At 28.4% G+C, this 57,671-nt stretch carries 55 protein-coding genes, 4 tRNA genes, 1 pseudogene and 1 riboswitch (1 of these 61 running past the window's edge); of the genes and pseudogenes, 8 read left to right on the top strand and 52 right to left on the bottom strand.

The genetic code is table 11. The features are described from left to right. The 4 genes from helD to Q0Y03_RS00280 form a co-directional block, all read right to left on the bottom strand. Positions 1-24, bottom strand: the 5' portion of a protein-coding gene (gene helD, locus Q0Y03_RS00295) for an RNA polymerase recycling motor HelD (RefSeq protein WP_297711860.1). The gene continues 2,268 nt to the left of window position 1, outside the view; the window shows 24 of its 2,292 coding nt (coding positions 1-24); the start codon lies at positions 22-24; its stop codon lies beyond the left edge, outside the window. Positions 25-287: 263 nt separating this feature from the next. Continuing rightward, positions 288-1,643 carry a PFL family protein gene (locus Q0Y03_RS00290; protein WP_297711859.1) on the bottom strand — a complete coding sequence of 452 codons (1,356 nt, stop codon included), beginning with the start codon at positions 1,641-1,643 and terminating at the stop codon, positions 288-290. 28 nt (positions 1,644-1,671) lie between these two features. Continuing rightward, positions 1,672-1,941 carry an ACT domain-containing protein gene (locus Q0Y03_RS00285; RefSeq protein ID WP_297711857.1) on the bottom strand — a complete coding sequence of 90 codons (270 nt, stop codon included), beginning with the start codon at positions 1,939-1,941 and terminating at the stop codon, positions 1,672-1,674. Positions 1,942-2,091: 150 nt separating this feature from the next. Next, positions 2,092-3,297: a GHKL domain-containing protein gene (locus Q0Y03_RS00280; RefSeq protein WP_297711856.1), complete on the bottom strand. Its 1,206-nt coding sequence runs from the start codon at positions 3,295-3,297 to the stop codon at positions 2,092-2,094. Between the two features lie 280 nt (positions 3,298-3,577). Here Q0Y03_RS00280 and Q0Y03_RS00275 point away from each other — a divergent pair, with 280 nt between their 5' ends. Beyond that, entirely contained in the window at positions 3,578-4,159 is a 582-nt protein-coding gene (locus Q0Y03_RS00275) for an accessory gene regulator B family protein (RefSeq protein WP_297711855.1), read from the top strand. Continuing rightward, on the top strand, positions 4,137-4,280 hold the full coding sequence (locus Q0Y03_RS00270; protein WP_297711854.1) for a hypothetical protein: 144 nt from the start codon (positions 4,137-4,139) through the stop codon (positions 4,278-4,280). Before Q0Y03_RS00275 ends, Q0Y03_RS00270 begins: the two co-directional genes overlap by 23 nt. A gap of 82 nt (positions 4,281-4,362) precedes the next feature. Here Q0Y03_RS00270 and Q0Y03_RS00265 read toward each other — a convergent pair. From Q0Y03_RS00265 to Q0Y03_RS00190, 17 genes and pseudogenes are all read right to left on the bottom strand, one after another. Continuing rightward, a pseudogene (locus Q0Y03_RS00265) lies at positions 4,363-4,827 on the bottom strand (GHKL domain-containing protein). Between the two features lie 68 nt (positions 4,828-4,895). Further along, positions 4,896-5,015 (bottom strand): LytTR family transcriptional regulator DNA-binding domain-containing protein, encoded by a 120-nt coding sequence (locus tag Q0Y03_RS15480; protein WP_363318692.1) that lies wholly within the window; start codon positions 5,013-5,015, stop codon positions 4,896-4,898. Between the two features lie 101 nt (positions 5,016-5,116). Continuing rightward, entirely contained in the window at positions 5,117-5,572 is a 456-nt protein-coding gene (locus Q0Y03_RS00260) for an S-ribosylhomocysteine lyase (protein ID WP_297711853.1), read from the bottom strand. A 16-nt stretch (positions 5,573-5,588) separates the two neighbouring features. Continuing rightward, positions 5,589-6,476: a methylenetetrahydrofolate reductase [NAD(P)H] gene (gene metF, locus Q0Y03_RS00255; protein WP_297711852.1), complete on the bottom strand. Its 888-nt coding sequence runs from the start codon at positions 6,474-6,476 to the stop codon at positions 5,589-5,591. Positions 6,477-6,636: 160 nt separating this feature from the next. Further along, positions 6,637-6,811: riboswitch (SAM riboswitch) on the bottom strand. Between the two features lie 51 nt (positions 6,812-6,862). Beyond that, positions 6,863-7,816, bottom strand: a complete 954-nt coding sequence (locus Q0Y03_RS00250; protein WP_297711851.1) for an MraY family glycosyltransferase — start codon at positions 7,814-7,816, stop codon at positions 6,863-6,865. Between the two features lie 152 nt (positions 7,817-7,968). After that, complete coding sequence (locus Q0Y03_RS00245) at positions 7,969-8,613, bottom strand: V-type ATP synthase subunit D (RefSeq protein WP_294139245.1); 645 nt, start codon at positions 8,611-8,613, stop codon at positions 7,969-7,971. A 3-nt stretch (positions 8,614-8,616) separates the two neighbouring features. Beyond that, on the bottom strand, positions 8,617-9,999 hold the full coding sequence (locus Q0Y03_RS00240; RefSeq protein WP_294139246.1) for a V-type ATP synthase subunit B: 1,383 nt from the start codon (positions 9,997-9,999) through the stop codon (positions 8,617-8,619). Continuing rightward, positions 9,992-11,767 (bottom strand): V-type ATP synthase subunit A, encoded by a 1,776-nt coding sequence (locus tag Q0Y03_RS00235; RefSeq protein WP_297711849.1) that lies wholly within the window; start codon positions 11,765-11,767, stop codon positions 9,992-9,994. Before Q0Y03_RS00235 ends, Q0Y03_RS00240 begins: the two co-directional genes overlap by 8 nt. A gap of 17 nt (positions 11,768-11,784) precedes the next feature. Continuing rightward, positions 11,785-12,096, bottom strand: a complete 312-nt coding sequence (locus Q0Y03_RS00230) for a V-type ATP synthase subunit F (protein WP_291678503.1) — start codon at positions 12,094-12,096, stop codon at positions 11,785-11,787. Next, a complete protein-coding gene (locus Q0Y03_RS00225; RefSeq protein ID WP_297711847.1) occupies positions 12,089-13,090 on the bottom strand; it encodes a V-type ATP synthase subunit C in 1,002 nt (333 codons plus the stop codon). Before Q0Y03_RS00225 ends, Q0Y03_RS00230 begins: the two co-directional genes overlap by 8 nt. Positions 13,091-13,101: 11 nt before the next feature. Next, positions 13,102-13,686, bottom strand: a complete 585-nt coding sequence (locus Q0Y03_RS00220) for a V-type ATP synthase subunit E family protein (protein ID WP_297711846.1) — start codon at positions 13,684-13,686, stop codon at positions 13,102-13,104. Positions 13,687-13,734: 48 nt separating this feature from the next. Beyond that, positions 13,735-14,217 carry a V-type ATP synthase subunit K gene (locus Q0Y03_RS00215; RefSeq protein WP_297711845.1) on the bottom strand — a complete coding sequence of 161 codons (483 nt, stop codon included), beginning with the start codon at positions 14,215-14,217 and terminating at the stop codon, positions 13,735-13,737. Positions 14,218-14,230: 13 nt separating this feature from the next. Continuing rightward, positions 14,231-16,180 carry a V-type ATP synthase subunit I gene (locus tag Q0Y03_RS00210; RefSeq protein WP_297711844.1) on the bottom strand — a complete coding sequence of 650 codons (1,950 nt, stop codon included), beginning with the start codon at positions 16,178-16,180 and terminating at the stop codon, positions 14,231-14,233. Continuing rightward, on the bottom strand, positions 16,167-16,493 hold the full coding sequence (gene ahaH, locus Q0Y03_RS00205; protein WP_297711843.1) for an ATP synthase archaeal subunit H: 327 nt from the start codon (positions 16,491-16,493) through the stop codon (positions 16,167-16,169). Before ahaH ends, Q0Y03_RS00210 begins: the two co-directional genes overlap by 14 nt. Positions 16,494-16,690: 197 nt before the next feature. After that, on the bottom strand, positions 16,691-18,367 hold the full coding sequence (locus Q0Y03_RS00200) for a B12-binding domain-containing radical SAM protein (protein WP_297711842.1): 1,677 nt from the start codon (positions 18,365-18,367) through the stop codon (positions 16,691-16,693). Positions 18,368-18,387: 20 nt separating this feature from the next. Further along, positions 18,388-18,885 (bottom strand): hypothetical protein, encoded by a 498-nt coding sequence (locus tag Q0Y03_RS00195; RefSeq protein ID WP_297711840.1) that lies wholly within the window; start codon positions 18,883-18,885, stop codon positions 18,388-18,390. Positions 18,886-19,096: 211 nt separating this feature from the next. Then, positions 19,097-20,377 (bottom strand): hypothetical protein, encoded by a 1,281-nt coding sequence (locus tag Q0Y03_RS00190; protein WP_297711839.1) that lies wholly within the window; start codon positions 20,375-20,377, stop codon positions 19,097-19,099. A 196-nt stretch (positions 20,378-20,573) separates the two neighbouring features. On the opposite strand from Q0Y03_RS00190, the gene spoVB reads away from it, so the two are divergent. Beyond that, complete coding sequence (gene spoVB, locus Q0Y03_RS00185) at positions 20,574-22,073, top strand: stage V sporulation protein B (protein WP_297711838.1); 1,500 nt, start codon at positions 20,574-20,576, stop codon at positions 22,071-22,073. Positions 22,074-22,134: 61 nt separating this feature from the next. Here spoVB and Q0Y03_RS00180 read toward each other — a convergent pair whose 3' ends face one another. The 5 genes from Q0Y03_RS00180 to Q0Y03_RS00160 form a co-directional block, all read right to left on the bottom strand. After that, a complete protein-coding gene (locus Q0Y03_RS00180; RefSeq protein WP_297711837.1) occupies positions 22,135-23,739 on the bottom strand; it encodes a polysaccharide biosynthesis protein in 1,605 nt (534 codons plus the stop codon). Between the two features lie 21 nt (positions 23,740-23,760). After that, positions 23,761-24,729: an RluA family pseudouridine synthase gene (locus Q0Y03_RS00175; protein WP_133016508.1), complete on the bottom strand. Its 969-nt coding sequence runs from the start codon at positions 24,727-24,729 to the stop codon at positions 23,761-23,763. Positions 24,730-24,913: 184 nt separating this feature from the next. Further along, complete coding sequence (locus tag Q0Y03_RS00170; protein ID WP_297711836.1) at positions 24,914-26,098, bottom strand: M20 family metallopeptidase; 1,185 nt, start codon at positions 26,096-26,098, stop codon at positions 24,914-24,916. A gap of 121 nt (positions 26,099-26,219) precedes the next feature. Next, on the bottom strand, positions 26,220-26,606 hold the full coding sequence (locus tag Q0Y03_RS00165) for a hypothetical protein (RefSeq protein WP_297711835.1): 387 nt from the start codon (positions 26,604-26,606) through the stop codon (positions 26,220-26,222). A gap of 68 nt (positions 26,607-26,674) precedes the next feature. Continuing rightward, positions 26,675-28,669 (bottom strand): ATP-dependent helicase, encoded by a 1,995-nt coding sequence (locus tag Q0Y03_RS00160; RefSeq protein WP_297711834.1) that lies wholly within the window; start codon positions 28,667-28,669, stop codon positions 26,675-26,677. 123 nt (positions 28,670-28,792) lie between these two features. On the opposite strand from Q0Y03_RS00160, the gene Q0Y03_RS00155 reads away from it, so the two are divergent. Further along, positions 28,793-30,259 carry a nicotinate phosphoribosyltransferase gene (locus tag Q0Y03_RS00155; protein WP_297711833.1) on the top strand — a complete coding sequence of 489 codons (1,467 nt, stop codon included), beginning with the start codon at positions 28,793-28,795 and terminating at the stop codon, positions 30,257-30,259. 44 nt (positions 30,260-30,303) lie between these two features. Here Q0Y03_RS00155 and Q0Y03_RS00150 read toward each other — a convergent pair whose 3' ends face one another. Both Q0Y03_RS00150 and Q0Y03_RS00145 read right to left on the bottom strand, forming a co-directional pair. Beyond that, entirely contained in the window at positions 30,304-30,528 is a 225-nt protein-coding gene (locus Q0Y03_RS00150; protein ID WP_297711832.1) for a hypothetical protein, read from the bottom strand. Positions 30,529-30,742: 214 nt separating this feature from the next. Then, positions 30,743-31,072 carry a hypothetical protein gene (locus tag Q0Y03_RS00145; RefSeq protein WP_297711831.1) on the bottom strand — a complete coding sequence of 110 codons (330 nt, stop codon included), beginning with the start codon at positions 31,070-31,072 and terminating at the stop codon, positions 30,743-30,745. Positions 31,073-31,294: 222 nt separating this feature from the next. Here Q0Y03_RS00145 and Q0Y03_RS00140 point away from each other — a divergent pair, with 222 nt between their 5' ends. Next, a complete protein-coding gene (locus Q0Y03_RS00140; RefSeq protein ID WP_297711830.1) occupies positions 31,295-31,702 on the top strand; it encodes a Fur family transcriptional regulator in 408 nt (135 codons plus the stop codon). A gap of 76 nt (positions 31,703-31,778) precedes the next feature. Beyond that, positions 31,779-32,696 carry a hypothetical protein gene (locus Q0Y03_RS00135; RefSeq protein ID WP_297711829.1) on the top strand — a complete coding sequence of 306 codons (918 nt, stop codon included), beginning with the start codon at positions 31,779-31,781 and terminating at the stop codon, positions 32,694-32,696. 140 nt (positions 32,697-32,836) lie between these two features. Here Q0Y03_RS00135 and Q0Y03_RS00130 read toward each other — a convergent pair whose 3' ends face one another. From Q0Y03_RS00130 to Q0Y03_RS00070, 13 genes are all read right to left on the bottom strand, one after another. Continuing rightward, positions 32,837-33,346: a hypothetical protein gene (locus Q0Y03_RS00130; RefSeq protein ID WP_297711827.1), complete on the bottom strand. Its 510-nt coding sequence runs from the start codon at positions 33,344-33,346 to the stop codon at positions 32,837-32,839. Between the two features lie 108 nt (positions 33,347-33,454). Beyond that, positions 33,455-33,754, bottom strand: coding sequence for a hypothetical protein (locus tag Q0Y03_RS00125; protein WP_297711826.1), 300 nt, complete (start codon positions 33,752-33,754; stop codon positions 33,455-33,457). Positions 33,755-33,777: 23 nt separating this feature from the next. Then, positions 33,778-34,173, bottom strand: a complete 396-nt coding sequence (locus tag Q0Y03_RS00120) for a hypothetical protein (protein ID WP_297711825.1) — start codon at positions 34,171-34,173, stop codon at positions 33,778-33,780. A 236-nt stretch (positions 34,174-34,409) separates the two neighbouring features. Next, positions 34,410-35,009, bottom strand: a complete 600-nt coding sequence (gene yihA / locus Q0Y03_RS00115; protein WP_297711824.1) for a ribosome biogenesis GTP-binding protein YihA/YsxC — start codon at positions 35,007-35,009, stop codon at positions 34,410-34,412. Beyond that, the gene (lon, locus tag Q0Y03_RS00110; RefSeq protein ID WP_297711823.1) at positions 34,999-37,329 is read right to left on the bottom strand and encodes an endopeptidase La; all 2,331 of its coding nucleotides are present in this window, start codon (positions 37,327-37,329) and stop codon (positions 34,999-35,001) included. Before lon ends, yihA begins: the two co-directional genes overlap by 11 nt. Before the next feature lie 874 nt (positions 37,330-38,203). Next, on the bottom strand, positions 38,204-39,856 hold the full coding sequence (lonB, locus tag Q0Y03_RS00105; RefSeq protein WP_297711822.1) for an ATP-dependent protease LonB: 1,653 nt from the start codon (positions 39,854-39,856) through the stop codon (positions 38,204-38,206). Between the two features lie 150 nt (positions 39,857-40,006). Beyond that, on the bottom strand, positions 40,007-41,302 hold the full coding sequence (gene clpX / locus Q0Y03_RS00100) for an ATP-dependent Clp protease ATP-binding subunit ClpX (RefSeq protein WP_297711821.1): 1,296 nt from the start codon (positions 41,300-41,302) through the stop codon (positions 40,007-40,009). A gap of 38 nt (positions 41,303-41,340) precedes the next feature. Beyond that, the gene (gene clpP / locus Q0Y03_RS00095; RefSeq protein ID WP_133015725.1) at positions 41,341-41,937 is read right to left on the bottom strand and encodes an ATP-dependent Clp endopeptidase proteolytic subunit ClpP; all 597 of its coding nucleotides are present in this window, start codon (positions 41,935-41,937) and stop codon (positions 41,341-41,343) included. A gap of 157 nt (positions 41,938-42,094) precedes the next feature. Beyond that, positions 42,095-43,378 carry a trigger factor gene (gene tig / locus Q0Y03_RS00090; protein ID WP_297711820.1) on the bottom strand — a complete coding sequence of 428 codons (1,284 nt, stop codon included), beginning with the start codon at positions 43,376-43,378 and terminating at the stop codon, positions 42,095-42,097. Between the two features lie 348 nt (positions 43,379-43,726). Continuing rightward, entirely contained in the window at positions 43,727-43,921 is a 195-nt protein-coding gene (locus Q0Y03_RS00085; protein ID WP_297711819.1) for a hypothetical protein, read from the bottom strand. A 403-nt stretch (positions 43,922-44,324) separates the two neighbouring features. Then, positions 44,325-45,611, bottom strand: a complete 1,287-nt coding sequence (locus Q0Y03_RS00080) for a peptidoglycan DD-metalloendopeptidase family protein (RefSeq protein ID WP_297711818.1) — start codon at positions 45,609-45,611, stop codon at positions 44,325-44,327. Between the two features lie 35 nt (positions 45,612-45,646). Then, positions 45,647-46,909 carry a hypothetical protein gene (locus Q0Y03_RS00075; RefSeq protein ID WP_297711817.1) on the bottom strand — a complete coding sequence of 421 codons (1,263 nt, stop codon included), beginning with the start codon at positions 46,907-46,909 and terminating at the stop codon, positions 45,647-45,649. Positions 46,910-46,915: 6 nt separating this feature from the next. Beyond that, the gene (locus Q0Y03_RS00070; protein WP_297711816.1) at positions 46,916-47,254 is read right to left on the bottom strand and encodes a hypothetical protein; all 339 of its coding nucleotides are present in this window, start codon (positions 47,252-47,254) and stop codon (positions 46,916-46,918) included. Positions 47,255-47,475: 221 nt separating this feature from the next. Here Q0Y03_RS00070 and Q0Y03_RS00065 point away from each other — a divergent pair, with 221 nt between their 5' ends. After that, positions 47,476-48,066: an ECF transporter S component gene (locus Q0Y03_RS00065; protein WP_297711815.1), complete on the top strand. Its 591-nt coding sequence runs from the start codon at positions 47,476-47,478 to the stop codon at positions 48,064-48,066. A 229-nt stretch (positions 48,067-48,295) separates the two neighbouring features. Next, a complete protein-coding gene (locus Q0Y03_RS00060; RefSeq protein WP_133015732.1) occupies positions 48,296-48,478 on the top strand; it encodes an alpha/beta-type small acid-soluble spore protein in 183 nt (60 codons plus the stop codon). Positions 48,479-48,581: 103 nt separating this feature from the next. Here the strand turns inward: Q0Y03_RS00060 and Q0Y03_RS00055 are convergent, their stop codons facing one another. The 11 genes from Q0Y03_RS00055 to Q0Y03_RS00005 form a co-directional block, all read right to left on the bottom strand. Continuing rightward, positions 48,582-49,376 (bottom strand): endonuclease/exonuclease/phosphatase family protein, encoded by a 795-nt coding sequence (locus Q0Y03_RS00055; RefSeq protein ID WP_297711814.1) that lies wholly within the window; start codon positions 49,374-49,376, stop codon positions 48,582-48,584. A 12-nt stretch (positions 49,377-49,388) separates the two neighbouring features. Next, positions 49,389-51,056: a PTS transporter subunit IIBC gene (locus tag Q0Y03_RS00050; RefSeq protein ID WP_297712023.1), complete on the bottom strand. Its 1,668-nt coding sequence runs from the start codon at positions 51,054-51,056 to the stop codon at positions 49,389-49,391. Between the two features lie 99 nt (positions 51,057-51,155). Then, positions 51,156-52,814 carry an alpha-glucosidase gene (locus Q0Y03_RS00045; RefSeq protein ID WP_297711813.1) on the bottom strand — a complete coding sequence of 553 codons (1,659 nt, stop codon included), beginning with the start codon at positions 52,812-52,814 and terminating at the stop codon, positions 51,156-51,158. A gap of 240 nt (positions 52,815-53,054) precedes the next feature. Beyond that, positions 53,055-54,089: a LacI family DNA-binding transcriptional regulator gene (locus Q0Y03_RS00040; RefSeq protein WP_297711812.1), complete on the bottom strand. Its 1,035-nt coding sequence runs from the start codon at positions 54,087-54,089 to the stop codon at positions 53,055-53,057. A 129-nt stretch (positions 54,090-54,218) separates the two neighbouring features. Then, positions 54,219-55,271, bottom strand: coding sequence for a sulfite reductase subunit C (asrC, locus tag Q0Y03_RS00035; RefSeq protein WP_297711811.1), 1,053 nt, complete (start codon positions 55,269-55,271; stop codon positions 54,219-54,221). Between the two features lie 13 nt (positions 55,272-55,284). Then, on the bottom strand, positions 55,285-56,076 hold the full coding sequence (asrB, locus tag Q0Y03_RS00030; RefSeq protein ID WP_297711810.1) for an anaerobic sulfite reductase subunit AsrB: 792 nt from the start codon (positions 56,074-56,076) through the stop codon (positions 55,285-55,287). After that, positions 56,069-57,112, bottom strand: coding sequence for an anaerobic sulfite reductase subunit AsrA (gene asrA / locus Q0Y03_RS00025; protein ID WP_297711809.1), 1,044 nt, complete (start codon positions 57,110-57,112; stop codon positions 56,069-56,071). Before asrA ends, asrB begins: the two co-directional genes overlap by 8 nt. 237 nt (positions 57,113-57,349) lie before the next feature. Then, positions 57,350-57,425: transfer RNA gene (locus tag Q0Y03_RS00020), tRNA-Lys, on the bottom strand. 5 nt (positions 57,426-57,430) lie between these two features. Further along, positions 57,431-57,505: transfer RNA gene (locus tag Q0Y03_RS00015), tRNA-Gln, on the bottom strand. Between the two features lie 3 nt (positions 57,506-57,508). Further along, positions 57,509-57,584: transfer RNA gene (locus tag Q0Y03_RS00010), tRNA-His, on the bottom strand. A 4-nt stretch (positions 57,585-57,588) separates the two neighbouring features. Beyond that, positions 57,589-57,665, bottom strand: a tRNA-Arg gene (locus tag Q0Y03_RS00005). Between the last annotated feature and the right edge of the window lie 6 nt (positions 57,666-57,671).

Raw genomic sequence — 57,671 nt, 5'->3', positions numbered from 1 at the left:
TTCTAAAGCTAAATTTTCACTCATTACTTTTCATCACGACCAATCTATTTTTTATATTTTTTATATAACATTTAATAATAATCTACTGTAGGCAATTTGTGCAGTTATAATTATTTATATTATTACCTTAATTAAACATTTTTATTTTGAATTCCCAAGTTTTATTATATATTTTTACTTAAAATATCACAAACATTAAATTTTATCCAATAAAATAAGGACCTATTAACCAATATCTGTTATTTTTTAATATTGGTTAAGTGTCCCTATATACCATATTATTTTATCTAATTTTTAAATGAATGAATTGGTGCTGGTATTCTACCACCACGTTGAATAAAATCAAATGATGAATATTTATTCACAGGCATTACAGGTGCAGTACCTAATAAACCTCCAAATTCAACCAAATCTCCCACTTTACATCCAGGTGCTGGAATAATTCTAACTGCTGTAGTTTTATTATTAATAACTCCAATTGCACTTTCATCAGCAATCATAGCAGATAAAGTTTCTGCTGTTGTATCACCTGGCACTGCTATCATATCTAAGCCAACTGAACAAATAGCTGTCATAGCTTCAAGCTTTTCTAAATTTAATGAACCATTTAATACAGCATCTATCATACCAGCATCTTCTGAAACAGGGATAAAAGCTCCACTTAATCCTCCTACATGACTACAAGCCATTACTCCACCTTTTTTTACTGCATCATTTAAAAGTGCTAAAGCTGCAGTTGTACCATGAGTTCCAACAACCTCAAGTCCCATAGCTTCTAATATATGAGCAACTGAATCTCCAATTGCTGGAGTAGGTGCTAATGATAAATCTACAATTCCAAATGGTGTATCTAGCCTTTTTGCTGCTTCATGTGCAACTAATTGCCCTATTCTAGTGATTTTAAATGCAGTTTTCTTAATAGTTTCAGCAACTACATCAAAACTCTCTCCTTTAACCTTTTCTATAGCTCTTTGTACTACCCCTGGTCCACTAACTCCAACATTTATAACCCTATCAGCTTCTCCAATTCCATGAAAAGCTCCTGCCATAAATGGATTATCTTCAACAGCATTAGCAAATACAACAAGTTTTGCACATCCAAAGCCCTTTTTATCTGCTGTTAATTCAGCAGTCTTTTTAATAACTTGTCCCATTTCTTTTACTGCATCCATATTAATTCCGCATCTAGTAGATCCAACATTTACAGAAGAACAAACTTTACTAGTTTTAGCTAAAGCTTCTGGTATTGAATTAATAAGAATTCTATCTCCCTTTGTGTAACCTTTATGTACTAAAGCTGAAAAACCACCTATAAAGTCTATTCCTAGCTCATGAGCTGCTTTATCTAAGGTTTCTGCAAATTTTACATAATTAGTTTCATTAGTTGCCCCTGCAATTATTGAAATAGGTGTAACAGAAACTCTTTTATTAACTATTGGTACACCAAATTCATTTGCTATTTGATCTCCAACCTTAACCAAATTCTTAGCATAAGTTGTTATTTTATTATATATTTTCTCTCCTGCCTTATCTCCATCACTATCTATACAATCTAAAAGAGAAATTCCCATAGTTATAGTTCTAATATCTAACTTTTCCTCTTCTATCATTTTTATTGTTTCTAATATATTATTTGCATTCATAATTTTCCTCCACTAAAGACTTAATATTTTATAAAGTATGCATGGAGTTAAATATTTCTTCTCTTTTAATCTTAACTTCAACACGCAACTCTTTTCCCTTTAGTTCTAAAGTCTTTTTAATTTCTTCAAAATTATTATTGCTTATTTTTAAATCTAACATCATTATCATTGTAAAAAATTCACCCATTATAGTTTGATTAACATCTAAGATATTAATATTTAGCTTTTGAAGCTCACTACTTACTCCGGCTATAATTCCTACTTTATCTTTGCCTATTACTGTTAGAATTGCTTTCATTTTCGATTCCCCCTTACTTTCTTTTAGCAAACTTTGTTTGCAAATTATATTAATTCTATACTTTATATCCATATATGTCAATTTAAACCTTATATAATAAATAAAATAAAAGTAGTATAAAAACACCACTTTATATTTTCATACTACTTTTCATATCTCTATACTTATATTAAACATGTCTTCCTTTATAGACATGTTAATCTTGCCCTTGTACTTATTAACTATTTTATTTATATTATAAAGTCCATAACCTCTACCTGTTCCTTTGGTTGAAAATCTAATCTTAGATATACTAGGAATCATATCTTCAGTAAAATTATTAACACTATTACTAACCTCTATTACATACTTCCCATTTTTATATGTTGTAAAAATATCTATATATTTCTTTTCACTTTTACTTGCTGATTCAATTGCATTATTAAATAAATTACTTAATACTACAGTAAGTTCACTATCATCTAGTGCAATCCCTTCTAATTGACTATCTATTTTGTACTTACATATTATATCATTTTTTTCTGCTTGATTTATTTTACTTAATAAGACTCCTTTTAAAATAGTATTTTCTATGTAAGATAAATTATTTAATAAGTTTTTATTTTCAAAAACATTTCCTATATATTTTTTTGCTCTATCTCTTAGCTCGTCCTCTTTACAAACTTGTATCATACAATATAATATGTTTAAATGATTTTTATATTCATGCTCACTTGCCTTCATTTCATCAAGAAGCTCTTGTATTAATGGATTAATACTTTGCTTTAACTCCGTTTTTTTATTTTCTTTATCCTTTCTATAAAGATTTACAAAATAAAATATATTTATAATTATCATTGTCAAGAATAATACTCCAATTTCCAATATTTCTAAATCTTCTATAAATTTATTTTGAAATAACACTTTAAAAAGTAAAAATATAATAATTAAATTAATAGAAATTAGAACAACTGAATTATATCTTTCTATAAAATTTTCTAAATTAATTTTTCTAAATTTCATAATTTTATAAGTACCATATATAATAGAACTCATTGATACTAAAATAATTGTAAAATATACCCAACGCGGCAAATCATTATGTCCAAATATAAAAATTGATATAATCATAGTTATAAGTTCAACAGCAATTATTATCATACATGAAATCATTAATTCAATAGTATTGACAATAATGCTCTTATTGTAAAATCTTTTCAATATTATATTCGTTATAAAAAAAATTAATACAGATGTAACTATTCCATATTCATTAAAAATGATAAATATGATTGTTGCTATTATCCCTCCTAATATAGAAAAAATAGAATATGCTTTTATGTTACTATTTTCTTCAATAAAAATTATATAATACATAATTAACATACTTGTAAATTCAATAAATGTAAATATTTATCTCACCTCCATAATTCTATTTCATATTTTATCATATTTTGTAATCATTTAAAAATCATTATTTTTACTTTTCATCAAATATTAGGATAATATTGTTCATACAAAGAAAAAATCAGTATTTTTTTCTTATTTTTTAACTTATACTTACTTTTATGTTAAATTTAATAAAATTTATGACTTTAATGGAATTTAGATGTAATTTATATTATAATAATTATGTAGTATTTAAGGAGGTATATTTTTGAGTAATACATTTATCAAAAAACAATTAAATTTTATAGTTAGCAATCTTGGATTAACTGATATTTATGAAATTGATAAAATTAGATATGGATTAGAAGTTTTTTATGGAGAAACTTTTAAAATATTAATTATGATTATATTCGCAATACTATTAGGCAAATTACCAGCATTTATGCTAATGATTACATTACTAATGCTAATAAGACCTTATATAGGTGGAAGTCATGCTAAAAGTTATTTTAGTTGTATGGTACAAAGTAATTTATCTTTTATAACAATATATTACTTATCTTATATTATCCCTACAATAAACATTTATATCAATGCAATTTTTATACTGTTTTTCATTATTGTAGCTAGAACTTTTAATCCTATTAACCCACTTAGAAATACAATTGTTACACAATATAAAAAAATTAAATTTAAAGATATTGTAACAATTACTCTAATATTTTGGTTTATTATCTCAAATTTATTCTTATCTAAATATTATAAAAACTGTGGTTTACTAATAATTTTATATATATTTTTAGATTTTTTAAAGGAGGTTTATAAAAATGAAAAAAAAGTTAGCTGTTAAATTAGCCACTTTAATGTGTGCAATAACAAGTATTGGTGAAATAGTTACATTTGCGGCACCTAATAATAGTTTCTTATTATGGGGAGAACCAACTCCACCAATGAAAAAAGAGGAAAAATAATATATTTAAAGCTATATCAGATTTCATAAAATATAATCTGATATAGCTTTTTGAGTTAGCACTATATATTATAAAGTTTTTCTTATTTCAAAAATAAAATTTTAATACGTATAATATCATCCTCTAAAGACATTTGTATTTTCCCTCTATATTTATCTACGAAGCTTTTTACATTATATAGTCCATATCCTCGTCATTTACCTTTAGTACTATAGTGTATTTTAAAAATATTACTTAAATCCTCTATCTTAAATCCTTCTGTTCTATTTTTCACATCTATTATATAATATTTATTATCTTCTATAAATACTTCTAATTCTTTTTTCTTTATCATACTAGTAGCTTCTATAGCATTATTTAATAAATTACTTAATATTACTGTCAGCTCTGCATTATTCAGTAAGATATCCTTAAAATCACTTCTTACATTGTATATGTACTCTTGCAACTTTTCTTTTATCTCTTTAGGCTTTGTAACTTGCGCTATACTCCAAATAGTATTTAAATGATTTTTATATTCATGCTCATTTGCCTTAAGTTTCCCCATTAAATCATTTATTAATAGATTAAAAGACATTTTTATTTCACTTTTTTCTTTTCATAAGTTTTTTCAATTTATGTTATATATTTTATATTAACAGCAAAGGACCTATGTGTTTGAATTATTTCATCATAATTTAAACTTTTTAAAAGCTTCACTAAAGAAGTTCTTTTAACATTGTATACACCACTCATAGTACTAAAATTATTTCAAAAATAAAGCAAGGTTATGTAATAAAAATACATACCTCGCTATAAATATTATATTAAATTTTATATACTAAATAACACTTTAACTACTCTCCATAAATATTTAAAGAAAATCCTTTACTTAACGCTTCTTTAGCATGTTCTTTAGCACCAAAAAGTGATAAGTCCCTGTAATTCCCACATTGTATATCATTGGCTGCTGGTATTTTTGTAGCCTTTAAAACTTCATTCAATGCATTTTCTATTGCAACTTTTATCTCACTAGCTTCTCTATCTCCAAAAACATTTAAATAAAAACCTGTTCTACATCCCATTGGTGATAAGTCGATTATCCCCTCTAAGTTATTTCTAAGTTCATATGCCAATAAATGCTCTAATCCATGCATGGCAGCAGTTCCAAATGCTTCTTTGTTAGGTTGTAAGAACCTAATATCAAACTTCGTTACAGAATCACCTTTTGGGCCATTTAATAAACAACATTTTCTTATATATGGCGCTTTAACCTTTCTATGGTCTAACTCAAAACTTTCTACTTTATTCATTTTTATCCTCCTAAATTTATATTACTTTTTTATTATTAATTGAATTTATTATTGTATTTATATTTTCATGTATTCTCCTTGCTACATATGGGTTATTCATTGTATATAAATGAATTCCATCTACTCCACTAGAAACCAAATCTACTATTTGCTCAACTGCATATGCAATACCCGCTTCTCTTAAAGCACCTTTATCATATTCATACTTATTCATTATTTTAATAAACTTTTCAGGGATCTTGGCTCCACATAAAGATGCCACTCTTTCTATTTGATTCTTATTTACTACTGGCATAATACCAGCTTGAATTGGCGATTTAATTCCTAATTTTTCTTTTTGCTCTAACATATTATAAAAATAACTATTATCAAAAAACAATTGAGAAATAAATTGAGTAGCCCCTCTTTCTTCTTTTAACTTCAAATGTAGCATATCTTCTTTAATCCCTCTCCCCTTAACATGTCCCTCTGGATAACATGCTCCTAAGATATTAAAATCCCCCCTATTTTTTATATGAGATATAAGCTCATAAGCATAATCAAATTCTCCTTTAGGATGTTGTCCAACAGGAATATCCCCCCTTAAAGCTAGTATATTTTCTATTCCCTTCAATTTTAAATCATCTAAGATTATATCTATTTCTTCTTTAGTAGATGCTATACATGTTAAATGTGCTACTGATTCTACTCCATACTTTTCTTTTATAACTGAGGAGAGTTCAATTGTTCTATTATCAGTTAAACTACCACCAGCCCCATAAGTTACGCTAATAAAATCAGGTTTTAAATCCTTTAATTCTTCTAAAGTATTATAAACAGTACTAATTGGTGATGTAACTTTTGGTGGAAATACCTCAAAAGAAAACACTAGCTCCTTACTATTAAACAATTCATTAATTTTCATAGAAATGCCCCCTTTAAATTAGTGTTAGTGTATAACTTTATAGTAATAACTAAAACTTATTAATAAATTTTTATTCTTATTATTGCTTATTCTTTATTGTAAAATAAAAAAACCTAAAGGATATTTCCCTTAGGTTAAAATAACTCTGCCTATAAAAATACCCTTATCTATCAGCTTAAAGCTGTGGAATTAGCACCACGTACAACTAGTAATAAGTGACAAATGATAGGTGACAAACTAGTATTAATAACTTATCACTAATCACTTGCAACTTGTCACTATTGACAGGTTGCTGGGTTTCAACGGGCCAGTCCCTCCACCACTCTTGATAAGACTTTATTATATTATAAAAAATTATTCCTAATTTGTAAATAATTATTTTAAATCTAAAATTTTATTAACAACAACAATATAGAAATAATACTGCAGGTTAAACTAATTATGCTTATAAAAGTTACTATTTGATTTGTATTTAATCCTTTTGCTTGAAGTCTATAATGAATTTGACTTCTATCAGCTTGATATATTGGTTTTCCTTCTGAAAACCTCTTAAATATGACAAATATATTATCGAATATTGGAACAGCTAAAGCTAGAATTGGTATCATTAAACTCAATATAGTTGCTCCTTTAAACGCCCCATCTAAAGCAATTATACTTAAAATGAATCCTAAAAAATTAGCTCCTGAATCACCCATAAACACCTTTGCTGGATACCTATTATAAAATAAAAATGCTAATACAACACCTGCTGTTATAAGCGAAAATAACAATGAAGGTGCTTGCCCTAATATTATAGCAGTTGCTGTAAAAGTCATTGCCGAAATAAATGATAACCCTCCTGCTAAACCATCCATTCCATCTGACCAATTTATAACAGTTGTAACACCAAAAATCCACGTTATTGTAAGTACAAATTGAACTATAGGGGATAAAGTTATATATTCATCCGTAAATGGGTTTGTAAATCCTTCAAAGGAAATCCCAGACTTAAATACAATTACTGCTGCTAAAAGTTGAATTATTAATCTAGGAGTAATTCCAAATTCTTTACCAATACTCTTATAGTAATCATCTACTACTCCTATTATTAATATTAATAATGCTCCTATAAATATTCCATATTTTTCATCAAAGTTATAATTATAAAAAGTAATAAAATAAGCTATAAAAAAACCAATAAACATAGCAATTCCACCACAAAGTGGAGTTTCACCTTTATGTTTTTTTCTCTCGGTGGGTTTATCAGTAAAATTATATTTAAACGCTAATTTCATAAGTAGTGGTGTCAAAATAAATACTGTAGAAAAAGCTATTATTATCGCTAGTAAATATTTCATTAAGATTCTCCTTAAAATTTATCATAATGTGTAATATCATGTATTATAATTAGCATTATACTATTAATTTACTTTATTATCAAATATATAATATTAAATAAAATTTAAGGGAGTTGCAATAAAGCAACTCCCTATTGTGATAATGTAAAGATCTACTCTGCTCTTGCATTAATGATATCTTTAACCTTCATTAATCTAGTTAAAGCTCCTCTTTCATTTTCATCAAGTTTCATTCTAATAAACTTAATTGTTTCTTCTAATTGAGGAATTGTCATGTACTCAAGGGCATTAACTCTTCTTCTTGTTTTTTCAATTTCATCAGCCATTAACTGTGTTGATTTTTCAACCTCAGCTAGTTCAAGTAGCTTAGGAAGTATTGATTCTAACTTTCCTATAGCATCATCTAATTCAGAAGATGTATTAGCAAATCCATATGGGTAAATGCTTCCTTCACTATCTTGTAATTGTCTGTGGAATTTCATTTGTGGAACATTAACACTCATTATGTTTTTTGTTCCTACCTCAACAGATACACTATCTTTTGGATAAGCAACTGCTTCTTCTAAGAATTCTGAGCTCATTACAGCACTTGCCATAACGAAATCTTTAAACGAGCCTTCTAGTTCAGCTTCAACTGATTTTCTAAGCTCATTATTGTATTTAACAAGATTAATGAATTGTCTCATTAATTCATCTTGCTTATCTTTAAGAAGCTTATGTCCTCTTGCTGCAGTAGTTAATCTCTTCTTCAGCTTAGATAGCTCCATTCTAGTAGGATTGACATTTAGCTTTGCCATATTCTACTCTTCATCTCCCTTTGGCATATACTTTTCAAGATATTCATCTCTGATTCTCTTAAGTTCAGTCTTAGGAAGAATCTTAAGTAATTTCCAACCTAAATTTAAAGTTTCTTCTATTGATCTATTTGTTTCAAAGCCTTGAGAAACATATTGCTCTTCGAAGGCTTCTGCAAATTTAGCAAACTTCTTATCCGTTTCTGATAATGCAGATTCACCTAAGATTGCTGATAATTCTTTAGCTTGCTTACCTTGAGCATAAGCTGAGAATAATTGATTCATTGTATCAGCATGGTCTTCTCTAGTCTTTCCTTTACCGATACCCTTATCCTTAAGTCTTGAAAGTGATGGTAAAACATCTATTGGAGGCATAATTCCCTTCTTATATAATTCTCTTGAAAGAATTATTTGTCCTTCTGTAATATATCCAGTTAAGTCTGGAATTGGGTGAGTTTTATCATCTTCAGGCATTGTTAATATTGGAATTTGAGTGATAGATCCACCTCTTCCGTTAATTCTACCTGCTCTTTCATATAATGTAGAAAGGTCAGTATATAGGTATCCTGGGTAACCTCTTCTACCTGGAACTTCCTTTCTAGCTGCAGAAACTTCTCTTAAAGCTTCAGCATAGTTAGTAATATCAGTCATAATAACAAGAACGTGCATATCTTTTTCATATGCTAAGAATTCAGCAGCAGTTAATGCCATTCTTGGTGTAGCTATTCTTTCAATAGCTGGGTCAGAAGCAAGGTTCATAAATAATACAGCATTATCTATAGCTCCAGTCTTCTTAAATTCATCAACAAAGAATTGAGATTCTTCGAAAGTAATACCTATAGCAGCAAATACAACAGCAAAGTTAGCATCTGAATTTAAAACAGTCGCTTGTCTTGCTATTTGTGCAGCTAATTGAGCATGTGGAAGACCTGACCCAGAGAAAACTGGTAATTTTTGTCCTCTAACAAGTGTATTTAATCCATCAATTGCAGATATACCTGTTTGAATGAATTCTGATGGGAAATTTCTTGATACTGGGTTAATTGCCTCACCGTTAATATCTAATTGCTTTTCTGGTATTATCTTTGGCCCTTTATCAATTGGATGACCCATTCCATCAAATACTCTTCCTAGCATATCTTCTGATACGCCTAATTGAAGTGGCTTTCCTAAAAATCTAGCCTTAGTTCCTTTTAAGTTAATTCCTGAAGAGCCTTCAAATAATTGAACCATTGCCTTAGATCCATTAACTTCAAGAACCTTACCTCTTCTTAATTCACCAGTTTGTATTTCAACTTCAACTAGTTCATCGTACTTAACGCCGCTAACTCCTTCAACAACCATTAAAGGACCAACAACTTCTGTAACCGTTCTGTACTCCTTAAGCATTAAGAACCCCTCCTTCGTTGATTAAAGTATCAATGTCAGCTCTTAATTCAGCAGCTATATCATCCATCTTAGCTATATCATCTTCATGGATATATTTACTTCTTGCAATCTTATCTCTTACTTCTAATTCTAAGATTTTATCTAGGTAAACTCCTGCTTCTAAAGCTCTTTCAGCTTCTTTTCTGAATAATAATACAAGCTTTAACATTTTATATTGTTTATCTAATGAAGTATAAGTATCTATTTCATGGAAACCATTTTGTTGTAAATAGTCTTCTCTTATAGACTTAGCAACTTCTAATTTTAATCTATCTTTTTCTGATAATGCATCTATACCAACTAAGCTTACGATTTCTTGTAATCCTGATTCTTCTTGAAGTAAAGCCATTGCTTCTTGTCTTAAAGTAGACCAATCTTCAGCAACTGTTTTATTTAAATATCCATCTACAGTATCAGCATATAATGAATATGAATTAATCCAGTTTATAGCTGGGAAGTGTCTCTTATATGCAAGTTGTGCATCTAATCCCCAGAAAACTTTAACTATTCTTAAAGTTGATTGAGTAACTGGTTCTGAAAGGTCTCCCCCTGGAGGCGATACCGCACCGATTGCAGTAACAGCACCTTGTCTGCCATCTTTACCTAAACAAACAACTTTACCAGCTCTTTCATAATAATCAGAAAGTCTTGAACCTAAGTATGCTGGATAACCTTCATCCCCTGGCATTTCCTCAAGTCTACCAGACATCTCTCTTAATGCCTCAGCCCATCTTGAAGTAGAATCAGCCATAATTGATACTGAATATCCCATATCTCTAAAGTATTCAGCTATTGTTATACCTGTATAAATACAAGCTTCTCTAGCTGCAACTGGCATGTTTGAAGTATTAGCTATAAGTACTGTTCTCTTCATTAATGATTCACCAGTTTTTGGATCCTTAAGTTCTGGGAACTCGTTAAGAACGTCTGTCATTTCGTTACCACGTTCACCGCATCCAACATAAACAACTATTTCAGCATCTCCCCACTTTGCAATTTGATGTTGAACAACTGTTTTACCTGCTCCGAAAGGACCTGGTACAGCAGCAGCTCCACCCTTAGCTACTGGGAAGAATGTATCTATAACTCTTTGACCTGTAGTCATAGGTGCTTCTGGTTTTAATTTTTGTGCATAAGGTCTACCTTTTCTAGCAGGCCATTTTTGCATAAGTTGAACTTCTCTATCTCCTTTAGCAGTTTCAACAATACAAACTGTATCTACAACTGTAAAGTCTCCTGATTTAATTTCTTTAACAGTCCCTTCAATTCCATATGGAACCATTATTTTGTGTAATACAACTGCTGTTTCTTGAACTGTTCCTATTACATCACCTGCTTCAACTTTATCCCCAACTTTAACTGTAGGGTTAAAAGTCCAAACTCTTTCTCTATTTAATGAAGTAACTGATACACCTTTTGTTAAGAATGGTGATTGAGCTACTTTTTCAAATGCATCTAATGGTCTTTGTATTCCATCAAACATTGATTCTATAAGTCCTGGCCCAAGTTCGATACTTAAAGGTTCTCCAGTTGTAACAACTGGATCCCCTGGCCCTATTCCTGTAGTTTCTTCGTAAACTTGGATAGATGCCTTATCTCCTCTCATTTCAATGATTTCTCCGATAAGACCCTTTTCTCCAACCTTAACCATATCATAAATATTTGCTTCGTCCATTCCTTCAGCAACAACTAAAGGACCTGCAACCTTGATTATTTTTCCGGTCTTCAACTCTCTAACCTGCCTTCCTATAAAATATTTACACCAACAGCTTTTTCCACACTATCGCTTATTCTCTTTGAACCTATATTTAACGTTCCTTGATTGCTTGGAATTAATATTACAGCAGGAAGCATTTGCTTATTGTAACGCTCAATTGTTTCTTCAATTGTTGCTGCAACTTGCTCTGTTATAAAAATAACTGCGTATCCATTCATAGCCATTCTATCAACAGCAATTCTAGCCTCATCAGCTTCTACTACTGGAAATACATCTATCCCTATAGCTTTGAATGCTAAAACTGAGTCTTTATCACCAACTACTCCAATTTTCTTATACATAAATATCACGCAGCCTTTCTCTTATTACTTCCTCAGCAATATTATTAAGCTTACCTACCATAATAATTCTTATTATCTTAATTTCTGTTTCCTTAGCATAAATGTATGATAAAATTCTTTCAGGTCCAAATGTTACTAGCTTACCAGTTTTCATAAGATCCATAATGTAATTATCACTTAATTTTTCTAAAAGATTTACTGAATTTGTAGCTATGTACCCTTCAACACCATCTTTTATTAAATCAGAATATACACTTGTGCTTAATTTTGAAATAATATTTTCTGGTGTTTCATTTAATATAGATACTAATGTATCTTTGCTTATAGAGCCACCGCTAACTAATACCTCTGAAGCAAATTCTCTTCCTTTACCTTGCTTTTTAATTCTTAGTAAAGTTCTAATATTTGTAGCATCGATAATTGCATTTACAAGTTTGTCTGTAAATTTATAATTTAAAAATTTCTTTATTTCTACTAATTCTTTAAACATATATCTATCTACTATAATATCAATCTTTTGAGGATCCTTATTTACTTCAAAATCAGCTATAACTTCTAGAACTGCTTTTTCAACATTTCCTTTTAAATCTCTGAAATTATCTGTATCAATCTTTCTCTTTAAATCACTTAAATCTTCTTTTCCTAAATCTATTAGCATATTTGAAAAATCTTTATTTAAGAACTTTCCTTTTAATAAAACCTTAATATTATGGTATTTATATTTAATGCTCATTAAATCTACGATTTCTTTTACTGGGCATAGTTCATAAACTAATTTATAAACTCTTTTAAGTTCAGTACTTAGAATTACTTCATAATCAGTAGCTCTTTTAACATTGCCCATTATATTTGCATACTCAGTTTCCCCAAGTATTTTTAAAACCTCATCAGCAGAATTAGCTTCTAACATTCTTTCTACTTTGGCCTTATCAAGGAGTCTTGTTTCCAATACCCAAATTCTTGAAAGAGCTTGAGTAAATTGCATTACATCCATACTACCCCTCCTTAATTAAATAACACCTTTGCCACTTCAAACTCTAACTCATCTCTTAATGAGCTTACTAAAGCTTCATAAGTGCTATTTATTTCTATGCCATTATTTTCTAATATGAAACCACCTTTAAATTTACCTGGAGTTTCACTTAAAGTTATTTGTGCATTTACTTTCTTGTTTAATTCTTCAATAAACGCTGAATCTACAAACTTTAATCCTTGTTCATTTAAAACTAATGTTTGCTTACCACTTAAATTCATTGATAAAATTGTATTTTCTACAAAGTTTAAGAACTCTTCCTTAGATAACTCTGTTAATTTATCTATGCTTTTTTCAAAAACTTCGTTAATAATTTCTTGTTTAGCTGCTAATTTGTTATTTCTAACCTTTAATTTAGCACTAGATATTACTCTTTCTTTTTTAGATTTTGCTTCAACTTCAGCTTTATCTAAAATTTCTTTAGCAATTTCATTGGCACTGCTTACTTTTTTAGAAATAATTTTATCTTTTTCTTCAGCAGCAGTAGCTAAGATATTTTCCTTTCCAGCTTCTGCATCCTTAAGGATTTTAGAAGTTATATTTTTTACATTTGACATAATTTATATCTCCAATCTTTAAGTTGCTAATATTATTGCATGTATTAATTACATTGCCATACTTACTAGCATGAATGATATAACGAATCCTAATAATGCATAAGTTTCAACCATTGCTGCTAAAATGATTCCTTTAGTGTTGTGCTCTGGTCTCTTAGCTAATATTTGAATACCTGATGCAGCAACTCTACCTTGAGCTATACCTGAGAATAAACCTGCTAAAGCGATTGGTAAACAAGCACCTATTAAGTATAAACCTTGTTCTAAAGACATTCCTGAAGACATCTTAGTGTAAGCAACGAAACCAACAACGAAACCGTATAAACCTTGTGTACCTGGTAATAATTCTAATACTAACGCTTTACCGAACTTTTCTGGTTCTTCTGTAACTAATCCTGAAGCTGCTTCCCCTACTAGTCCAACACCCTTAGCTGAACCTATCCCTGATAAACCAACTGCTAATGCAACACCTAAAGCTGCAAACATTAAACCACCGTTATTTTCCATAAAAAATTGTATCCATGTATTCATTTTTAAAATCCTCCTAATTTTCCTTTAAATTAATATATTTTTCTGATGCTTTAAATGGAGTAAATGCTTTTCCTCCACCTTCATAGAATTTTGAGAAATATTCTACATATTGTAATCTTGCTGTATGAACATATGCTCCTAATAAACCTAATAATAAGTTAAACACATGAGCTGCTACGAACACAAATGGTAATAATACTATTGCCGGACCAGTTAATGACTTCATTAATAAGTTTAACGCTCCTGCAATACATCCACCTGATAGTCCTAATGCCATAAGTCTTGTATATGAAACTAAGTCACCAATGTAACCTGTTATTCCATATAAAGCATATAATCCTTGACCAATTTGAGCTCCTTTTGTCTTTTCTTCTCTACCACCAGTTAATACTATTACAAGCATACCAAATATCATTGCTGCTATTGCAATATATTTAACTATTGATGGCCATCCTAAGTTTATACAACCTGCCAATACACCAATTGATATTAATGTTATTAACCATGAACCAACATCATAAAATGCATCCTTTGGTTTTCCTGACTTAATAAGGGAATATGCTTTTATGCATAAACCAAATAATATTTGGATAACACCAAATACTATAGAAGCCACTAAAAGAGTATTAACATCTTCAGTTGGATTTATAAGTCCAGGTATTTTTACGGCATCACCAAAGAATGATCCATAAATTAATCCTATAGCAATTGTTGGTATACTTAAAAATAAGAAGAATCTAGCAAAATCTTCATTTTTCTTATTTAATTTTAAGAATTTCATTGCGCAAAATGCAGAAATTAACATTACTAATCCATATCCAACGTCAGCAACCATCATTCCAAAAAATATTAAGTAAAATGGTACTAGTAATGGAGTTGGATCAACTTCATTATATCTTGGTAAACTATACATTTCTGTAACAGATTCGAATGTTTTATTAAGTATTCCATTTCTTAATTTAACTGGAACCTCCTCAACTTCATCCTCTTTTACATCTTCAAATGATATGTAATAATCATCATTTAAAACTTCTTTACATATATTTTGTAACTTATCATTATTTTCTACTTCACACCATCCTTGAATTGCAACAGTGTTAGTCGTTCTTAAGAAGTTATTTGAAGCCTTATATCTTAAAACAGCATTTGTAAGATAATCATAAACTAACTTCATTTTTTTGTATTCTTCTTCAAAAGAAGCTACTTCTTCTTTTACAAAAAATATTTTAGACTTTAATTCTTCTATTTCATGAGCATGATTTGTTATAACCACTTGTGGTGTTTCACTAAACTCTGATTTAAAGGAACTAAATCCAAATCCTCTTAAAATATTTAATACTTCGTCATGTCTTTCACTTAAAGACACTACTACTATGTTTATATCATTATTACCTCTTGATATAATTTCAACATATTCAGAATATAAACTCTCATTAAGTTGTTCTTCATATTGCTTTGAAATACTTCCAACGAAAGTCGATACCATATTTAGCTCATTTAGAGCTTCAAAAGAAATATCTAAGGCTTGCCATGGAGTTAAAACTTCAATTTCACCTTCTAGCTTAGTAATCTTGCTTTCTATGCCATTGAGCTCCTCTTCCTTTTCCTTAACTTTAGCATAAATCTCATTCCAGTTAATATTTTCAACTGCTTTTTCTAACTCATCAATAGTTAAGTTTTCCTTGTCATCCTCTAATGCTTTTAATCCTGACTTTTTAGGCATATAGTGAATTAAAAAGTCTAGAGTACTTTTAGCCTTTGATAAATCTTCTTCATACTTTGCAATATTTGAATCTACTTCATCCTTATTAAGGGATTGTAATTCTTCATTGTTCTCTAACAAGTTTTCATCCTGCAAATTTATAAACTCTACTTTTGAGAAACCTTGTAGACTACGAAGAAGTTGTTCTTTTTTAGATTCAAAAGTAAGCAAAGTGAATTTGTTCATCTTAACTATTGCCATGAATCTTCACTATCCTCTCAACAACTATATTAATAGCATTATCTTTTAAATCTTGAGCTATATTACTTATAGACTCTATCTCTTTATCTCCCATCTTTAAGATAGGTTCTGCATTGCTATTTCCTTCTTCTAAAGCAGCATTTAATAAGTTATTAGCCTTTGTTTTAGCCTCACTTACTATTTCATCATATTTGATATCAGCTTCTTTAGTCGCATTGCTAATAATTTCTTTTGCATTTTGCTTAGCATCTGAAATTATTGTTTCAGCTTTTTTCTCAGCTTCCTTTATCTCATTAATTGCTTCTAATGCCAAAGTCTCACCACCTTTACTATATACAAGCTGGATAATATAAATATTAATACTTTATATAGTATTAATTACTTTTTATCTCTTTCTTAATTATACACTGTTTTCACATTTTTTCAACTTTTTTTATTAACATTTCCTAAACAATACTTTAATATTAAAATAATTATCTATTTACTAAAAATTCACTTATTTTTATAATGTTAATTATTCTTTAATCTTTCAGTTATATCGATCATTTCACCTTCATATGAACATAAGAAATATACTTTTTCTTTCTTTATAAGATTATTTTTTATAAATTCATCTATATCTATACTAAAACTTTCAATATAATAATCTTTAAAGGAATACTCTTCTCTAAGAATATCTTTAATTTCATTTTCAACACCCTTTTCTAATCCTTTTCCTAAAAACTCAGGCATTCCCCTCCTTTTATTAAATAGTAAATAATCATATTTTATTATGTCTCGTAATATTTCACTATCTAACTTTGTTATATCCATATTAAAATCTAAAAATACTCTATAATACTCACTATTTCCTATATTTCTATCAAAGTATCCTTTTTTATCAAAATAATTTCCTAACTCTAGATAAAAATCGTAAGGTGTTTCAAAACTATTTATTAAAAATTTTATTATGTTGTTAAATTTTTGAGAGTTATAATATTTATCAACCATACTTTCTACCTTTTTTAATATTAAAAGCTCATCATAGGATATATCTTTAGTTTGTAATATTTCATATGGAGGATATGGTGAATACTTCATTCCATACTCTTCAGCCTCTTCTCTCATAGAAGATCCTCTAAGCAACTTTAAAAATCCTAATTGAATTTCCTCTGGTTCTATACTATAGACATCATTAAATGATTTTTTAAATGATATTATATCTTCTCCTGGTAATCCTGCAATTAAGTCTAAATGTTGCTTAATATTTTTAATCTCCAGTAATTCAACTACCTTTTCTTTTATATCACTAAAATTAACGAATCTGTTTATCTTATTTAACACTTCATCATTAGTTGTTTGTACCCCTACCTCAAATTGAAATCTATCTTTAGGAGCCTTTCTTAACAACTCTAACTCTTGTGGTTTTAATATATCCGCAGAAATTTCAAAGTGGAATTGTGTATTAGTATCTGCATTGATTAAAAACTCCCATATGGCCATAGAAAATTTAAAATTACAATTAAATGTTCTATCAACAAACTTAACTAATCTAACTTTTTTCTCTATAAAATATTGTAATTCTTTTTTTACTCTTTCTATATTTAAAAATCTTACACCATGTGTAGTAGAAGAAAGACAATACTTACAATTAAAAGGACACCCTCTAGATGCTTCATAATAAACTATTTTATTATCTAAATTTTCATCTTCCTTATAGGGAAATACTATTTCATCCATATTCATTAGTGGTCTATTACCATTACTAATAACTTCATAATTTTCTTTAAAATATAACCCTCTTATATCTGTTATACTTCTTTCTCCTAGTAAATATTCTACAAACTCCCTATAAGTTTTTTCTCCCTCTCCTTGAATTACATAATCTCCTGAAAGTTCTTTTAATATATTTAAACTATCATAAGATACTTCAGGACCACCATAAACAATTTTTATATTTTCATCTATTAGCTTTATTAAATTCGATAATCTTTTAACTACTTCTATATTCCAAATATATGTTGAAAATGCTACTACATCTGCCTTTTCTTTAATTATTTCTTCTAATATTTTTTCATCTCTATCATTTATTGAAAATTCTCTTATTTGACATTCGTAATTCATATCCTCCGTAAATGCCTTTAAATACCTAACTGCTAAATTGCTATGAACAAATTTTGAATTTATAGCTGTTAATAATACCTTCATTTTTTCTTCCCTTCGTCTATTCACTTTATTTTTTCACCTTTTACAAAAAAAATATCTTCCCAAACTTTTTCTTCTTTTATATCATATATATCACTCAACATTCTTTTTGTATCATCTATATTTGATTTAGAGATTGGGTTTAAATTTTTAAACTCAAACTCTTTTGTTTTACCTGATGGTAATACTGCCATAACTTTATTATTTGATACTTCTCCAATTTCTTTATTTATGTCCCATATATATATTTCTCCTCCAACTTTAACTAACTTACTCGCTTCTCTAATTAAATTAACTTTACTAGACTCTCTCCATATGCTACTTAAATAAAAAAACACTGTACACGTGTCATAGCCTCCATTAGTAGCTTTTTCATCAATTGAACCTTCTAATAAATCTACAGAAACTTCATCTATGGCATCTTTTGAAATATTGTATATTACTCCATAGCTTTCCCCAACATCTAATATGTCTCCAGTTAATTTTATATCGCTTAAGTTTAATATAATTGTTTTTCCCATAAATACCACTCCCTAAAATAAAAAAATTTTAATTCTTTATAAATTTTACTATTATATTTATATAATTATGTAACTTATTTAAAATTAAATCATATTTTTTATTATGTATTCAAGTCTTATAGTATTTACTCTTCCCCATGTATATTACCTCATTTAGTCATATTAATGCAAAAAAATATTTTGAAAATAACTTTCAAAATATTTTTTAATATCATTGTTTACTTTTTTTGATTTTACTCTTATACATTAGAGCTATTATTATTGCCATTGAAAAAATTATAATAAATATCCAAATTACATTCGGCAAATTAAATATAGTTGTATTTATCTGCCCACCTATCTTATACAAGCACCCACCCTTACTATCTAATATGTATATATTCGCATCATTGTACTTTATTTTCTCTATATAACATTCTTTATCTAATGCTACTATTGCTTTAGATCTATCATTTTCAGTTAAAACATATATATAGTTATCTACATTATCTGCAAATATTACAGTATCTTTAGGGAAACATTTTCCTTCATAATCAATAGTTAATCCTTTTAAGGCTGCTACTTTATCATGCTGATATCTAGGACCTAAAGTAACTTCAGTTGGATGGTTAGCTATAACAAAAGAAAGTTTATTAGTTCCATCTGAAAATCTTGGAGAAGTAATTGGATCTCCTCCACTAAAATCTGGCCAACCATACCAAGCTTTTTCCTTTATATCATATATATAATCAGCATCATCTTTAACAGCCCTTAATCCACTATCTTCCATACCTCCAACTATAGCTGTTAGTTTCCCTAGACTATTTATCGCTAATCCTTCAACATTCCTAATTCCTGTAGCATATGTTATAAATTCATTACTGTTTAAATCATATCTTAAAATACTTGCGTTACTTAAAACATTTTCCTTAATTTTCTGACCTTCTATAACCTTTTCTCCAAATGGAACAAAAGCATAATTATTATTGTATCCTATGCCAGTTGCCTCCCATTCAAAAGACGCCTTATCCTCATTTTTATTATTTTCATCAACAACTCCAGAATTAGTATTAGAGCCTATACTTATATACAAATAATCTCCATTCAAAACAATATTTGTTTCGCAATTCAATCCATTATTAGGTAAATTTTCAATTAATTCTGTATATTTTTCCTTATTTACATCATACAATAGTACTCTATTGTCACTTGCAATTATAATATTATTATTATAACAAGCTATATCATATATATTTAAAGACTTGTCATATACTAAAATTTCCTCTTTATTATCTTTATTAATCATCTTAATAGTATTTTTAAATGCTATATATAAATTATTTTCTTTATCAAAATCAAAAGAAACTGCTCCTCCTAAACCTTTTGTATTTATAGACCAATCAACATTCTCATATATAAGCTTTAAATCATATCTATTACTAAATTTATAAATCCCAAATGATAAACTAACAATTATTATTGAAAATATTAAAAACCTAAAAAATCTCCACATTACTCCTTCCCCCTTTATATTTTTATTTATATTTTCTCACTAACAAAATATTACTTAATAATTAAATAATAAATACTTAATATCATATTATCTAATTTTACCGAATAAGTATTAATGTAATTAACTACAAGCTTTTAACTAAAAATTTAATTTTAAAAGTAGACTTACAAACTTTACTTAAGGGGGCTAATTAACTTTGGAGAAGGATATATTTTTTAAAAATTCATTTTTTCTTACTGTGGCTAATATAACAACTGGAATACTAGGATTCATTTTTTCTATGTATTTAAATAATTTAGCTGGACCTGAAGGAGTTGCTCTTTATGGTTTAGTAATGCCTGTATACAACCTATTTATTTGCTTAATGACTGCAGGTATTATAGCTGCTATATCTCAACGCTCTGCAATATATCAATCAAAGGGGGAATATAATAATCTATTTAAAACTATTCGTTCAGTTGCTTTCTTTAACATAATTTGGTCTATTGTCATAGGCATTTTAGTTTTTTTTCTCGCTCCATACATAAGTAAATATGGTATAAAAGATATAAGAACATTAAATGCCATTAAAGTTACCTGTCCTGCAATGGTATTTATTGCACTTTCTAATATATTAAAAGGCTTCTTTTATGGAACATCCAAAATTGTTGTTCCTGCAATTGTTGATGTATCCGAAAAAGCCATGAGAATAATAACTATCGCTTTATTAATATATGTTTTTAAAGCTCAATCATTATCATCTTTAATCACACTTGCTTATGTATCTTTAGCATTAGGAGAACTACAAAGTTTAATATTACTATTTTGTTACTATAAATATACAAAAAAAAGAATGCCTACTAGTAACGAAATTCCAGAAAGCAGGGCTCAACTTATTTTTAACGTATTGATAATTTATTTACCCCTATGTTTAAACGGATTTTTAGGAAATACATTTGCAACTATTTCAACATTAATCGTCCCAAGACAATTAGTGGCTTCTGGTCTTGATTATAGTTCAGCATTAAATCTTATTGGTAGATTTAATGGAATGGCTTTGACTATAGTAACATTCCCGCTTATAGTTGTTAATTCAATAAACACATTACTTGTACCAGATTTATCACAAAGTATAAGCTCTGGAGAATATTATAGTGCTTCACAAAGAATTAAGACTATTTTAAAAGTTGCATTTTTATTAGGTATGGCTACTACTATTATTTGCCAACTTGTTCCTGATTCATTAGGGCAAATGTTTTTCCAAAGAGATGATCTAGGTTTATATATTAGGCTTTCTTCTTTATCTGCACCTATTTTCTTTGTAGCTAATACAATGTTTGGAATTTTAAATGGATTAAATAGGCAAAGTATTATTTTAAGAAACTCTATAATCATTTCTCTTACTGAAATATTCTGCCTTTACTTATTCACTAGAATACCTAGTATAAATATTTTTTCTTACGTAATAACAATATTCATTACTTCTTGTCTAGGATTAATAATAAACCTACATGAAGTAAAGAAGCATATAGAATTAAATTTATCCATATTTAATATAGTAATCTTCTCTCTTACAGGAATATTAGTTTATTTAATGTTGAAATTATTTACCACTAGATTATTAGATGGTTTATTTTTAAGTAAGAATATAATTGTAATAACTTTAACATTTGCTATTTTTGCATACCTAAGCAGATTTGGATTAGATGAAGACTAATATTTCTAACAAAAAAGCTCATTATCCTAATATAGGTAATGAGCTTTTTAATAATTATATTTTACATATTTTTTCTTAATAATCTTGGTAATAGTGTAAATATCCTAGGTGAAATCATATCTAAATCTTTTTTATTTATACCTCCAAGGAAAATTAAAGCACATAAATATATAATTCCACCAATTCCCATAAGAATTAATATAACAAAACAAGTTATAATTCTTCCACTTCCAATTATATTTATAATTCTATCAATTGGAACTCTACAAACATAAATCCCCAAAGCCATAAGTGCTGAAGATATAGTAGGAATAATTGCTAATTTAAATATAGGAATTTTCATTTTAAATATTCTTCTTAGCCTGTTATGATTTATAATAACAGGAAGTAAAAATGCAAAGAAGCTCGCAAAAATCGCCCCTAATATGTTTATATCCTTAATAGCAACTAAGAAATAATTAATAACAAACTTTATAATTATCCCTAATAAAGCTGTGCTTAGTACTAAGTATACTTTATTAATACCTTGTAATATAATATTTTGAATTGCAGATATAGACATAAATATTAATACTACCGAACCATACTTTAACAATTCATACCCATCTGTTGTATCAAATAGCATTATGTATATATCTTTACTTAGCATTGATAACCCTACTGCTGCTGGTATAGTTATTAAATAAGTTATTTTAAAACTATATGCCATTTGAGATTTTAATTCTTTTCTATTCTTTTGTATATATGCTTGTATTATCTTAGGAAATACCGCAGCACTCAATGCAGTAACTAGTGCAAAAGGCACATTCAATAATGTATTATAATATCCCAATACACCATATAACCTTCTTGATTCTGCATTTGAAAAACCTGCTTCAAGTAATCTAGATCTTACATTTATAGCATCAACTAGACCTCCAGCATTTTGCAATCCAGCCACCATTATTATTGGCACACCATAAAATAGAAGCTTCCTTAATATTTTTTTATTGCTTATTTGCTTTTCAGATTTATCTTCTATTTCAGCCTTGCCTTCATAGTCAAGTTTATCATACATTAATAATATGAATATTAAGGCTGCAATTGCTCCTATTGTAGTTCCTACTGTTCCTCCTGCACTGCCCCATTCAATGCTAATTTGAATAAATACATATGCAAATATTAAACTTAATACTATATTAACTATTTGCTCAAGCACTTGAGATATCGCTAATGTTTTCATATCTTCTGTACCTTGCATATACCCCCTATATGTTGCTAATATACAGCTAAAAAATACTGTAGGAGCTAAAAACCTTAATGATAAAGCTGCTTCTGACCACTCTGTACCTGAAGCTATAACCTCAGCTAAAGCCATAAAAGCTATTGTAATAATAGCACCTATTATAGCTAAATATGTTCTTGCAACTTTCATAGCTCTTAGAGCATCTTCATGATGCCCTTGAGCTCTTAATTCTGATACAACCTTTGCAACTGCTGGTTGTGCACCTAAGCTTGTAATAGCTAATATAAAAACAAAATATGAATAACTTGCATTATATATTCCAATTCCATCTTGCCCTATAATAGCATTTAATAACGGTATATATGCAGCTGACAATATTTTAACAAGTATTCCTGCCACAGACAGTATAAGAAAACTACGACCCACTGACTTCTCTTCCATAACTTTCCCCTTTATACGTTCTTATATAGTAAATTTAAATACATCCTTCTTTATCTTCTTAAACATCGGTGGAAGTGATTCTGCTATTGTCTTATTTTTCAAATATTCTAACTTTCCATCTGCTCCCTTAAATATAAGCTTATATGCGTAAAGGAACTGATAATTTAATCCAAACTTATTATCAAAGAATGAATTTAACTTTCTATCTCCATATTTAAAATCACCTATTATTGGATTTCCTAAATGACTTAAATGGGCTCTAATTTGATGACTTCTACCTGTAATCAAATCAATTTCAAGTAATGAATATGCTCCATTAGTTTGAACTGTTTTTACTTCCATAGAAATTTCTTTTGTATTAGGCTTCTTTTCATCATATACTTTTGATATATTTTCATTTTCATTTTTTGAAATATAACCTCTGTATATTCCATCTTTTATTTTTCCTTTTACTAAAGCATTGTAATATTTCTTTACCTTACCTTCTCTTATCATCTCATTCATTGTTCTTAATGACTCGAAATTTTTTCCGAATATAACAACACCTGATGTATTTCTATCCAATCTATTACATGGAGCTGGTGTAAATGTCTTTTCTTTCTCTGGTAAATAATCCCCTTTTCCATGTAGATATGATAGTACATAATCAGTAAGTGATGCCTGTGCACCCTTTTGATCTGGATGAACTAAAACACCAGGCCATTTTTCAACAATTACTATATTGTCATCTTCATATGTAACCATAAGTCCACTATAATTTACTTTTATAAATGAATCTTCTTTCTTCTCTTGTTTACTCTGAATATATCTTATTTCAATAACATCCCCTAATTCTAGAGAATAATTTTCTTTTTTCTTTACTCCATTTACCCTTATATCACCTTTTCTTAACGCTTTGAATATGGCACTTAAAGGTACATCTTTTAAATATTTTCTCAAAAACTTATCTAGTCTTTGTCCTGCCTCATTTGTTCCTATTTCAATTTTCAAAAAATCAACTCCTATATTATGTATATGAAACAACTCTTCTTTGTTCAATCAGAGTTGTAAATTCATCTTGCCAAATCAAAGATTTGGAGATTCATTTATGAAACAACTCTTCTCTAATTCGATTAGAGTTGTAAATTCGTTTTTATTATATAAATTTCCATTCTATTAGATTAATATTATTTTTCTAAGTTGTCAAATAATTCATGGCAACTTCACATTGAATTGCTACTCCAATAGGTAATGCATCTTCATCTATGTCAAATAAACTATTATGTGCTGGATGTATTATTCCTTTTTCTTCATTCCTAATTCCTAAGAAATAAAATACTGATGGTACTTTATTTGCAAAGTAAGCAAAACTTTCTACTCCTAATTTAGGGTTCTTTTGTACTTTAACATTTTCAGCTCCTATAATATTCTTAGCTGAATCCTCTAATATTTTCACCATATCATCATCATTATATAAACAAGGATATGATTCCTCTATTTCAATTTCTGCAATCCCCCTAAAAGTTGTACATACCCCATTGACAATTTCCTTTAATCTTAATTTAGCAAATTCTCTATCTTCATTTGTCATAGTCCTTATTATTCCACCTAACTTTACTTCATTAGGTATTATATTTTGTGCTGTTCCACCATGTATGCTACCAATTGTTACAACTGCTGGATTAACAGGCTTTATCTCTCTACTAACTATACTTTGCAGTGAAGTAACAACATGACTTGCCATAACTATTGGATCAACAGCTGTATCAGGATAAGCTCCATGACCCCCAGAACCCTTTATTGTAATCTTAAAAGGATTAGATGCTGCATTTACTGTTCCTCTTCTAACCATTATCATCCCTGCATCTAATGTTTCTTCAACATGTAATCCACACATAACATCTACAGTGGGGTTTGTTAAAACTCCTTCCTCTATCATTACCTTTGCTCCACCAGTAGTTTCCTCTGCTGGTTCAAATATTAACTTTATAGTTCCATTGAATTTATCCTTATTTTTATTTAATAACTTTGCTACACCTAATAAAATTGTAGTATGTCCATCATGTCCACATGCATGCATTTTCCCACTAACCTTTGATGCATAACTACAAGACTTTTTATCCTGCATTGGTAATCCATCAATATCTGCCCTTAAGCCTATTACTTTCTTATTTTCCCCGGCTTTAGTTCCTTCTATTATTCCACATACACCAGTCCCAGCGAATTCTTTAAACTGGATTCCTTCTTTTCTTAAAAAATCTTTTATAAATTTAGATGTATTAGTTTCTTCGAATCCTAGCTCTGGATATTGATGCAAAGTCCTTCTTATTTCTATTAATTCATCTTTAATATGGTTTGCTTCTATATTAAAATTTGTCATAAATAAAAACTTCTCCTAAAAAAATTTACAGGCTTATATTAAAAAATATAAGCCTATTTATATTAATTATATATTATGCATGCTTTTTATTCAATTAATTTGATAATGTATCTCTTTTTATTTATCTTAACATTTTTTCCAACTCATACAATCTAAATCTTTCTGGTTGTTGAAACTCTGCTCCTGATGCTCTTTTTTCTATAAGCTTTTTATACTCCTCAAATTGTGCATCTCCTAATTTTTTTCTTATTACATTTAACTCACATTCTTGAATATACTCTCTTTCTTCTTGAGACAACACCATATATTTATTTAATTTTGAAATTATTTGATTTAAATTCTCCTTTTCATCCGCACTAATTAAATCATCATTCTTTTCAATAAATATCTCTAACTTTTTCCCTTCCTCTGGTGAATAAGCTAATGTTGTCTCTGTAAAACTATTTAAGCTTATAGTAGTAATAATTACAAATAAAATTAACTTTATATATTTTCTATACTTACACATAACGAATCCACCTTTTGCAAAAGATTTTATATACTTATTATTACCCTTTTGCAGAATATTAATTAATATTACTTAATTAATATTATTAAGTTATTCTCCATTAATACCCTTAAAGAAAAACTTCTATCTATATCATCTTTAAACTCTAATGTTATTTTATCTCCCTCTATTAACTTTACTTTTGCATCACCATACTGCCTGTGATATAAAGCATCACCATTTTTAATTCCATAATCCACCGAATTACTCTCTTCTTCTAATCCACTTTCTAAAACAAATCTAGATATATCACTAAACTTACCTCTAATAGTTTTAGGTGAAAATACATAAAGATTCCTAATAGCTCTTGTAATTGCAACATAGAAAAGTCTTCTTTCCTCTTCTAAATTATCCTCTATTGATGATTTATGCGGAATTGTTTCTTCTACGCAATTAATAATAAATACATTTTTAAATTCCATTCCCTTTACACCGTGTATAGTACTGAGAATTACACCATCTTGAACCACTTTACTTTTCTCTATCTCTTCTTTAACATTATCTACATGTGTTAAAAACTCTGATATATTTCTAAACCCTTCTATGGCTCCTTTAAACTCCTCTAACACATCTTCTAAGTCACTAAAATTCTGATTAAATTTACTTGCATATTCTCTCAGATAATCAATATACCCCAAAGAAGATATTATATATTGTACTGCACTTCCTAAGGAAATCTTATTAAGATATGCAATATCCTTCTTTAAATCATCTAATTTTTTTGCTTGAAATGGCGCAGTATCACTTTTATCTATAAGAATATCAAATACATTCTTATACTCTTTATAATTTCCTACATAACTTAAATTACTTTTACTAATATACCTAAATGGCTTATTTATTATAAAGTTAAAAGCCTCTCTATTATATGGATCTACTGATAGCATTAAATAGTTTATTATGTCTTTACATATAAAATGCTCAAAAAAATTATATCCTTTATCTAGTAAAACAAAAGGTATTTTTCTTCTTGTAAAAGTATCTATTAAACTTCTTGCTTCCATATTAGTTCTATACAGTATAGCATTATTACTATAATCTTCACCAATAAAGGATTTAATAATATTTGCAATTTCTTCACCTTGCAAAAATTCATTATAGGGTTTCATGAATCTTATAATTCCCTTTTCAGACTCAAATGATAATATCTCTTTATTATTTCTACCTAAATTATTAGAAATTAACTTTTTAGACATATTAATTATATTCTTTTTACTTCTATAATTTGTTGACAAATATACTTTTTGACCATTAATAAAAGATTTATCAAACTCTACCATATATTCTGGCTTAGACCCTCTAAATGAATATATACATTGATCTTCATCTCCTACAGCAAACAACTCATTTCCATCATTTATCATTTTTAAAAATGCTATTTGCAAGTCGTCACAGTCTTGAAATTCATCAACTAAAACATATTTAAATAATTTTCTATATTTATTTAATATATTAGAGTTATTCTTAAATAGATATAATACTCTTACAGATAAATCATCAAAATCCCAAAGCTTTTCTTTTTCTTTATGCTTTTCATATTGCTCATAACATTCCTTAAAAATTTCCATAGATATTGATGGTGAAAATTCCTCTAATTCTCCTAATGATGTTTTAAATAATGATATGTTATTTAAAACATCTCTAACCTTATCATCATTTACATCATCAAAATATTTTCCTAATACACTTTTTACTATTCCATGTCCCTTACCACCATCTATTATTTTTATATCAAAACCTTCTCTAAGTAAAATCTTATAAAACAATCCATGGAAAGTTCCAAAAAAAGGCGCTATATCTTTTTTAAAAATATTTTTATATCTTGATTTCATATTCTCAGCAGCTGCTCTAGTGAATGTTATAACAATAATATTTCCAACTTTAATTTTTCTTTCTTCAATAAGGTGATTAACTCTATTTATTATAACTGTTGTTTTACCACTTCCTGGAGCAGCTACTACTAATGTATTTTTACCTTTAATATTAATTGCTTTGATTTGGTAATTATCTAATGCTACTTTCATACATACTCCTTAAATATAATATACTTTAATTATTGACTTAATTATAATATAAATAACTATATTGTAATAATTTATATATAGATGTACAATATCTTTAGGTATTTTTCAATAAAGGAGATAAAAATGGAAAATTTAATGAGATTTGACGTTACTAACGAAAGAAATCTTACAATGCTTGTAGATTTTTATGAATTAACAATGGCTAATGGATATTTTAATAAAGGAGTAGAAGATAGAATAGCATACTTTGATATGTACTTCAGAAGAGTACCTGATGGCGGTGGATACTGTATCATGGCTGGAGTTGATCAACTTATTCAATATTTAAATAATTTATCATTTACTAAAAGTGATATTAAATACTTAGAAGAAAAAAATATTTTTTCAAAAGAGTTTTTAGATTACTTAAGAAACTTTAAGTTTGAATGTGATGTTTGGGCTATTCCTGAAGGAAATCCTGTTTTTCCAAATCAACCTTTAGTAACAGTTAGAGGGCCTGTTGTTCAAGCTCAATTTGTTGAAACAATGATACTTTTAACTATAAATCACCAAACATTAATAGCTACTAAAGCAAATAGGATTTGTAGAGCTGCTAATGGAAAAACTGTTATGGAATTTGGTTCAAGACGTGCTCAAGGTTATGATGGTGCCATATATGGTGCAAGAGCCTCTATAATAGGTGGTTGTGACTCTACTGCTTGTACAATTGCAGACAAATATTTTAACGTTCCTGCTGTTGGGACTATGGCTCATAGTTGGGTACAACTATTTGATACTGAATATGAAGCTTTTGAAGCTTGGGCTCAAGCATATCCTGACAATTGCTCTTTATTAATCGATACTTACAATGTTCTTAAATCTGGTTTGCCTAACGCTATTAAAGTTTTTGATAAAGTTCTAAAACCACTAGGTAAGAGACCAAAAGGAATAAGAATTGATTCTGGAGATATAACATATTTAACTAAAAAATGTAGAAAAATACTTGATGAAGCTGGTTATAGCGACTGTAAAATAATTGTATCTAACTCTTTAGATGAACATATAATAAGAGATGTCTTATCACAAGGAGCTTGCATTGATGCATTTGGTGTTGGTGAAAGACTAATAACTGCAAAATCTGAACCTGTATTTGGTGGTGTTTATAAACTTGTAGCTGTTGAAAAAGACTCTACAATAATTCCAAAAATTAAAATTAGTGAAAATAGCGAAAAAATTACTAATCCTGGTTTCAAAAAAATATATAGATTATTTGATAGGAATACTGATATCGCAATAGCTGATGTTATTTCCTTAAATGATGAACAAATAGATGAAAAATCTGAACTTGAAATCTTCCATCCAATTCATACATGGAAAAGAAAAAAAATAAATAATTTTTATACAAAAGAATTATTAGTTAAAATTTTCGAAAAAGGTGAACAAATTTATTTTTCACCTTCAGTATTAGAAATTAAGGAGTTTTCTAAACAAGAAATCTCTAAATTATGGCCTGAAGTTTTAAGATTTGAAAATCCTCATACTTATTATGTGGATCTTTCACCAAAGCTTTGGAAATTAAAACAAGAACTTTTAATGGAAAAAAAACACTAAAAAATTTAATAGTCACTGACGCCTTGCTTCAGTGACTATTATACTTACTCATCCTTATACCCTACATATGTTGGAATTATATACTCCAAACTCTTATCTTCTGAATACATAAAGTCATCATCAATAATCTCTTTAAAAATAACCTTATCTCCTACTAAATGTTCAACAAAAGGGCAAATTTCATTATTATTTTTAACTGGACTCATCGGACATTCATTACTACAACTTATCTTCTCTCTCTTACTTGACCAAAATGGACATTTACTCATAACCCATACCCCCACTTTATTTGTAAACGAAATCACGAGTCTATTATATATTATTTTTATACATAAATAAACTTTTATTCCATTTTCCATAATACCTTGTACTATTTATTTATAATATAACATATTTTCTCATTAAATCAATATTTTTATATTTTTTTGATAAAAAAATATCAATTTCTTCATAAAAGAAATTGATATTTTAAAACTATATATTTTATTTTTTAATAGCAGAATTTTTAACAACTGATATTTTTATTATTTCATTTTGGAATGCCTTTAATAATGCCTTTTCTAAAACTTTTTGTTGATCAAAGTTTTCAATATCTCTACATTCAGCAAAAACTTTATTTAATTCTCCATCAACATTTGTATATGTTAATGTAACATATGGCTTATCATATTCAACCTTTACTATTTTTAGCCCCCAAGAAATTTGAGCATAATCACCATCTAGTGTTAACTTAGTTAAAGATTTTAATTTTTCATTTTCAGCATTTGGATCATTAATTATTAATAACTCATCTCCAACTTTATACTTTGCCATATAAATCCTCCTTTATATTTATATTAACTCCAAATTATATTTTTTGTAATTAATATAATAATACATAATTATTATTCCTCATTCTTCTTATAAAATATCATAATTTTTATAATTTTACAATAATATTTTACTGAATTTTATTTATTAATTAATAAATGTTATTGACAAATAATTATAACTTTTAATATAATATTATCAAATAAATATAGGAAGGTGCTTCTTATGGAAGATATAATTCTAACCTTTAAAGAAAAGAAATTAAAATTAACACCTCAAAGATTAGCTGTTTATCAATATCTAAAAAGTACTCGTGAACATCCTTCTGCCGAAACTATTTATAAAGCTTTACAACCAAATTACCCTACTATGAGTCTTGCAACGGTATATAAAACTCTAAAAACTTTAGTAGAAATCGATCTTGTACAAGAAATTAATATTGGCGAAGGCAATTTTAGATATGATGGGAATTGTAGTGAACATGGTCATATACGATGCATTAACTGTGGTAAAGTAGATGATTTATGTGATGTAGATTTTTCACCTTTAAATAAAATGGTTGAGGAAAATACGCAATATAAAGTTAAATGGAATAAACTTTTCTTTTATGGTCTATGTAAAGATTGTCAGTAGAATTTTCTACTGGCTTTTTTATTTTATGGAAGTATTTATTATATTATATCTTCATATACTTAACTGAGGTGATACTATGTTTAATTTTATAAATAAAAAAAAGAATACTCTTATAACTTTAATTATTATATTCTTTTTAATAAGTATAATAACTATAATTAATACATATTTGCAAAATACAGAAACTTTATCCAATAACCTTTTAGAAAACATTCCCGAATATGACTTTGATTGTGATGGTGAAAATGATAAAGTAACAATTATATCAACTAATTCAACCTACTCAATAAAAATAAAAAATTCTACTGGCGAAATATTATTAAAGAGTAATGAATTTGATTACTCACTACTAGATATAACTTCCTCTTGTAGTATAAATATTTCCTACATAGATTTAAATCGAAATAAAATTCCCGAATTAATTATTAGTGGTTTTAAAAATAATAAACCAACTTTTTATATATTCCAATGGCTAGATAATACTTTTAAAGAAATTCTTTTTTCTCAAGGTAATATTTTAGGAATCTTAGATTATAATAATGCTAGAACCCCAAAAGTGTTTACAACTAACTCAAGCGCTGGAGATAAAGGTACTAATAGCTATATATTAAATTCTAATTCAATAAAAGATATTAGTTTTAGTAAGCAAACAATTCCATCATTAGGCAATATTCAAACACTTATTAACCTTATTGAGGCTGATTATGAACTAGATGATGCCCCTGATATATTTACTTCATATATTCCAACCGAAGAACTAGGAATTCTTTGGAATTTAGATAAATCTACTTATCGCTATTCTTTTCAAAAAGGTTATTTCTATGACATATCATGGGATAATTTAGGAAAGGCAACCTCAATATACTGGGTGCTTTCATTTGAAAAAATTAATTTTATTGATTCAAATAATTCTCCTGAAGAACTCACTATATATGTAAAAGTAAATCTAGAAGAACTAGACAAATATAAAATATCTTCTATAATGAAGAATTAATAAAAGGCCGCTATAAAAGCGGCCTAAAAGGGGGATGGGGGGGTTTAGCTCCAATGAAGATGAATCTTCATTAGCTATAGGAGAATACTCTCCGGTACAATAATAGTATTAACATTTCTAAAAATTTTATTCATCTTTTATTATTGCTCATCAAAAGCTCCATCATTATACATATGAATTATTTTATCTATAAACTCTCCTCTTTCTCCACCTACAATACTTCTAATAGCTTTTAACATTTTCATATTTTCATCATTTCTATCAATACTATCCTCAAAAATACTACCATCAACACTATTATCTTCTTGCTCTTCATCTTTATTATCAACTTCTTTATTCCAATTACTGTTTTGATTTATCGAAGTTCCCATAGGATTCATATTCCCCATTAAATTTCCTAAATTTAAGTTATTAAAATCAAATCCTTGTGTATTCATAGATTGCAACAAACTACTTATTTGATTCATATCTATATTTCCGAACATACTGCTTAATAATTGATTAGGATTTATCCCAAATAGTCCATTATTATATGTTTGTCTATTATTCATATTATTACTTGCATTATTATTCATATTTGTATTATTTCCATTTTCACTTCTAACTTCACGCCTAGTATCACTTCTTCTCTTATGCTTGCGCTTGGACATACAGCTTCCTCCAATTAATTTCTTTACTCTATTATATGTAATTAAATAATATATGTTTATAAATTAAGACATTTTTTTGGAGGGTCGTTAGACCCTCCATCCTCTTAACTAGCAGCAGCAGTTACTTTCACAGCAGCAATTGTTTCCTACGCTATTATTTCCTCCAAATAGGCTACCATAGGATCCACCACATAGTAAGAATAATAAGATTATTAAATATGAGCAGTTATTGTTAAGAAGCCCTGAACCACAAGCAATTAATAAGAATATAATTGGTGCTACACAATTGTTTAACCCACCAAATATATTTCCACAGCATCCACCATTATTTGCTACATTATTATTGCAGCAACAAGGTTCACAACAACATTTTTCACAACAGCATTTATTGTGTTTTTTCTTTGACATAACTATTCCTCCTTCCTACTAAACTATATTAGGTTACCACAAGATGCTACATTATTTCCACAGTTTCCAAAATTACCGCATCCGAAGCTACCATTACATAAGAATAGGATAACTAGTAAGAATAAATATCCTCCACCACAATTTCCTAATCCACCAAATAAACCACCATTTCCATAGTTTCCAGTATTTCCACAACAGCAATTACTATTTGTGTTACAACAGCATCCTGAATTTCCACCATACCCTGCATTTCCACCTTGTCCAGCATAGAATAAAATTAATAATATCCAGATCCAGCTTCCAAAACCACATCCAAAATTACCACAATTTCCAAAGCCACTACAGCATTGATCTACTGGAGGACAACTTGGACATTCAATGTCATTTAGTTCATCAATCATATCTTGCATACTAGGCATATTAACATTCCTCCTAAGAATTTGATTTTTTTGTTTTTATACTATATACTATTCTTCTTAATATTATTTGACACTATTTTTATCTTTATAATGATATTTTTTCTTAAAATTTACTAATTTTAAGTTTTCATGTCATCCTAATATTTTCCCCTCTCTACTAATTATTCCAAACCGCTATTAAATGTGATAAATACCGCCAAAATAAAATAGCCACCCATCTTCGGGTAGCTATTTCACTAATTTTTAGCTTCTTCTGATAAGTCTTCAAATATATTATCTATTAACTCATCTTTTCCCCTTTTATTTAAAGATGAGAAGAAATAAAACTTATCTGTACTTCCAAGCCCTAATGTTTCCTTTATCAGCTTTCTACTTTTAGCAAGCTCATTGTTTGAAAGCTTATCACTCTTTGTTGCAATTACTATACAATCATAATCAAAATGTTTAATCCATTCATACATCATAATATCATCTGCTGTAGGTTTGTGTCTTGAATCAACTAATAGTATAACTCTTTTTAACTCCTGCCTATCTGTCAGATACATTTCTATAGTTTTGCCCCAACTTTCTTTTTCTTTTTTAGATACCTTAGCATATCCATACCCTGGTAAGTCAACTAAATAAAAATCATCATTTATCAAGAAAAAGTTTATTAATCTTGTCTTACCAGGTGTTTGAGATACCTTAGCAAGTTTTCTTCTATTTGTTAAAGCATTTATTATCGAACTCTTACCTACATTAGATCTTCCAACGAAAGCAATTTCATTTCTACCATCTATTGGATACTGATTTCTCTTAACGGCAGATATAATAAACTCTGATTTTTTAATTATCACTTTTATCAACTCCGATTAATGCATTTTGTAATACCTCTTCAACATTATCAGCAAATATTAAATTTAACTTTCCTTTAATTGATGATGGTATTTCATCTACATTCTTTTTATTTTCTTTTGGTAAAATAATAGTATCAATTCCTATTCTATGAGCAGCTAAACACTTTTCCTTAACACCACCAATAGCTAATACTCTTCCTGTTAAAGTAACTTCTCCAGTCATAGCTATATTTCCTTTTACTTGCTTTTTAGATAAAGCTGACACTAATGCTGTAACTAATGTTACTCCTGCAGAAGGTCCATCCTTTGGAACTGCCCCTTCTGGCACATGAATATGGATATCATTTTTCTTATAAAAATCAGCTGCTATGTCATATTTATCACTATTAGCTCTTACATAACTATACGCAGTCTTAGCTGATTCTTGCATTACTGAACCTAATTGACCTGTTAATTCAAGTTTACCATTTCCCTTCATAACAGCTACTTCAACTGGTAATGTATCTCCACCATATGCAGTCCAAGCAAGACCAGTAACAACTCCAATCTTATCTTTTTTATCATCATTTTCAAACTCAAATAAAACTGGGCCTAGATACTTCTCTAGCTTATTTGCTGAAACTGTTAAACTCTTCTTTTTACTCTTAATTAATTCAGTAATAGCTTTTCTAATTACCTTATTAATTTGCCTTTCTAAAGTTCTAACACCAGATTCTCTAGTGTATCCATTTACTATTTCTTTCATAGTATTATCTGAAATTTTTATTGTTTTTTCATCAACACCATACTCTTCCATAGCTCTATTAATCAAATGATTTTTAGCAATATGGAACTTTTCTTCATAGGTATATCCTGAAACCTGAATTATTTCCATTCTATCAAGTAATGCTCTAGGAATAGTATCTAATGAGTTAGCAGTAGTAATGAAAAGAACATTAGATAAATCAATAGGAACTTCCATATAAGAATCCCTAAATGTTTTATTTTGGTTTTGATCTAAAACTTCTAATAAAGCATCTGATGGATTCCCTTTATAGTCTGCACTTAATTTATCAATTTCATCTAATAAAACCAATGGATTGCTCACTTTAGCTTCTTTTAAAGCATAAACTAATCTTCCTGGCATAGCACCAATATAAGTTCTTCTATGCCCTCTTATTTCCGCTTCATCACGAATTCCTCCTAATGAAATTCTCACAAACTTTTTGTTTAATGACTTAGCTACTGATTTAGCAATAGAACTTTTCCCAACTCCCGGAGGTCCTACTAGGCATAAAATAGGTCCCTTTAGGGATTTTGTGTATTGTTTTACTGCTAGATACTCTAAAATTCTTTCTTTTACTTCTTCTAATCCATAATGTTCTTCATCAAGTATCATTGAAGCCTTTTCTATATCAAAAGAATCTTTAGTAGATTTATTCCAAGGCAATGCAACTATCCAATCTAAATAACTTCTAATATTATTTCCATCACTTGAATTAGACGATTTTAATCTTGATAACTCATAATCTGCCTTTTCTCTTACTTCTTTTGGCATTCTAAGTTTCCTTAAAGCATTAATATATTTTCTTATTTCTCTCTGTTCTTCATCTTCTCCAAGTTCCTCTTGAATAACCTTAATCTGTTCTCTTAAAAAATATTCTTTATTACTTCTATCAAGCTTAGTCTTTACTTTGTTACCTATCTCTTTTTCTATTTCAACTATCTGTATTTCCTCATCAATAAAAACAAGTAATTTTTCTATTCTATCATGAACATCAATAGTCTCTAATATGAATTGCTTCTTTTCATCTTCTAATTGTATATAAGCAGCAATTAAATCTGTAACTTTTCCTAAATTCTTTTCCTGATCCATCATTTGAAGAACTTTACTATTATCACCTTCTGTTGCATGTATATATGCGGCAAAGGCCTTACCAAGTTGATTTCTAAAAGCTAAATCTTCATTAGTTTCAACATTTTTTTCAGATTCCGCTATTTTTTCAATAGCACATCTTAAATAATTATCTTTTTCTTCAAACTCTAATAACCTAGCCCTCTCTATACCTTCAACTAAAACTCTGGTAGTTCCTTTTGGAAGCTTAAGTATTTGCTTTATTTTACATATAGTTCCTATTGAGTACATGTCCTCTTTTTCAGTTGGTAACTCAACTTCTGGATCCTTTTGAGTAACTAAAAATATTTTACCCTCTTGTAACATAGCTTCTTCAAGAGAAGCAATAGACTTTTCTCTACCAATATCAAAATGTATAATCATATTGGGAAAAATAGTAATACCCCTAAGAGGAATTAATGGCAATAAAATTGAATTTGTATTCATTTTCCCCCTCCATTCTAAATCTCATCTTACTAATACATTTAACTTTTCTATTATACACATAAATATTATTTTTTTCAACTTTATCCGAAAACTATCTAAATTGTTCGTTAGAGCTTGAATGCCGTGATGCCGAAAATTAATGATATTATCTCCATGAATTATGTAATTTTCGTTAAGAATTTATATTGTTTTTTTCCAGAAAAAGAGCTAAAGCTTCGAAAGTCATTTCATTCCCTCAGATTCTTAAAGCTCTTTTTCTTCCCAAAGCAATTAAATTCTAAAACTTAATTACAATATTCCTTCAGATAATATCATTAATTTTTCTTTATCACTGGCCTTTAAGCTTAAAGATACAATTTCCCGTGTCATCACCTTAAAAGTTAACGACTTCTGCTATCAAATTATTAACTTTTAAATATATACATTTTTATAACTAAAATTATAAATTTATAAATTAAATATAATATCAGAAAAATTTGTAGCAGAAAACATTAACTATAAAGTTGGAGTTATAAGCAAACACATTGAAAAAGAAAAAATGAAATATTAGTTTGGAGGGAACATTGAAATTGAGCCGTAGAGTTTAATAATTGATGTAGTAAAATTGGCGTTAAGTGAAGCTCTAAATTTTAATTTAGTTAGCTGAACTTACTCCTCTGAGCGATAGTGAAGAGTGAGTTTCCTTTTAAAAGGAAGCACCTTCTCCTTACGTCGAATGTGTAAGTTCGATTAACAAAATTGAAATTTTGAATCTCACTTAAGTTTAAAAACTTTAGCCAATTTTACGGAATAAATTATATAAATTCTAGGTAAAAATTTCACAGTTTCCGGAAAATTAATATTTCATTTTTTCGCTTCCACGTGACGAACAATTTTATTCTTTTGCTTTGGCTGATAATATATTTATTTTAGAATTTAGAGTGTCTATTGTACATAAATCTAATACTTCTTTAATATGTTTAACTTTAATTATTGATATTCCATCGTATTCACAAAAGCTCTCATTCCAATTTGCTTCTGGAATTAGCACTTGCGTTGCTCCTGCCTTTTTAGCTGCTAATATCTTAGCGTTAACCCCACCAATAGGGTTAACCATACCTAAAAGGCTTATTTCCCCAGTCATTGCAATTTTACTATTAATTGCTTTTCTTACTATAGCACTATAAACAGCACTAGCTATTGCTATTCCAGCAGAGGGACCATCTACAGGAATTCCTCCTGGTATATTTATATGAATATCATATTGTTCACATTTTAAATCAAAAATATTATTTAAAGCTGTTAATACATTTTGTATTGAAGAATATGCAGTACTTTTTCTCTTAATTTTTCTATTACTCATAGTAATCTCTTCTTCTTCAATAATACCTGAAATTTTCAATTCACCACTTCTACCTGACACCTTTTTAGCTGTAGCCTCAATTTCCATTAACATTCCCATATTAGCTCCATGCACAGCTAATCCATTAACTACTCCAATTTGAGATTTTTCTGGAACTCTCACCTCAGGTATCTCTGTATATTGACCATTTTCAATAACCCACTTTATATCATTTTCAGTAATATTCTCTCTATCTTCGTTAATAGCAACTCCTGCACACAATTGGACTAAATTAACTACTTCTCTCCCATTAGAACAGTGTCTACTAATAATATCTAGTCCTATATCTGTAGTCTTTAATCCAACACGTTCTATAGCCCTACTTCCTATTTCTCTTATTTCATCAGTTTGTAAACCTCTAAAAAACACTTCTACACATCTAGATCTTATAGCTGGAATAATTTCATCAGGACTCCTAGTAGTTGCACCTATAAGCCTAAAATCAGCTGGTAAGCCATTATCAAATATCTCTTTTATAAAAGTAGGCATATTAGGATCTTCTGAACTATAGTATGAACTATCTAAAAACACTTTTCTATCCTCTAATACCTTTAATAACTTATTCATTTCTATGGGATGCAGCTCACCTATTTCATCTATAAACAATATCCCTCCATGAGCCTTTGTTACAGCCCCTGGTTTAGGCTGTGGTATACCCGCAACACCTAAGGATCCTGCTCCTTGATAAATAGGATCATGAACTGAACCTATCAAGGGATCTGCTATACCTCTTTCATCAAATCTTATAGTTGTAGCATCAATTTCAACAAATTTCGAATCTTTCCTAAACGGTGATTTTTCTCTCTTTTTAGCTTCTTCTAGCACCAATCTAGCTGCTGCTGTTTTTCCTATTCCAGGTGGCCCATAAATAATAACATGTTGAGGATTAGGACCACATATAGCTGCTTTTAACGCTTTTACTCCCTCTTCTTGCCCTATAATATCTTCAAAATTAACAGGTCGGCTTTTCTCTGTTAAAGGTTCCGTTAACTTTACTCTTCGCATTTTCAAAAGTTTTTCCATTTCCTTCTTGTTTTCTTTATCTACTACTACTTTTTTAGAATGATTCGCTTTATTACTATTAAATAAATATATTATAAATAGAATCATCATTATAAATTGTAGAATTATCATTATTTCACTCATAAAGTTATACCCTCCACTTTTATACATTCTATTTGTATTATTAACCTTTAATAGTTGTATTATTCCATAATTAGTAGTAATTAATTATAATTTTTCCAGAACTGATAATAATAAAAGTAAAAACACCTCTAGAAATCTAGAGGTGTTTTATTATGCGGTTTCCATACCTTTTCTTTTTTTAGTTTTTTTAGATTTTAAAACTGGTCTAACTTCATTTTCACCTAATCTTACTAATTCAGGTAACTGTTTAGATTTAATTGTCGCTTCTGTAATAATTACTTTGCTTATATTTTCATCTGACGGAACATCAAACATAATATCAATCATTATATCTTCAACAATTGCTCTTAATCCCCTAGCCCCAGTTTTTCTTGCAATAGCTTCATCTGCAATGGCTTTAAGTGCATCATCAGTAAACTCTAATTCTACATTATCAATTTCAAATAATTTATTATATTGTTTAACTAATGCATTTTTAGGTTGACTTAAAATATTAATTAAAGCATCTTGATCTAAAGACTCTAAAGAAACTACCATAGGTAATCTTCCTACGAACTCTGGTATTAATCCAAACTTTAATAAATCTTCTGGAAGAATATTTTTTAAAGTTTCACCAACATCTTTAGTTTCCTTAGATTGAATTTCAGCTCCAAATCCCATTGTGCTTACTCTTGTTCTCTTTTGAATTATTTTCTCTATACCATCAAAAGCTCCACCACAAATAAATAATATATTTGAAGTATTAATTTGAATAAACTCTTGATGCGGATGCTTTCTTCCACCTTGTGGTGGTACTGAAGCCGTTGTTCCTTCTAAAATCTTTAATAATGCTTGTTGAACTCCTTCACCAGAAACATCTCTAGTTATAGATGGATTCTCAGACTTTCTAGCAATTTTATCAATCTCATCAATATAAATGATACCTTTTTCTGCCTTTTCAACATCGTAATCAGCATTTTGGATTAGTTTAAGTAAAATATTTTCAACATCTTCACCTACATATCCAGCTTCTGTTAAAGTTGTTGCATCAGCTATTGCAAATGGTACGTTTAAAAACTTAGCTAATGTTTGAGCTAATAATGTCTTACCTGATCCAGTTGGCCCTAATAATAATATATTACTTTTTTGAAGTTCTATATCATCATCTATCATATTAGCTTTAACTCTTTTATAATGATTATAAACAGCAACTGATAATGCTTTTTTTGCTCTATCTTGCCCAATTACATATTGATCTAAATATGCTTTAATTTCTGTTGGCTTTGGTAATGCTGTAGTATCTAATTCTACATTATCTTCAAATTCATCTTGAATTATGTCAGAACATAAATCTATACACTCATCACATATATATACGCCTGGTCCGGCAATTAATCTTCTTACTTGATCTTGGTTTTTACCACAAAATGAACACTTTAACTGCTTTTTATCCTCAAATTTAGCCATAACATCACCTCACTTTGGCTTATTCCGCCAAAAATTAATTATTTTTTATTCTTAACAATAACTTCGTCGATTAATCCAATATTTAACGCTTCATCTGCACTCATGAAATTATCTCTTTCACACATTTGAACCATAGTTTCATAATCAACTTTCCCATTAGTAGATTCAGCCATTGTTCTAGTTAAAGTTTCTTTTATCTTTAAGATTCTTCTAGCATGAATATCAATATCAGTAGCCTGACCTTGGAATCCCCCTAATGGTTGGTGAATCATTATCTCACTATTTGGAAGTGCGAATCTCTTCCCTGGAGCTCCACTTGATAGTAAAAATGCTCCCATAGAAGCTGCCATACCAATACAAATTGTACTTACATCGCATTTTATATATTGCATAGTGTCATAAATAGCCATTCCTGAAGTAATTGAACCACCTGGACTATTTATGTAAAGATAAATATCTTTATCAGGATCTTCACTTTCTAAAAATAATAATTGAGCTACTACTAAATTAGCAGTAACATCATTAACTTCACCACTAAGCATTATAATTCTGTCTTTTAAAAGTCTTGAAAATATATCGTAAGACCTTTCTCCTCTCCCTGTTTGTTCTACAACATATGGAATATAATTGCTCATTTTTGCATTCCCTCCTTTTCTCTTTAAAACCCTTCTTACTTTATAATATATCCAACTAATCAAAAGTAATTATATTAAAATTATATAAATTTTACTTTATTTTGTTAAAGAAATATTTTAATAATTGCCAGAATTTCTCCTGGCAATTAATATAAGACTATTTATTATTTTCAATTAATAATTTTATTGTTTTATTTGTAATAACGTCAGCTCTTAATGCAGCTTGTTGGCTTTGCATTAATAAATCAACCATTTTTTCATCTTCAGATGCAGAGTACATCTTAGCAACTTCTACAGCTTTTTCTCTTATTTCTTCTTCAGTAGCTTCAATATTTTCAGCTTTTTCTATAGCTTCTAAAACTAAATCTACTTTTACCTTAGTTTGAGCATTAGCTCTCATGTATTCTCTCATCTTTTCTTCATCAGTTCCTGTGAATTGGAAGTATTGTTCTAAAGTTAAACCTTGATATTGTAATCTTTGTTGTAAATTTTGGACCATTTTATCTACTTCTTTTTCTACCATAACTTCTGGAATTTCAACTTTTGCATTTCCAGCTACAGCAGTAATAACAGCTTCTTCAAATTCTCTTTCTGATCTTTCAGTGTTAGCTTCTTCTAACTTTTTAGTTACATCAGCTTTTAAATCAGCTATAGTATCAAATTCAGATGTTTCTTTAGCAAATTCATCATCTAATTCTGGTAATTCTTTAACCTTTATTTCCTTTATAGTAACTTCAAATTTAGCTGGTTTTCCATTTAACTCTTCTTTTCCATAGTTTTCTGGGAAAGTAACATTAACTTCTACTGTATCATTTACTTTAGCTCCAACTAATTGTTCTTCAAATGTATCAATGAAAGTCTTTGATCCAATTTCTAAAGAGTAGTCTTTTCCTTCTCCCCCTTGGAATGCTTCTCCATCAACATATCCTTTGAAATCAATAACAGCTATATTTCCATTTTCAACTGTTCCTTCTGCTTTAGTTTCAACTCTAGCATTCTTTTCTTGCATTTCTTTAAGCTTCTTTGAAACTTCTTCTTCAGTCACTTCATATGTTTTCTTTTCTATTGATAATCCTTTGTAGTCACCTAATTCAACTTCTGGATACACAGTAACTTCTGCAGTATAAACAAAATCTTTGCCTTCTCCAACTTCAACTACATCTATCTTTGGATAGTCTACTGGTACTATATTGTTTTCTTTTAATACTTCACTGTATGATCCTTCTATTGCAAAGTTAACAGCATCCTCTAAAAGAACTTCTATTCCATAATATTTTTTAACAACATTCATAGGAACTTTTCCTTTTCTGAATCCTGGAACATTGAAATTCTTAACATTTTTCTTATACGCTCTTGCTAAAGCTGCATCAAATTTTTCAGCTTCAACCTTTACTTCAAACTTAACGATATTTACATCGATTTTTTCCATTTTAGCTTCCATTGTATATTCCTCCTAAAAAAGTATCTCTTGTTTGATTAATACAACTAGCTTATTATAACACATTTAAGCTATTTTTTACAAATGTTTGTTCACAAAATTACTTAATAATTTGCTCTTCATTAGTACTATACATAATATTTCCATCAATTTCAACCTTTAAGCTATTATCTTGATTTTTAGATAACTTAATGTGGTATATTCACTTAATTTTAAGTATTAAAATTTTATCTTTTATAATATTAACACATAATAATTAACTAATAAACATTTATTTACTTTTTTTTCATTTTTATCATTTATAACTTTGTTATTTTTCCATTCTTTTCTACCTTATTATTCGACAATCTATTATCTTGATTTACAGCATTTTTTTGACTTATTACATCCACTACACTTCTTGTTGCTATTACCCTTAGTGCTACAACAACCTCCACACCTTAACATCCCTAAATCTCTCATTTCTTCTATAGTTAATTTAGCTTCATTTTCACTATATGCCTCATAATCTGGCTTATCCTTAAGAATATCTTCTTTATAAAACATTTTATTTCCCTCCTTTTTTATCCATATACTAACATAATTATATATAACCTTTCTTCTAAATTTATACATAAAAAAAATTTTTTCAACTTTTTTTTGTAAAAAATATTTGATTTTATTAAATACTATTGTATAATATTAATATAGTATTTAATTTATAAATACTCTTAAACAGCCCATACCGCTCTATAATTAAATATAATTATGGAGTTTTAATAAAACCCCACACAATCACTTATTCCCTTTCTTAAGTGATTGTAATCCCTTAAACCTGTGCTATGCACAGGTTTTTTTATTTATAAAAAATATAACTTAAACTTTATTCAATATTATTGTCTTACTTAAACTTTATTATACAAAAGGCTATGCTTTCACATAACCTTTTTTGTATAATAATTGTTAAGCTCTAATAAGGTATATAATTTAAAGGATCTACAGCCTCTCCATTAATTCTTATTTCAAAGTGTAAATGAGGGCCTGTACTATTTCCTGTTGAACCTACAGTTGCAATTACATCTCCTTGTGATACAGTGTCACCATATGAAACATTCAAAGTCTGAGCATGAGGATATAATGTCTGAACTCCATTTCCATGTCCTAAAATTATAGTATTACCATATCCACTTATCCATCCTGAATATTCAACCACTCCACTTTTTGAAGCCTTAATTGGATCACCATAATTCCCTGCATAATCTATTCCCTTATGTAATTTATACTCACCTGTAACAGGATTAACTCTATATCCATAATAACTAGTTATTCTTCCTGGAACTGGTCGTAGGAATCCACTTTCACTCGGTAAACTTTCTATATTATTACTATTTCCTGTATTTCCTGCAACACTATTAATTATTCTATCCAACTCAGCTTCTAACTCACTATTATGTGATTCTAACTCTTGTATTTCATCATTTATAGAATTACTACTATTTTCTAAAGATGCAATACTATTTAATTTCTCATTTTGAAGTGCTAAAAGTTCTTTTCTTTTTTCTTCTTCTTTGTTTTGTATAGCCATAACACTATTTTTTGCACTAACTATTTCTTCTTGTTTTTCCTTTATAGCAATTTGTTTTTCCTCTTGTTCTTTTATCTTTAAATTTATTTCACTAATTTCAACAGCTATACTTTCTTGAGTTTGTATAGATTTATCTATTAATCCTTTATCAAAAGTGATTATTCTAGAAATACTTGATAAATTCTGAAAAAGCTCCAATATATTTTTACTCTTAAGAATCATGTAAATATATTGCTTTGTTAAATCAAGTTTATAGACACTTCTTATTCTATTATTTAACAACTCTTGGATTTTTTCTTGTTCCTCTTTTAATTCTTCAATATACTTTTTCTTTACTTCAACTTGATTTTTACTTTCGTTAATTGCATAATTTAAATCATTTATATCTGATTGTATCTCATCTATTTGCTTTTGATATTCACTAATCTCTTTTTGAAGCTCATAAAGTTCATTTTCTTTTTCCTCTATATCAGCTTCAACTCCCGTTAGTTGATTTTTTTCCTCTTCAATCTGATTATTTAAATTTTCTTTTTCATCTTGAAGACTTTCAATTTTATTTTTATTACTTTCTATTTCTTCTTTTATAGAATCCTTTTTTTCTGCAAAAGCATAAGCATTATTTACTAATATGCAGATAAGTAATGTATATATAATCTTTTTTCTATTATTCATTTTATCCCCCATATTTTATCATTAGTTATTGATCTTTATATATCTATTTTCTGAATTCCTTTAATTATAAAATCTCCATTTTCATACTCTAAATTTAGAATAAAAGATTTTTCATTAGAATTTTTAACAAATGGCAACATTTTTTTATATACACTATAATCAATCCTCGTTACCAAACTAGCTTTATATATATTATCTTCATATTTAAAATCACTTTTCTCAATTTCAACATTTAAATCAGTTATTTCATAATTATTACTTAGTAAAAGTGTCTTTTCATTAATATAGTTATAAGCCATTTCCTTTACCTCTTCTGTAGCACCTAAAATAAGACTTTTATCTTTACTATTTAATGCCTCAAATGAACTAAGATAAAATTTATTTGCTATGTCATCAATCATATTATTTAATTCATCATTTACCATATTTATATCAAGCTTAATATATTGTTCATTACTTATTAATAACTCTTCACTACGGATTGTTCCCCACGGAAACTCTCTCTCAAGATATATTTTAATATCCTTATCTTTCGGAAAAGGACCATAATTTTTAAAGTCCTTAGCCTCTAATTCAGTATCAATATCATTAATAAATACTTTTGCATCATCAAAATTTGAATACAATGTAATATAATTTCCATCAATATCTATTTCAACAGTTTCATCTTCCATTAAATTTAGAATTTTACTATCACTTATATCACCATACTCAGTCTTATATGTATATAAAACTTTATATGTACCTGGAATTACATCAAACTCAGCTTTATTAACTAAATTAAACCTTTTATTTGAAAACTCTATATCAGCACCAGCTATATTTGTAATAAAATTAACAGTAATAGTATTAATATCAATATAATATTTTTCCTTTAAAAAGCCCTTTCTGCTTCCCAATATAAAGTTGCCACTTTTTCCGTTTTTTCTAAGATCATTGACTATTTTCTTAACCCTTATCTCATCTTTATCATACACATCAATTAAAGGTTGTAACTCTTTAGAAGATACCTTTTCATCTTCTACCCTTACATAATTAGTTAACGTAGAAGAATTCCCATTAATTAAAGCTGATTCAAATTCACTTAAAACTTCTTCCTTAGATAAACTAAGGTTACTTATTAAAAATATAAAAATTGCAAGTATAGATACAAATATTATAATTATTTTAGATTTATTTCTTTCCCATATTACTTTAATCCCTATCTCCCTAATATTTTTAATATCTTTTATAAAACTAAAAAAATTAGAATTAAGATTTTTAAAACCCTCTTTTGTTATTTCTTTAAGATTTCTCATAAATTATTACTCCAAAATATCTATAATCCATTTACCACAAGACACACATTTATATAATCTAATAACAAATAAATCCATTATTTTCCCATTTGCTAAAGATGGATTTTCCTCAATTTCTTTTTTAGTAATAAACTCATCATCTTGATTTAAAAAACCTTGAATTTCAACTATATAATTTTTATTACTTTTTCCACAACAATCATTTTCACCAACACATTCAATTTCTTCATATGTTAATTCATTTTGTAATTCCTCTATTATAGGTAATAAATCCTCAAATTCATTTATATCATCTAAAAAATCCTCTTTATTAAAAATTAAATTTTCAATTGTAAATAAATTCATTTTTTTACTCCTTACATAAAATAATATACTCTACTCATAATATATCATTTATTTCTTACTATTCAACATTTTTTTAGCTATTTCTATTTTTAAAATAAATATAATCAAAATCTTTATTTATACAAATAATTTGTTTTTCATTGAAAAATTTATATTTTTATATTAAATTAAAATTTGAACATTATTTTAACAAATTTTATAGAATACAAGGAGTAATACTAATGAAAAGAAATACTAATTCTAGGTCTAAAACTAGAAGACTCGTTCTCATAGGTGCACTTGGTGGAATCTCTATTTTTCTTGGTATAAGTGGTTTAGGACTAATACGTTTACCTATCTTCAGCCTTACTATAATGCACATCCCTGTAATTATAGGTGCTATATTAGAAGGCCCTGTTGTAGGTATAGCTGTTGGGTTAATTTTTGGATTATTTTCAATGTATCAAAATATTACAGCTCCTGGGTTAACATCTTTTATATTTTGGAATCCAATAATTGCATTAATTCCAAGAATATTGATTGGTATAGTAGCATATTATTCATTTAAATTACTTAAAAGTAAAATTAAAAGTACTGGTGTTTGTGCCGGTATTGCATCAATTTTAGCTACATTAACCAATACAATTGGTGTATTAGGATTAACTTACCTTTTATATCTTGATAAATATGCACAAGCAAGAGAAATCTCAAGAGATGCAGTAGCTGGTACTTTACTTACTGTTGGATTAACTAACGGTATACCTGAAGCTATGGTCTCAGCATTAATAACAATACCAATAGTTGTTACAATGCTAAAAATGAAAAGAAACTAATTACTTAATACATACTAAGATATACATGATTATCTAAGTATGTATTATTTTTATGTTATTACTATTTATATAATTTAGTTCCATTTGATACTTAAAATATTCTTTTTTTACTTTATTTCCTTGTTTTTAATAGATTATATAAATTAACTCTGCACATAATACTAGTGTAAGCAAAAACATTTTACTTACAAAAAACATAAATATTAATTTATTTAAAGGAGGGTCTTTTATGGCTCAAAAGTTAGTACCAGAAGCAAAAAACGGATTATCAAAATTTAAAAATGAAGTGGCAAGCGAAATGGGAGTTCCTTTTACAGATTACAACGGAAACTTAACTTCTAAACAATGCGGAAGCGTTGGTGGAGAAATGGTTAAGAGAATGGTTGAACAATACGAACAAGGAATAAAGTAAGCTAACTAAAAAATAAGTTAATACAACAAAATAAGAGAGTGTAAATATCTAAATTGATATTTACACTCTCTATCTTTATATAACTTTATTAATAATAAAACCTTTATTTTGCTTCTATAAAAACCTCTACACCATAATGATCAGAAATTATCTGTTTATTTATATTATTAAATATCACATTAGATTTTTCTATTTTTATATCTTTATTAGTTAATATTAAATCTAATCTTTTATCTTGATGTTGTGCTTCCCAGCCTGCAATTTCTCCCTTAACAGTAATTCCCGAATCTTTTATATTAGCATTACAATAAGTGTCTATTAATCCCTTACTTATTAAATAATCATATCCTTCATTTCTTATCAATGCATTGTTATTAAAATCCCCCATAATGAATGATAATCTTTCATTAGATATATTCTCTAATAATTTATCTGCTTGATATTTAAAAGGTTCTATATCATCATTCCACCAACCTGTATGACAACTATAAAAATCAATTAGTTCATCATTCCTCTCAATTGTTATACTAACTATATTTCTAGTTCTATAATTACTTTTATCATTGCTTTGTGAAATATAGAAAGATTTAGAATCTTTAATTTCATGCTTTGTAAGTATTGCTAGACCTTCTTCATATATATCATATCCTATATGCGAATAATCCCATATAAAGTTATATTTATACTCATCAAGTTTATTTAATTCTTTAATCAATAACATAGCAAAGTTATCTTCTTTAATTATTGAATTAACAGAGTTGGAATCAATACTTTGACTTACCTCTTGAAGTGTAACTACATCATACTGCTTCTCTTTAATAACACTTGCTAAATATTTAATTTTTTCGACTTGATTTTCTTCTTGCCACGAATGACAATTTAAAGTTAAAAGTTTCATATTAAACCCCTACTAAACTCCTAATATATCTTGAATATTCGATTTTAATACATCTGCCTTTGGACCATAGATTGCTTGAACTCCACTATCTTTTAATATTAATCCTAATGCTCCATTTTTCTTCCACTCTTTTTCATCTGCAACTTTTTCAATATCCTTAACAGTTACTCTTAAACGAGTCATACATGCGTCAACATCTTCAATATTTTCTTTTTCACCTAATAAAGAAATTATTTTTAAAGATAATACATCATTAGCTGTAGCTTTATCTACTGCAGCTTCCTTTGTTGAATCACTTGACTCTTCCTCATCATAATTCCCTAAACGTCCTGGTGTTGGAATCTTGAATTTTTTAATACAGAAACTAAATACACCAAAGTTAATTCCAAAGAATGCTAAGCAGGCAATAAGAAAATTAATAACATCTCCTAGTAATCCAGCATTAATCATCATAGGCACACGTGTCATAAGCTCTATTGCCCCAAAAGCATGAACTCTTAAATTAATTACATCAGCTAAAGCAAATGCTAGTCCTGTTAATATTGCATAAATTACATAAAGTACTGGTGAAATAAACATAAATAAGAATTCTATAGGCTCACTTACACCTGTTAAAAATACTGCTAAACTAATTGATATAAACATTGATTTATATTTTTTCTTTTTATCTGCATCTACATTTTTATACATGGCTAATGCGACACCTAATAATGATGCTGTTGATAATATTACTTGTCCAGCTTTAAATCTTGCAGGAGTTACTGTTGCTAATAAATTATTATATTCAGCCATATTTCCTGCTGACTTAAAGTTGATTAAATCTGTTATCCAAGCAAACCATAATGGATCTTGCCCTGCAATAACTGTACCTGCTGCTGCTCCTGTTAATGACGTATAGACTCCACCTAGTTCAGTATAATTCACCGGAATCGTTAACATATGATGTAATCCAAATGGTAATAATAAACGTTCTAATGCTCCATATACAAATGGTGCTAATACTGGTGCTGTATCTTTTGAATTTGCAAGCCAGATACCAAAGCTATTTAAAGCACCTTGTGCAAAAGGCCAAATTATAGATAATATAACAGCAGTAACTGTTGACCATAAAATAACAACGAATGGAACAAATCTTTTTCCATTAAAGAAATTTAGCGCTTGTGGTAATTTGTTATAGTTATAATATTTATTAAATAATGTTGCACCTAAGAAACCTGAAATAATTCCTATAAATACACCCATATTTAAGGCTGAAGATCCTAAAACACTTGTAAAGTAATCTGGAACTGTTAATGTTGCTCCTAATAACGACTTAACTGTTGCAGTACTATCTGATAACATTTCAGTACTTACTCCAAATATTGCACCTGTAATACGATTAATAAGAACAAATGATAATAATCCTGCGAAAGCTCCCCCTGCTCTTTCCTTAGCCCATGAACCACCTATTGCAACTGCAAATAATATATGTAAGTTTCCAATTATTCCCCAACCTATATTATCCATAATCCTTGATATTGCTTGCATTATATCTGCATCGAAATACATTCCTATCAATTTCCCCATAGTTATCATTAATCCAGCTGCTGGCATAACAGCAATAACTACTAATAACGCCTTACCAAACTTTTGCCAAAAATCGAAAGATAATAATTTGCCCTTTTTCTTTGTTTTACCCATTTTTATTCCCCTTTTCATTAGGAGGATTAACCTCCTAAATTTATATTTTTTATTTTAAGTATTTAAAATACCCGAGCTCTATTATTTTATTTTTATAAATTATAGTTTATAAAGTCTTGCTTCATATGGTCTTAAAATAAATTCTTTTATTGCATTATGTTTATCAACATTATAATTGCTTAATAATAATCCTTCGTAATTTAATTCTTCCCCATAATTATATTTCGCTTCATCATGTGATAAATTTACTATTACAATAAATTTTTCATTACCCATAGTTCTTGTATAAGCATAAATTTTCTCATCTTCATCTAATATAAGATCATAACTACCATAAATTAGAGTCTTATATTCCTTTCTTATTGTAATCATCTTTTTATAAAAATTTAAAATTGATTTTTCGTCTTTCAATTGTGCTTGTACATTTATATTTTTATAATTTTCATTAACATTAATCCAAGGCTTTCCTTCAGTAAATCCTGAATTAATACTATCATCCCATTGCATTGGAGTACGAGAATTATCTCTTGATACTGCCCACACATACTTTAATGCCTCTTCTTTAGTCAACCCTTCAGCTAATTTTTCCTTATATATGTTTATACCTTTTACATCATTATAATCATAAATTGAATCAAACTTAACATTTGTCATTCCAATTTCTTGACCTTGATATATAAATGGTGTTCCTTGTTGCATAAAATACATAAGACCAAATGCTGTTGCACACTCTCTTAAATACTCCTTATCATTTCCCCAAGTAGAAATTACTCTAGGAATATCATGATTTTCTATATACAATGCATTCCATCCCTTACCATCTAATGCTTTTTGCCATTTAGTTAATACTTTTTTATAATTCTTTACATTAAATGTATTTTCACTTTCAGCTCCCCAAAGATGTAAGTGTTCAAACTGAAATATCATATTAAACTTTCCATTTTCTTCTCCAACCCAAAGATCAGCTTCTTCAGCATCTACTCCATTTGCTTCTCCAACAGTCATAATGTCATAGTTATCAAAAGTCCTCTCTTTTAGCTCTTGCAAATATTTATGTATACCTTCCACATTCATATGTTTATTAAAAGATTCTACATATTTTAACCCTTCTGGATTATTCATATCTGTTAATCCTTCTTCTTTTTTAATATGACTAATTGCATCAACTCTAAATCCATCAATCCCTTTATCTAACCACCAATTTATCATATTATAAACCGCTTCTCTTAACTCTTTACATTCCCAGTTTAAATCTGGTTGTCTTTTTGTAAATAAATGCAAGAAATATTCCTCAGTATTTTTATCATACTCCCATACAGAGCCTTTAAAAATACTTTCCCAGTTATTAGGTTCTAGTCCATTCTTGCCTTCTCGCCAGATATACCAATCCCTCTTTGAATTATTCTTTGATGATTTCGATTCTATAAACCATGGATGTTCATCACTAGTATGATTTACTACCAAATCTATTATAAGTTTCATATCTCTCTTATGGACTTGTTCTAACAATTCATCAAAATCCTTCATTGTTCCGAAATCATCCATAATATCTTGATAATCACTTATATCATATCCATTATCATCATTTGGTGATTTATACATAGGACATATCCAAATTACATTAATACCTAAATCTTTCAAATAATCTAATTTAGATGTTATCCCCTTTAAATCTCCTATTCCATCACCATTAGAATCTTTAAAGCTCCTAGGATATATCTGATATCCTACAGCCTCTTTCCACCAAATTCGTTTCATTAAAACACACCCCTTTTATATGCAATCGGTTGCATAAACATTTAAATAATATGTACAGTACTATTTACTGTACATATTTACATTATTAGTTTGTCCATTTATTAATCTTACAATTTACTAAACCGTTACCAGTTCTATGAATTTACTATAACATTCCAAGAAATTGTTTACAAGAATTAAATTATCCTATTTTTAGTCAAATTTTTAAATGAAGTTAGAATATCTCTCATTTTGTTCATATTATGCAATCGGTTGCACCAGATTTGCATTTTCTTTTTTTATTAATGATTCCCTTTCAACTAACTTAGTTTCAATGACATAATATCCCTTGCTTTCTCTATTTTCTAATTTGTCAATTAGCAATTTAGTAGCATACATTCCTAACTTTTCAGAATTAATATCAACTGATGCTAATGGTGGATTTTTATATTGAGTTAATGGTATATTATTAAATCCTACTATAGATATATCTTCATACCCTAACTCCTTAACTGCTATTTGCACTCCAAAAGCAAGTAAATCATCTGTTGTTACAAATGCTGATACTTTATTTTTTTCTAATATGCCCTTTGCTGCTAAATATCCATTTTTCTCTGAAAAATCATCCATCTCTATTATTAATTCATTATCTATCTCTATATTCCTACTAAACAATGCTTGTTTATATCCATTTAATCTATCCTTAGAAACATTCATTTCAGGCTTAGCTCCTATAAACCCTATTCTTTTATTATCTAACTCTATCATATTTTGAGTTAAATTATACATAGCTGCAAAGTTATCATTATCTACCCATAAAACCCCCTTAATTTCATCTGGTCTACCTATTACAACAAACGGAAATCCTTTTTTCTTTAAATAATTAATAGTTATATCATTATCTTTTACATTAAATAAACATACTCCATCCACAAGATTACCTTCAGTAAACTTTTTTATCCATTCTTCATCATCTTTATTATTCTCATTAAAAGCATACATTATATAATAATCTTCCCTTTGAGAATACATGCTAATCCCCTTCATAGCCTGAACAAAAAATGGATTTTCAAATGATACTTCAGCACCTCCTGGTAATAAAACTGCTAATATTCTTGTCTTATTATTTGCAAGTCCTCTTGCCACAACACTTGGAGTATAGTTTAATTTCTTTATTGCTTCATTAACTCTCTCTTTTGTTTCTTCACTTATTTTACTACTATTTGCTAAAACTCTCGATACTGTAGACGTTGCCACCTTTGCTTCTCTTGCTACATCCTTTATTGTTATCTTCATAAATACGCCCTCTTACTTTCTAATCTCAGCATTATTATAGTATAAATTTATAATAAAATAAATAGAAGCATAGTATAATGTTTGCTTTATTAAACATCATACTATGCTAGTAACTATATATTACTAATTTTAACTATTTCTAATTGGTCTTGTGGTACTAATTGATTTATGCATACCTATTGGTTTAACATTTATATTTGATCTATACTCCGTTTCTGCCCAATATATATTTTCTGCAACTAAAGCTTCTTTATTTAATTCAACTCCATCTAAAATTATTTCCTTAAATTTATTATATCCAGCCCTATCTATTAAATGTCCACCATGTAAATATTCTGGCTTATAATCTAATGCCCAAGCAGAAAACTTTTGCCAATTTGCCAATATTCCAAGAACAGTATTTTCAGTTGCAAAGTTAACAAATGTTTTTCCCATTCTTGGATTTTGCTTTCCTGTTCTTCCTCCTATGACTATTCTATAAAACTTTTCAGGCATTCTAGTCCATGCACTGGCTGGACATGCTAATACACATTCCCCACACCCTACGCAACAACAAGGATCTTTATCTACTAATCCATTTTCATTTAAACTTAAAACTCTTGTTGCATGATGTTGACAAGCACGGACACAGGCACCACATCCAATACATCTCTCTTTATGATATTCCATTCTAGCTTGACCAATTATTCCAAAGTCCTGAAAATGAGCCTTACCGCAGTCATTAGGACATCCTGAAACTGATACTTTAATATGATAATGTGATGGGAATATTAAATTTTCAATCTTTGTTGCTAGTTCCTTAGTATTAACATTTGCCTTTATACAATGAGTATTACCTATACATGCCATTATATTTCTAGCTCCTATGGTAGGATAACCTTTATCATTTATAGTCATATCACAATTACATTCATCTATCTCTACTTCTTTAATATAATCCTTAATATATTCATTAACTGCATCTATATTCTCATACTTTATTCCTGGTATATTAAAAGTTTGTCTCATTCCCATATGGAAAGTTCCATTTCCCCAAGTCACTGCTATATATTCTATCTCACTTAAATATTTCGCATTTATTGTTCCTCCTGGAATACGCATTTGAAGCATAAATTCTCCTGGAACCTTTGATTGACGAAAACAGTTTACTCTGACTTTTTTAATATCTATATCATAATTCATAATAAAATTCCTCCTAATCCAATAAACTTTTTGCTTTAGTATAATTAAATACAGGTCCTTCTAAACAAACATATGTCTCATCAATTCTACAATGTCCACATTTTCCTATAGCACATGACATTTTTCTTTCAAAAGAAACATATATTTTTTCTTCTGGCACACCTAGTTTTATAAAATCTAAAGCTGTGAATTTCATCATCATTGGTGGTCCTACTATTATTATTTCATAATTATCTTTAAATGAATCTAATGGTAATTTTGATAAATATTTTGTTACTAATCCATTTTCAAATCCCTCTATTTTTCCTTTGTCTAATGTATAAATAGTATTAAACCTTTCTTTCCATAATTCTAATTCATTTTTAAAAAGTACTGAATTCTCATCTTTAAATCCAAATATTAGATTAACACTTTTTACATATGTTTCATCATTATAAAGCATATTTATCATACTTCTTACTGGAGCAACTCCTGTTCCTCCTGCTACTATAACTATATTTTTACCTTTTAATTTTTCTACTGGCCATCCTTTACCGTAAGCTCCTCTTAAAAATAATGTATCTCCAGATTGTAATGTAAAAATTTTATCTGTTACTTTACCTACTGAACGAATTGTAAAGTCTAAATATCCATCTCCAAATCCACTAACAGATATTGGTGCTTCTCCAATTTTAGGAATTGATAATTGTAAGAACTGTCCATGCTTAACCTTAATATCAGTTTCAACTCTAAATGTGTATTCTAAATTGCTCTCTTTTTTTATATCAATAATCTTACATGCTTTTGGTGTTAATACGTTATTCATCACATTTCCCTCCAATTATTTCTTTAATTGCTTTATCTACTTTATTTATAGTTGCTGTAATAGAAATATTTTCTGGACATCTATCTGTACATCTTCCACAACCTACACACATATGAGTATCTCCAAACTTTTCTTTATAATCATGTATCTTATGCAAAACTTTGTATCTCATCTTATTACCAGCAGTGTTTCTAAATCTATGTCCTCCTGCCATTTCATCAAATCCATCAATATGACATGATGCTTGTACTCTTTTTCTCTCTCCAACATTTATATTTTCATTATAAATAATATCCCTAGTTGTATAACAAGAACATGTAGGACAAGCAATTGTGCAACTTCCACATTGAATACATCTTCTATCATATTCTTTCCACATTGAATGTTCTTTTAATTTATTTAATACTTCTTTGCTTTCTATTTCTGGAAGATTTACCTCCGCCATATTCTTTTCTATAAATTTAAGTTCAAATTCTTCTTCAGTACAATTTGTGAAATACTTATCAAATTCATCATCATTAATTTTAAATACTGCTGAATTTTCATGAAATCTGATAGCTAAACTATAATCATCTGTCTTATTGCTATTCATAACTGTACAGAAACAAGTATCAAACCCTTCAACACATTCCATACATACAAATCTAACTTTTTCTCTAATTCTTTTATAAAAGAAATCTTCAAAACCACCATTTTCCAAGTAAATTTTATCTTGCCTTTTTTGAGCATTAATATCACATGGTCTTGCAAATATTAATATTTTTTTATTACCATATGGATTTTTACTTTCTCTAAACTCATCTTCAGTAAAAAAGTATAATGTTTGATTAATTGGTGTAATTATCTCTTTTGCTGGATATGTTGACTTTTCATTATAAACAATCTCTTCAAAAGAATTAACCTCATCATATTTAATTATATCTGTATCTGAATATCTCCCCTGTTTCACAAATCTCTTTGGTGCATATATCTTGTATTCTTCTTTTAATTTTTCAAATAAGCTATCTATCTCATTTGATAATAGTTTATATCCCATATTTATCCCTCCAAAACTTAGTTTAACCATTAGGAAAGTCTTATTTCTTTTATTTACTTCCCCTAAATTTAATATACTACTTTTGTTATTAAATTAACAATTGAATTTTGTCATCGTTATCATTAAAAAAAATTATAATATATATGCTTATAAATACTTTTCATATTTTCTTTATTATTTTTTATTATAATATTTTTTGAAACGCAAAAAAGCAACTAAGAAAATTCTTAGTTGCTTTGGTGGCTTACCGGGGAATCGAACCCCGGACACCTTGATTAAAAGTCAAGTGCTCTACCGACTGAGCTAGTAAACCAAAAATGGCAGGGATAGCAGGATTCGAACCTACGAATACCACAGTCAAAGTGTGGTGCCTTACCGCTTGGCGATATCCCTAAATGGGGTGAACGATGGGACTCGAACCCACGACAACCAGTGCCACAAACTGGCGCTCTACCAACTGAACTACGTTCACCATATGGTGCGTGTTAAGAGATTCGAACTCCTGGCCCACGCCTTAGAAGGGCGTTGCTCTATCCAGCTGAGCTAAACACGCTTATTT

Origin of the sequence: Clostridium sp. (assembly GCF_026168755.1) — a bacterium.
Taxonomy (GTDB): Bacteria; Bacillota; Clostridia; order Clostridiales; family Clostridiaceae; genus Clostridium.
This window is presented reverse-complemented; position numbering and strand designations above follow the sequence as displayed.

What these genes read in the sequence shown, in the direction of transcription:
- Q0Y03_RS00215 (WP_297711845.1), bottom strand. Translation starts at nt 14,217, where the DNA reads ATGAATACATGGATACAATTTTTTATGGAAAATAACGGTGGTTTAATG.
- Q0Y03_RS00200 (WP_297711842.1), bottom strand. Translation starts at nt 18,367, where the DNA reads ATGAAGGTATTATTAACAGCTATAAATTCAAAATTTGTTCATAGCAAT.
- Q0Y03_RS00245 (WP_294139245.1), bottom strand. Translation starts at nt 8,613, where the DNA reads ATGGCAAAGCTAAATGTCAATCCTACTAGAATGGAGCTATCTAAGCTG.
- Q0Y03_RS00210 (WP_297711844.1), bottom strand. Translation starts at nt 16,180, where the DNA reads ATGGCAATAGTTAAGATGAACAAATTCACTTTGCTTACTTTTGAATCT.
- Q0Y03_RS00045 (WP_297711813.1), bottom strand. Translation starts at nt 52,814, where the DNA reads ATGAAACGAATTTGGTGGAAAGAGGCTGTAGGATATCAGATATATCCT.
- Q0Y03_RS00150 (WP_297711832.1), bottom strand. Translation starts at nt 30,528, where the DNA reads ATGAGTAAATGTCCATTTTGGTCAAGTAAGAGAGAGAAGATAAGTTGT.
- Q0Y03_RS00240 (WP_294139246.1), bottom strand. Translation starts at nt 9,999, where the DNA reads ATGCTTAAGGAGTACAGAACGGTTACAGAAGTTGTTGGTCCTTTAATG.
- Q0Y03_RS00075 (WP_297711817.1), bottom strand. Translation starts at nt 46,909, where the DNA reads ATGAGAAATCTTAAAGAAATAACAAAAGAGGGTTTTAAAAATCTTAAT.
- tig (WP_297711820.1), bottom strand. Translation starts at nt 43,378, where the DNA reads ATGGAAGCTAAAATGGAAAAAATCGATGTAAATATCGTTAAGTTTGAA.
- Q0Y03_RS00280 (WP_297711856.1), bottom strand. Translation starts at nt 3,297, where the DNA reads ATGTATTATATAATTTTTATTGAAGAAAATAGTAACATAAAAGCATAT.
- Q0Y03_RS00055 (WP_297711814.1), bottom strand. Translation starts at nt 49,376, where the DNA reads ATGAAACTTTTAACTTTAAATTGTCATTCGTGGCAAGAAGAAAATCAA.
- lonB (WP_297711822.1), bottom strand. Translation starts at nt 39,856, where the DNA reads ATGAGTGAAATAATGATAATTCTACAATTTATAATGATGATTCTATTT.
- Q0Y03_RS15480 (WP_363318692.1), bottom strand. Translation starts at nt 5,015, where the DNA reads ATGAGTGGTGTATACAATGTTAAAAGAACTTCTTTAGTGAAGCTTTTA.
- Q0Y03_RS00135 (WP_297711829.1), top strand. Translation starts at nt 31,779, where the DNA reads ATGTTTAATTTTATAAATAAAAAAAAGAATACTCTTATAACTTTAATT.
- asrB (WP_297711810.1), bottom strand. Translation starts at nt 56,076, where the DNA reads ATGAATAACGTATTAACACCAAAAGCATGTAAGATTATTGATATAAAA.
- Q0Y03_RS00120 (WP_297711825.1), bottom strand. Translation starts at nt 34,173, where the DNA reads ATGCCTAGTATGCAAGATATGATTGATGAACTAAATGACATTGAATGT.
- asrC (WP_297711811.1), bottom strand. Translation starts at nt 55,271, where the DNA reads ATGAATTATGATATAGATATTAAAAAAGTCAGAGTAAACTGTTTTCGT.
- Q0Y03_RS00140 (WP_297711830.1), top strand. Translation starts at nt 31,295, where the DNA reads ATGGAAGATATAATTCTAACCTTTAAAGAAAAGAAATTAAAATTAACA.
- clpX (WP_297711821.1), bottom strand. Translation starts at nt 41,302, where the DNA reads ATGGCTAAATTTGAGGATAAAAAGCAGTTAAAGTGTTCATTTTGTGGT.
- Q0Y03_RS00290 (WP_297711859.1), bottom strand. Translation starts at nt 1,643, where the DNA reads ATGAATGCAAATAATATATTAGAAACAATAAAAATGATAGAAGAGGAA.
- metF (WP_297711852.1), bottom strand. Translation starts at nt 6,476, where the DNA reads ATGAAAATTAATGAATTGTTTAATAGTAAGGAGCTAGTGTTTTCTTTT.
- Q0Y03_RS00230 (WP_291678503.1), bottom strand. Translation starts at nt 12,096, where the DNA reads ATGTATAAGAAAATTGGAGTAGTTGGTGATAAAGACTCAGTTTTAGCA.
- Q0Y03_RS00040 (WP_297711812.1), bottom strand. Translation starts at nt 54,089, where the DNA reads ATGAAGATAACAATAAAGGATGTAGCAAGAGAAGCAAAGGTGGCAACG.
- Q0Y03_RS00065 (WP_297711815.1), top strand. Translation starts at nt 47,476, where the DNA reads ATGAAAAGAAATACTAATTCTAGGTCTAAAACTAGAAGACTCGTTCTC.
- Q0Y03_RS00155 (WP_297711833.1), top strand. Translation starts at nt 28,793, where the DNA reads ATGGAAAATTTAATGAGATTTGACGTTACTAACGAAAGAAATCTTACA.
- Q0Y03_RS00160 (WP_297711834.1), bottom strand. Translation starts at nt 28,669, where the DNA reads ATGAAAGTAGCATTAGATAATTACCAAATCAAAGCAATTAATATTAAA.
- Q0Y03_RS00145 (WP_297711831.1), bottom strand. Translation starts at nt 31,072, where the DNA reads ATGGCAAAGTATAAAGTTGGAGATGAGTTATTAATAATTAATGATCCA.
- Q0Y03_RS00285 (WP_297711857.1), bottom strand. Translation starts at nt 1,941, where the DNA reads ATGAAAGCAATTCTAACAGTAATAGGCAAAGATAAAGTAGGAATTATA.
- Q0Y03_RS00070 (WP_297711816.1), bottom strand. Translation starts at nt 47,254, where the DNA reads ATGAATTTATTTACAATTGAAAATTTAATTTTTAATAAAGAGGATTTT.
- Q0Y03_RS00085 (WP_297711819.1), bottom strand. Translation starts at nt 43,921, where the DNA reads ATGTTTTATAAAGAAGATATTCTTAAGGATAAGCCAGATTATGAGGCA.
- Q0Y03_RS00220 (WP_297711846.1), bottom strand. Translation starts at nt 13,686, where the DNA reads ATGTCAAATGTAAAAAATATAACTTCTAAAATCCTTAAGGATGCAGAA.
- Q0Y03_RS00270 (WP_297711854.1), top strand. Translation starts at nt 4,137, where the DNA reads ATGAAAAAAAAGTTAGCTGTTAAATTAGCCACTTTAATGTGTGCAATA.
- Q0Y03_RS00080 (WP_297711818.1), bottom strand. Translation starts at nt 45,611, where the DNA reads ATGAATAATAGAAAAAAGATTATATATACATTACTTATCTGCATATTA.
- clpP (WP_133015725.1), bottom strand. Translation starts at nt 41,937, where the DNA reads ATGAGCAATTATATTCCATATGTTGTAGAACAAACAGGGAGAGGAGAA.
- Q0Y03_RS00165 (WP_297711835.1), bottom strand. Translation starts at nt 26,606, where the DNA reads ATGTGTAAGTATAGAAAATATATAAAGTTAATTTTATTTGTAATTATT.
- lon (WP_297711823.1), bottom strand. Translation starts at nt 37,329, where the DNA reads ATGAATACAAATTCAATTTTATTGCCATTAATTCCTCTTAGGGGTATT.
- Q0Y03_RS00180 (WP_297711837.1), bottom strand. Translation starts at nt 23,739, where the DNA reads ATGGAAGAGAAGTCAGTGGGTCGTAGTTTTCTTATACTGTCTGTGGCA.
- Q0Y03_RS00190 (WP_297711839.1), bottom strand. Translation starts at nt 20,377, where the DNA reads ATGTGGAGATTTTTTAGGTTTTTAATATTTTCAATAATAATTGTTAGT.
- Q0Y03_RS00225 (WP_297711847.1), bottom strand. Translation starts at nt 13,090, where the DNA reads ATGGATGTAATGCAATTTACTCAAGCTCTTTCAAGAATTTGGGTATTG.
- asrA (WP_297711809.1), bottom strand. Translation starts at nt 57,112, where the DNA reads ATGGGATATAAACTATTATCAAATGAGATAGATAGCTTATTTGAAAAA.
- Q0Y03_RS00050 (WP_297712023.1), bottom strand. Translation starts at nt 51,056, where the DNA reads ATGGGTAAAACAAAGAAAAAGGGCAAATTATTATCTTTCGATTTTTGG.
- Q0Y03_RS00060 (WP_133015732.1), top strand. Translation starts at nt 48,296, where the DNA reads ATGGCTCAAAAGTTAGTACCAGAAGCAAAAAACGGATTATCAAAATTT.
- Q0Y03_RS00130 (WP_297711827.1), bottom strand. Translation starts at nt 33,346, where the DNA reads ATGTCCAAGCGCAAGCATAAGAGAAGAAGTGATACTAGGCGTGAAGTT.
- Q0Y03_RS00170 (WP_297711836.1), bottom strand. Translation starts at nt 26,098, where the DNA reads ATGACAAATTTTAATATAGAAGCAAACCATATTAAAGATGAATTAATA.
- Q0Y03_RS00195 (WP_297711840.1), bottom strand. Translation starts at nt 18,885, where the DNA reads ATGGGAAAAACAATTATATTAAACTTAAGCGATATAAAATTAACTGGA.
- Q0Y03_RS00250 (WP_297711851.1), bottom strand. Translation starts at nt 7,816, where the DNA reads ATGAAATATTTACTAGCGATAATAATAGCTTTTTCTACAGTATTTATT.
- Q0Y03_RS00125 (WP_297711826.1), bottom strand. Translation starts at nt 33,754, where the DNA reads ATGTCAAAGAAAAAACACAATAAATGCTGTTGTGAAAAATGTTGTTGT.
- Q0Y03_RS00260 (WP_297711853.1), bottom strand. Translation starts at nt 5,572, where the DNA reads ATGAATAAAGTAGAAAGTTTTGAGTTAGACCATAGAAAGGTTAAAGCG.